This is a genomic window from Amycolatopsis coloradensis (assembly GCF_037997115.1).
Taxonomy (GTDB): domain Bacteria; phylum Actinomycetota; class Actinomycetes; order Mycobacteriales; family Pseudonocardiaceae; genus Amycolatopsis; species Amycolatopsis coloradensis_A.
Map to the genome: position 1 here is coordinate 1,785,437 of NZ_CP150484.1, position 55,665 is coordinate 1,841,101.

Below are 55,665 nucleotides of genomic sequence, written 5' to 3' on the forward strand. Positions count from 1 at the left end.
CGCTCTTCCGATCTCTTCCCTCGGCTCAGCCGAGGGAAGGGGGCCTTCACGCGCTTGGGGGTCAGGAGCGGCGAGGTGAGCGTCGGTCCAGATGGTCGTGAGGCCCGGCGCTGACGTGACGAAGGGGCCCTTCACCGCGTGAGATGCGGTGAAGGGCCCCTTGGCTCCAGAGCGAAGTGCCTACAGCTCGTCGGGTCCGTAGCCGGGCATCTTGCCGGTCACCACGAAGATCATCCGGCGCGCGACCGAGACGGCGTGGTCGGCGAAGCGCTCGTAGAAGCGGCCCAGCAGGGTGACGTCCACCGCCGCGGCGACGCCGTGGTCCCAGTTCCGGTCCATGATGACCGTGAACAGGTGCTTGTGGATCTCGTCGACCTCGTCGTCGTCCGACTCGATCGTGCGGGCGGCCTCGACGTCCTTGGACTTGATGACCTGCTCGACCTGGCGGGCCAGGTTCACCCCGACCTCGCCCATCTTGGCGAAGTCGGCCTTCACCTCGTCGGGCAGCACGGGATCCGGGTGACGGCGGCGCGCGGCCTTGGCCACGTGCAGGGCCAGATCGCCCATCCGCTCGAGGCTCTCCGCCGCGTGGATCGCGGCGAGGACGGTCCGCAGGTCGGTCGCGACGGGGGCCTGCAGGGCCAGCAGCGCGTACGCTTGCTCCTCGCATTCGGCGCGCGCGTCGTCGACCTTCGCGTCGTCGCTGATCACCTGCTCGGCGAGTCCGAGATCGACCTCGAGCAACGCCCGGGTCGCCCGCTCCATCGCGTCGGCGACCTGGAGCGACATGCTCGCTAGGTTCTCGGCGAGCTGTTCGAGTTCGACATGGTAAGCCTCACGCATGGCCCAACCCTACGCCGGAACAGGGGCCAAAGCCGCATCCCAGAGTGAACCCGACGTGAACCCGGACTAACGAATGATCCTCAGCCTGAGCTGCTGCTCTTCTTGGCGCCGCCGGACTTGGCGGAGCTGGTCGGAGTGGACGCCGTTTCGCCGGCGGGAGGCGCCGGCGCCTTCTCTTCCAGCGGGGTGTTGTTGATCAGCGCGTCGAAGACGGCCTTCGCCTTGCTCTGGACCAGCACCTCGTTGCCGCGTTTGTTCGCCTCTTCGGTGGTGGGCACGGTCAGGAACTTGACCTTGTCGGATCCCATCCCGCGCATCGACTTCGCCAACGTCATCATCTGCTTGATGCCGAGGTTCTCACCGAAGGTGGCCTTGGCGAACGCGTCGATGAACCCGCTGAGCTTGCCGGTGTCCAGGATGACTTCCTTCGACATCACGGTCTTCAGCAACGCGCCGAGGAAGGCCTGCTGCCGTTTGATCCGGCCGTAGTCCGACGTCGGGTCGCCCTTGACGTGCCGCGCCCGGACGTAGTTCAGCGCCTGGTCGCCGGATATCCGCACCTCGCCCGCCTGCGGGATGATCATGCCGAGCGTGGTGTCGTCGACCGGCTTCTCGTTGTACACGGTGACGCCCTGCACGGCGTCGACCATGGATTTGAAGCCGTTGAAGTCGATCCCGACGAAGTGGTTCATCTTCATGCCGGTGATCTGCTGGATGACCTTCGTGACGCACTGCGGGCCGCCGACCGCGTAGGCGGTGTTCAGCTTCGCGATCTTCTGCGCCGGCGCGGACTCTTCCGAGTACGACGACGTCGCCGGGTCCCAGCGCTTGCATTCGGGACGGCTGATCTCGAGGTCGCGCGGGAAGGACACCATGACGACGCGCTGCCGGTCGGCGGGGACGTGCGCGATCATGACCGTGTCCGAACGGGCACCCGGGGTGCCGTCGGCGTCGCCGACGCCGTCTTCGGCGGCCGCGCCGTCACGGGAGTCGGAGCCGACCATCAGGAAGTTCTCGTCGCCGGTCTGGCCCGCGGCGTCCTGGATGTCGGCCGAGTCTTCGTCGAGCGAAGCGACGGTGTTGAACTTCGCGTCGAACCAGGTCTGCGCGCCCCACGCGGAACCGATGGAGAGGAACACGAGCGCGGCGACCACGGCGGCGGCGATCCGGCCCGCCTTGGCCGTCTGCCTGGTCTTGCGTTCCTTCTTCTCCTGCAGACGGGTCTGCGGGGCCGGCTCTTCGGCGGCCTCCGCGGGTGCGGAATCGGTGGTCGTGACCACCCGCTGCAGCGCCGTGCGGGTCTGCTCCAGCAGCGCGGCGGGGCGGGCGGCGAACCGTTCGCGGCGCTCGCGTTTCTTGGCCTCTTCGGCCTCGAGTTCGTCGTGCGCGGCGGAGAACCGGGCCAGCGTGTGGTCGATCTTGCGCTTGGTGATCGTCGCGTCGTCGATCGCCTCGAGCTCGTCGGTCATCGTGAGCCGGTCCATCTCGGACCTCGGCGGGACCGGCACCTGCTGCACCGGCCGCTGCACCGGGCGGCGGGGACGACGCGGGGACGGCGGTGCCGCGGGCTGCTGCTGCGCGCCCGGGTTCACCAACGGCGGACGGCGCTGCGTCGGCGCTTCGGGGCTGGGCGCGGCCTGTGGAGTGCGGCGCGGCTGGCGCGCACGAGGCGGACGCTGGGACTCGGCCGGTTGCGGGTTCCGCGGTGGCATCTGTGCCCGCGGCGTGGCGGGTTTGGCCGCGCGAGGCGCGGGCGCCGGGCTCTCGACGGGCGCGGCCGGACGAGGACGACGAGGTGCGGGCGGCTCCGTCCGAGCGGCGCGCGCACCGGGTCTCGGAGGCTCGGGCGCCGGTTCGCTCTGCCGGAGGCGGCGCGGAGCGGGCGTCTCGGCGGTGGGATCGAAGACCGGGCGTTCACCGGTGTGACGTGCGACGACGTCGGAAACGCTGATCCCGCCGTGGGTGTCCATCGAGCGGCGTCGAGCCCTGCGGCCGCGCTCACCGGCGCTTCTGTCGGTGTGACTGTGGCGACCGGTCCCCGGGTTGTGGTGCTCGTCGGGCACTCGGTCTCCTTTCACGACTCGTCGAAGCTCTTTCGTTATCGTACGGACACCTCGGGTTCGTGACGACAACCATCCCGGAATTTTCTTCACTCAAGGTACCGAGAAGCGCCGAACGGTCCATGCGATCGGGTGAGCGGTCGTGGTTAAAGCTGCGTTAAAAGGTGCGAAACCGCTACGCAGAGTGCGACGCTTACTGTGTGAGTGGCGGCGAGTGGCTAGGCGCCGGCGGACTCGGCCGCGTTCAGCGGCTGCGGAATCGTCCGTGATGATTCTTCGTCCTGATAGGCCACTTTGTTTCGCCCGGCCCGTTTCGCCATATACAACAAAGCGTCGGCGCTGCGCAACTGCCGTTCCGGTTCCGCCGCGATATCCGGTTCCGCGCGGCTTTCGTGCGCGAGTCCCACGCTGATCGTCACGGCGAGGCCGGGACGGATCCGGCGCCACGGATGGCGGGCCACCCGGATACGGGCGGTGTCGGCGATGCGCACGGCGCGGGCGGCGTCGACGTCGGGGATGACGAGCGCGAACTCCTCGCCGCCGTAGCGGGCGCAGAACGCCTCCGGCGGGAGCCCCTGCTGCAGGAGATCGGCCACTTCGCGGAGCACGCGGTCGCCGACCAGATGCCCGAAAGTGTCGTTGACCTCCTTGAACAGGTCGAGGTCGACCAAGGCGATGGCGACGCCGGGCGGGCCGCGGTGGTCGACGGCCGGGCCGTGCAGCCACTGATCGAGGTAGCGGCGGTTGTAACTGGACGTCAGGGTGTCCCGCAGGCTGCCTGCCCTGGCGAGGTCCAAAGCGGATTTGAGGTGGTGGTACGCGCGGCGCCAATCACCCTGTGTAGCGAGGACTCGCGCGATCGACTCATGCAAAGTGAGCAGATCGGTGGTCGGCGCGCCCGATGGGAGCGCGGCCTCGTCGTCGGCTGCCACGCTCACCTCCGCCACGAATTGGTTTTCGTCGTATAGGAGGGATCTCTTGAGGTATGAGTACGGGCCAAAGCGAATATCGCTCAAGAGGACGACGGTTCGGCGTCATTGTCACGCACCGGAGTGCCGTTCTGTAAGGACGAAAACGGCTCCGCGTCTTTGAGCTGCGAAAACTGATCTTTCGCCCAGTAACTCACGTCAGTCACATCGTCATTCAGCAACAGTGCGTAATCATTCCAGGTCAGCCAGCGCCAGTCGCCGACCTCGTCCGGATGCGGTTCCGGATCTTCGTCGACCCAGGCGACGAAGACCGGGCAGAACTCGTTCTCGACCACGCCTTCGAACGGTGGCGTCGAGTAGCGATAGGACGGGAGGACACACCTGAGCCCGTTCAGCCGGGGCAAGCCGAGTTCGAAGGCGGCCCGGCGCCGGACGGCCTCCTCGATCGGTTCACCCGGTGCGGGATGCCCGCAGACACTGTTGGTCCACACCCTCGGCCACACCTTCTTGGTGGCGGCGCGGCTGGTGATCAGCAGGGCCTGGTCGCTGCTGCGCAACAGATAGCAGGAGAAGGCCAGATGCAGCCGGGTGTTCTCGTGGTGGGCGGCCAGTTTGGGCGCTGTTTCGCCGGTCGGCTCACCGTCCTCGGTGACGTAGACGATGCGTTCGGTGTCCACTTCGGTCATGTTGTTCACCGGCCCCACTGAACCACCAGGCTCGCTGTGACCGGTACCGCGACCAGAGTTACCCCTGTTAGTGGGACGAAAGGTGCTCCACGAGCAAAGAAGTGACGGCCTCGGGCGCCTCTTCCACCACCCAATGCGAGACGTCCTCGATCATCTCGAAGCGGTACGGGCCGGTGACCCGGTTCGCGGTGTCGAGCGCGGCCGTCGAGCCGAAGGCGGCGTCCTCGGTGCTCCAGATGTAGAGCGTCGGCACCTCGATCGGGCCGATCTTCCCGCCGGGGCGGCCGGCGCGGTACCAGTTGAGCGCGGCGGTCAGCGCGCCCGGTTCGGACAGACGCCGGACGTACTCGTCGACCTTGCTCGGCGACACCTTCCAGTCGAACATGCGGCGCAGCGCGTCGGCGTTGTTCTCGAGCATCCGCCGTTCGGTGACGCGGGTCTGCCGCCATTCGGTCATGTACGCCGATCGGAGATGCTGGTCCTCGTCGGTCTTCATGGCCTCCGCCAGCGCCGCCGGATGCGGCGTCGAAATCACGGCGAGACTCCGGAGCCTGCCCGGACGCGCGTCGGCCGTCCACCACGCGACAGCGCCGCCCCAGTCGTGTCCGACAAGATCGAATTCGTTCCACCCCAAGCGATCCGCGATCGCGATGACGTCGCCGACGAGGTCGTCGATCCCGTACTCGGACGCCTGTTCCGGCCGGACGTCCGGGGAGTAGCCGCGCTGATCCGGGGCCACCGCGCGATAGCCGAGCACGCCGAGCGTCGCGACCTGGTGCTCCCATTCCACCGCGGCCTCGGGAAAACCGTGCAGCAGCAGGACAGGGCGGCCGTCTTCGGGGCCCGCCGCGATGGCGTCGAAGGAACCGGCCGCGGTGGGGATGCTCAGCTGCTCGATCACGACGCCGACTTTACGGGCCTCCGGTTTCCGGCAGGCGGCAAGGGATTGACGAGGAGGGTTCCTTGATCGTCTAATAACGCGGCGGTCGATGCCCGGCCGCACTGGGGAAACTGGGGTAACACATGTCGAACAAGTGGAGGCGCCGGCTCGCCGTCGGCGCCGCTTCGGTCGCGCTCGCGGGCGGCATCGGTATCACCGCGGCGAATGTCGCGGTGGCCGAAGAGGCACCGGTCTCGGTCGCCGGGGTCTGTGACGGGAATCCTGGCTGTCAGCTCGGGCCGTATTCCAGCCTGAGCAGTTGCCAGATCGAGCAGAGCAACATGGCCCGGTACTACACGATCACCATGCGGTGTTTCGAGGTCGACACCGGCCAGTGGAAGTTCGCCTACAAGACCAGGGGAACCTGAGCCGTGAACGAAACGCTCCCGTCGCCCGGCGGGAGCGTTTTTCGTTTCAGCCCCCCGAGTGGATGTCCTCGGCTTCGGGCACGCAGTCGTCGTCCGGGTCGTCGAGCCAGCCGTGCGGCAGCGTGACCTTGCCCGGCGAACCTTGCCGCCCGCGCGGACCGGTGGCCGCGGTGGGGAACGGCGCGTCGTGGTCGAGCTTGGCGATCAGGTCGTCGAGCTGGTCCATGCTGGACAGCATCGCGAAGCCGCGTCGCAGCTCCGAACCGACCGGGAAACCCATGAAGTACCAGGCCATGTGCTTGCGGATGTCGCGCATGGCCTTGTCGTGGCCGTCGTGCTCGACGAGCAGTTCCGTGTGGCGGCGCAGCACCTTCGCGACCTCGCCCAGATTCGGCGGAGTGGGCTGCGGGCGACCGGCGAAGGCGGCTTCCAGTTCGCCGAACAGCCACGGCCTGCCCAGGCAACCGCGGCCGACCACGACACCATCGCAGCCGGTCTCGTCGACCATGCGCAGCGCGTCCTCGGCGGAGAAGATGTCGCCGTTGCCGAGCACAGGAATGCTGGTGACCGCTTCCTTGAGCGCCGCGATCTTCGTCCAGTCGGCCTGTCCGGAGTAGCGCTGCGCGGCGGTGCGCGCGTGCAGGCTGACCGCCGCCGCGCCCTCCGCCTCGGCGATCCGCCCGGCGTCGAGGTAGGTGAGGTGGTCGTCGTCGATGCCCACCCGGAACTTGACCGTGAACGGCACCCCCGCCTCGGCCGCGGCCTTCGCCGACTCACGCACGATGTCGGCGAACAGCTTGCGCTTGAACGGCAACGCCGCGCCGCCGCCCTTGCGCGTCACCTTCGCCACCGGGCAGCCGAAGTTGCTGTCGATGTGGTCGGCGAGCCCCTCGCCGGTGATGATGCGGACGGCCTCGGCCATGGTCTTGGGGTCGACCCCGTAAAGCTGCATGGACCTGGGCTTTTCGTTCTCGCCGAAGGTCATCATGTGCATCGTGCCGGGGTGGCGCTCGACCACCGCGCGGGCGGTGATCATCTCGCAGACGTAGATGCCGGCGCCGTACTCCTGGCACAGCTGCCGGAACGCGACGTTCGTGATGCCCGCCATGGGAGCGAGCACGACCGGCGGATCGACCTCGTAGGGGCCGATCTTCAGGCTGGGCTTGCGCAGGGTGGCTGTCACGTCCTCCATTGTCGCCTGTGGTGTCTGTCACTCGCAGGTGGGCTGGTCACCGTCGCCGATCGGAACGGCGAGAGGAGCGATCACAGAACCCGGATCGGAGGATCAACTGCGAGCGCCCGGCGCGCCGTATCGCCACAGCTGGAAGGTGCGGGACGTGCTGAGGAGCGTTCGCCGGGGTTCATCCGGGCAGCATGGAGAAATATGGATATCGGTTCGCCTTCGTCCGGTTCCGTCGGTGAGCCGTGCCGTGACTGTGTGGATTTTGGGACGTCAGATGTCCAAAAATCCACACGGTGGCCGAGCGTTCACACGATCCGTGCGGTCTTGCGGCGCAGTGAGCTGAACTGGCTGACTCGTTGGAACGACATGCCCAGTACTTCGCCCGCTTCGCGTTGTGAAACGCCGAGAGCGAGCAGTTCTTGAACTGCCGCACGGTGTTCCGCGGCCGCTTCGGCCTGCTTGCGTTGGGCCTCTTCCCGCAGGACTTCGGCGCGAGCTTGATGGTCTTTCACCGAACTCGGCAGGTGCACCTCAAGGTGCAAGTCGTACTCGTCGTTTCCGACGCCGTCCATGATTTCGATGAGCTCGTTGGCCATCGTCACGACGTCCTTGTAGCGGAGAGCCTGGGTCGAGCGGTCGATCTCGCGGACCCGGATCAGCCAGAACCTTCCATCGCGAGCGACTTCGGCGTGGTAGGTCTTCACTTCCTCCACCATCCTTTCCCGAGGACGCCCTCGCATTCCTTGAAGATGTCGACGGCGAAGACCTCGCCCAGTTCGGTATGGCGCGGGATGGGCACCACCACGCCGTTCAGGGTGTCGATGGTGTGGTTGGCGCCTTCCCGTTCCAGGATCCACGCCGCGCGTTGCCGCCTGGCGGCGACAGCGATCTTCTTATGACCTCTCGTCGTCTCACAGGGTGTGTCTAGGCAGGGCTAGACGCAACCGTCAAGGGCGGGCTAGACATCTACTGAGATGGGATGAAAAGGGTCGTCTCGTTGCGGCTGCGCAACGCGGCAGATCAGCGGCGGACGCGTCGGCAGGTCCACGGAGGCGGGCAAGTCCCCGGTAAGAATGCCGACTGCCTGCGGGCGCTCCGCGTCTGGGCCCGATCGCGATGATCTCGCAGGTCGCGACCACATCGTCATCACGATTGAGTAGTGCTACGGATCCCATGGGGGTCCTCAGGCCGCATGCTGATCGCCATGACCACCGATGGGGATGTGCTCCTCAGGCTCGCCGGGGAGATCGACGACCTTGGGGCCCGCCTCGCGCGGGTCGGCACGGAGCTGCGGACCGTCCGGTCCGCGGCGGAGCCGAAGCACGAAGAAGCGCCTGAGCAAGCGCCCCAAAAGCAGGCCGAAGAGGCGCAGGTGCCCCCGCAGGCGCAGCAGCCGCAAGCCGAGCAGCCCCAGGCCCAGCAGGCCCCGCAGCAGCCGTACCCCCACCCCCCGTACCAGCAGCACCCGCAGTACGCCCACTACCAGCAGCAATACCAGCAGGCCCAGTACGCGCAATGGCAGCAGCAGTACCGCCAGCAGTACCAGCAGCCCTACCGCCCCTACCAGCCTGCCCCGAAGGTGTCGCTCGCCGAGAAGCTGGGCAAGGAAGGCGCCGGCAGCAGACTGCTGGCCTGGATCGGCGGCGCGGTCACGTTGCTCGGCATCGTGCTGTTCCTCGTGCTCGCGATCCAGCGTGGCTGGTTCGGCCCGTTGCCGCGGGTGATCGGCGGTGCCGTGCTCGGCGCGGCGCTGGTCGGGATCGGGCTTCGCCTGCACCGCACGCCGGCGGGCCGCACGGGCGCGTTCGCGCTCGCCGCCACCGGCATCGGCGCGCTGTACCTCGACGCCATCGCCGCGACGACGATGTACGAGTACCTCCCGGCCTACGCCGGTCTCGCGATCGGGCTCCTGATCGCGGTCGGCGGGTTGCTGCTGGCCGTGCGGTGGAAGTCGTCGCTGCTCGCGACGGCCGTCGTACTCGGATGCGTGATCTGCGCGCCCATCATCACGCAGGGGTTCACCCCGCAGCTGGTCGCGTTCCTGCTCGTGGTCCAGGTCGCCTCGACGCCGGTGCAGCTGCGCCAGTCGTGGCCGTCGGTCGCGGTCGCTTCCGGGATCCCGCCGCTGGTCGCGTCGGTGTTCAGCACCGCGTTCACCGGCCCCGGCGGCAGCACGGCCAACACCGCCGCCGCGCTGGCCGTGAGCGGCGTCGGACTCTCGCTGGCCCTGATCGTCACCGCCAAGCGGAGCGGGGACGCCGCCGCGCTCACCCTGCTCGCCCTCGCGCCCGCGGCGTCGTTGCTCGCCGCGTTGCTCCTGCCGAAGACCCCGGCCGTGCTCGTCACGGCTTCGGTCGCGCTGGTGCTGCTCGCGGTGTGGGCGGCCGGACAGTGGCTCGACGGCTGGACGGGTGACCTCGCGGGCGCCGCCGGGCTGGTCGCGGCTCTCCAGACGACGATGACGTTGTTCGACGGCAGTGCCCGTTCGGCGGTCCTCATCGGCGAAGGGGTCTTGCTGGCACTGGTCGCGCTGTGGACGAAGAAGCACGTGGCGCTCTTCGGCGGGCTGGGTTTCACTGTCATCGGCGGCATGATCGCGCTGGTCTTCGACGTCCCGCCGACGCTCTTCTTCCTGATCCGGAACCGTCCGGACGCCGACCTCGCCGCCGCCTTCCTGGTGGCCCTCGCCATCCTGGCCGTCTCGATCACGCTTCCGTGGGTCGCGCACCGGCTCGGGCTGTTCAAGGCCGCGGCGGAGAACGTGGTGCCGTGGCTCTTCGCCGGGGTCTGCGGGCTCTACGGCGCGGGCGCGATGGTGCTGTGCGGCGCGATGCTGGCCGTTCCCGGCCGCTCGGGGTTCCTGGTCGGCCACGTGGTGATCACGGTGTCCTGGACGGTCGCCGCGCTCGTGCTGCTCGTCCGCGGAATCTCCGCGGTCAACCTGCGGGTGATCGGCTTCGTACTGGTCGGCGCGGCGGTGCTGAAGCTGGTGCTGTTCGACCTCGCCGCGCTGGACGGCCTGGCCAGGGTCGCCGCCTTCCTCATCGCCGGCCTGGTGCTGCTCGGCGCCGGGACTCGGTACGCGAAACTCGTTGCGTCCCGCTGAGCGGACGAGGAAGAAATGCCGCCGGGTCGTGGTTGGTCGGTTCATGAGCTACCGACCCGACCCACGGCTCGCCGAGCGGGCGAAGGAGAACGTCGCCTGGCTGACCACGATCAGCCCGAAGGGACGCCCTTCGCCCCGCCCGGTGTGGTTCGTGCTCGACGGTGACGACTTCATCGTCTTCAGCCAGCCGGATACGGCGAAGACCCGCCACATCGAAGGCAACCCCGAGGTCAGCCTCCACTTCAACAGCGATGAGCACGGGGGCTCGATCCTGGTGATCGGCGGCAAGGCCGAGATCCTGCCGGACGGTCTCGCGTCGGAGCAGCCGGGCTTCCTCGGAAAGTACGAGAAGCACTACCCGGCGATCGACTACGACGTCCCGAAATTCGACCGGGAGTACAACGTCCGGATCAGGATCCGCCCCGAACGGACCTGGGGGTTCTAGAAGCCGACGGTCACGCAGGCCAGCCGGGCCCCCGCGGTCCCGGCGTGGCCCGGGTCGGTGTGCGTATGCGTTTCGTGGATCACGATGGAGTTCGCGCGCCGGTCGGTGAACGTCCAGTCCACTTTGGACACGGCGGCGCCGCGGCCGGTGGCGTCGGTGGTGAGGTCGAGCCAGATCTCGTTGCGGGGGTTGGCGTAGGCCGGGTCCACCGACGGCTTCACCGGGTCTTCGACGTTCTGGTAATGCGGTCCGGCGAGGTCGCCGGTGGCGCCGCACGGCTTCGTGTGGGCGTGGGCGCCGTATTCGCGGTTCGGCAGCAGGCCGGTCACGAGGATCGCGGTCGAGGTGCCGAGATGCTTGGACGTCAACCCGAAGACGTGCGCGCGGGCGCCGGGCGGCACCAGTTCGGGTTTGTAGCTCGTGAGACCGCTCTTGGCGGTGATCACGTGGACGCGGGAGCCGGGGACGGCGGTGGCCGGTCCGGCGCCGGCGGTCAGGGCCAATGCGGCCGCGGACAGGACAAGCGAGAGTGCGGGGACGGGGCGCATACCCCTTGCCTAGTCCGCACGAATCGGACACGCCAGAGTGGTCACTCGGTCGGGCGATCATTCTCGAACTATGGGCAGGGTAAGTGAGTACAAATCCTCCGGATCGCACCTGGCTGGTCGCGGTCGCCGCCGCTCTTTGGGGTACCGACGGACTTTTGCGGCTCCCGCTCGCCGAGGCGCTTCCGGCGGCCACGGTCGTCTTCTGGGAGCACTTGCTGGTAGTGCTCGTGCTGAGCCCCTTCATTCCCGGCGCAGTCCGGGCGCTGCGCCGGACCGGCCCGCGGGAATGGCTGGCCGTGCTCGCCATCGGCGGCGGGTCTTCCGCGCTCGCGACGGCGATGTTCACCGCGGCCTTCAAACTGGGCGACCCCGTGACGCCGTTGGTGCTGCAGAAGCTCCAGCCGGTGTTCGCCGTGCTGGCGGCGTATTTCGTGCTCCGTGAGCGAGTCCGCCCGGGGTACGCCTTCTTCGCGATCCCGGCGCTGCTCGGTGCCTGGCTGCTGGCCTTCAAGGATCCGCTGAACATCCAGGTCGCCGCGGCGAAGGCGGCGCTGCTGGCGATCGGCGCGGCCGCGTTGTGGGCGGCGGGCACGGTGCTCGGACGGCTGCTCTCCACCGAACTGGCGCCGAAGGAGGTCACCACGCTGCGCTTCACGGTCGGGCTCCCGGTCGCGGCGGGCATCGTGGCGTACCAGGGTGGCCAGTTCGCCGTCGGCTGGGACAACGCGCTCGGGCTCGCTCTCCTCGCGCTGGTCCCCGGCCTGCTGGCGCTGAGCCTCTATTACGTGGGCCTGCGGTCGACGCCCGCGGCCAGGGCGACGCTGGCCGAGCTGGCGTTCCCCGTCACGGCCGCCATGATCGGCGTATTGTGCTTGAACGCCGATTTGTCGGGTACTCAGTGGCTGGGCCTAGCCGTTGTGGTCGTGTCAGTGACGTCGCTCGGCTGGCACGAAAAGGTCAGGCGTCAACCGATGGTCCTGGAGCCGCTGAATGGTCGAGCACACCGGCGAGACGAAGAACGAACGCCTGACCCGCAACGTCAGTGAGCTCCTGCAGGAGCTGCGGGTCGCGCAGGCCGGTGTCCAGATCCTCTTCGGTTTCCTGCTCACGGTGGTGTTCACCGACGAGTTCCACGGTGCGAGCGGATTCGAGAAATCCGTCCACCTGACGGCGGTCCTGCTCACGGTCTGTTCGACGGTGCTGCTGACGGCGCCCGCCGCGTGGCACCGGCTACTGTTCCGCACCGGGAACCGTGAGCGGATCCTCACCGTCGGCAACCGGTCCGTCCTGGTCGGGCTCGGCTGCCTCGCGGCCGCCATCACCACGACCGTCGCGCTCATCGCCAAGGTGGTCTTCGGCCCGATCGCGATGACGGTCTTCGGCGTGGTGTCGGCGGTGCTGTTCGTCGTCATGTGGTTCGTGGTGCCGAAGAGGATCGACCGCAACGGCGACTGATCACCGGCCCGTGCGCACCGGGGTGCTTTCGGGCAGGCCGAACGCGGCGGCGGACAAGGACTTCGGGTCGTCCGGGCTCGCGCCGCCGAGCACCCGGCGGGCGCCGACCCACGAGAACATCTCCTTGACCGAACGTGAGTAGCCGGCGCCGTCCTCCGCGAACTTCCGGTCGAGCACGCGGTACCCGCCGGGGGCCCGTTCCACGCGGTAGACCATCGGCTGCCGCCGGAATCCGCCGCGCGTGACGAGTCCGTCGCCCTCTTTCGCGACCTCGTCGCAGCTCGCGACCAGGCCGATCTTGACGAGGTCGCCGTCCGGCCGGGTCTCGATCACCTTCTGTGTGCACACCCACCGGACGCCCGGGTCGCCGGAGCCGGCGAGCGCGCGCAGATGCTCGTCGATTCCAGGCAGCGCCTCCCTCGCGACGGCGTCGTCCACCGACGGCATCTCGTCCACGATCCACCAGCCTGCCGCGGCCACCACCACACCGACCCCGGCGAGCACGGGCCAGCGTTTGACGTTCCCCATGGGACGAAGCTACCGAGCGGGGCAAGTGTTCATCCGCGGTTCGGGACGCGTTGCCTCCGCGACCGTAGGTTGCGGCCGTGAACGACTCCTCCAGACGGACCTTCCTGCGCGGCGCGGGCCTGCTCGGCGCCGGTGCGGCGGTCTCCGCGTTGCCCGCGCTAGGTGCTCCCGCGGCTTCGGCGACCTTCGGCCATCACGGCCCGGACTTCGAAGACGGCCGCTTCACCCTCGCGGTGCTGCCCGACACCCAGTACCTCTTCGACGCCGACCGCGGTGACCCCGCGCCGTTGGACGCCACCCTGCGGTACGTCACCGGCGGCGACGAGAACATCGTCTTCCTGGCGCATCTCGGCGACCTCACCGAGAACGGGCAGCCCGGCGAGTTCGAGCAGATCAGCCGCTCGTTCCAGCACCTGGACCGGCGCCGCTTCCCGTACAGCACGCTGGCGGGCAACCACGACATCAAGTCCTCCACCGACGACCAGCGCGGGCGCACGCCGTACCTGGACGCGTTCGGGCCGCACCGGCAGCGGGGTTCGCGGACCTTCCGCGGCGCGAGCCCGGACGGCTACAACAGCCACCACGTCTTCCGTGCGGGCGGACGCGAGTGGCTGCTGCTCGCGCTCGACTGGCGGCCGTCGGCGGGCGGGCTGGAATGGGCACGCTCGGTGCTCGCGCGGAATCCGCGGCTTCCGGCGATCCTGACCATCCATGAATTGGTATGGGCCGACGAGGCCGGACAGGCGCGGTTCTCGGAGTTCGGGCAGAAGGTCTGGGACGAGCTGATCGCCGGGAACGACCAGATCTTCCTGACGCTCAACGGGCACTTCTGGCCACCGGGACGCGCGGTGAAGCAGAACCACGCGGGCCACGACGTCCATCTGCACATCACGAACTACCAGGACCGCTACTACGGCGGCAGCGCGATGATCCGGCTCTACCGGTTCGACCTGGCGCGGAACGTGATCGACGTCCGCACCGTCTCGCCGTGGCTGGCGGACCAGGAGCCGCGGCTGAACGAGCTGCAACGGCGGGAGATCGAACGCACCGGTCCGGCGGACTACTTCAGCCTGGAGATCGACTTCGAGACGAGGTTCGCCGGGTTCGCGCCAGTCCCGGTGCCGCCCGCGCGGCCGGCCGAACGGCAACTGATCCGCGGGACCGTGGCCTATTGGCGGTTCGAAGGCCGGGACGGCGCGCCCGTTGACGGTATTCGTGACCTTTCGGGCCGGGGCAACGACCTGGTCCGGGTGACCTTGCCCGGCAGCGCGCCCGAGGCGTTGCGATTCTCCGGCGAGTTCTCCGGACGGCAGCCGTCGAGGTCGAGCCTGCGGTTCGAGGGCGGCAAGAAACCGGCTCGCGGCGGGTATCTGCGCACGGCGGACTCCGCGCCGATGAACGCGGAGACGTTCGCGCGCGGCTACACCGTCGAGGCGTTCGTCAAGCTGCCCGCGGATTTCAAGGACGGGAAGCACGCCTGGGCCGCGATCTTCGGCAGACAGGGCGCCGGCGGTAAGGCGGGCAAGACCGGCGACGATCCCGGCGAGCCTTCGGCCACACTGTCCCTTTCGGACGGTGCGGCGTTCCAGTGGGCGGTGTTCCCGGTGAACCAGAACGGGATCTCGACCTGCTGGGGGCACGAACTGACGCTGGAGGAGTGGATCCACGTCGCGGCGGTCAATGACGGCAGGCGGACGACGCTCTACGTCGACGGCTGCCCGGTGCTGCGGAACCCGAAGACGCCGGCCGCGGGGATCGCGAACCCCGGTGGCTCGTGGCTGATCGGCGCCTACGCCTACGACTCGATCGTCGAGCAGGCGTTCCACGGCTGGCTCGGCGACGTCCGGGTGGTCGGGCGGGCGCTGGACCCCCGCGAGTTCATGCTCGGCTGAGCGGATCGTGCGCGGTAATGGCGGATGTTCGTCCCCATTATCGCGCACGATCGTTTCCCGGGGGAATGCCGGGTCCCTCTTGACAAGCGGTGGACAATAAAAAATCGGCGCCCGAATCAGAATTACTGATCGACGCGCCGAATGTGTTGTCAGTCTAACCGCTGTGAGGGGAACTTGTCAAATCAGGGGTACGACGAGGAATTGCGATCCGAACGGCAGTACGTCGCGTCGCTCTACCGGCGGCTGGACGCCGAACGCGCGCGGGTGAAGGAGGCGTATGCCGGTGCGCTGCGGGGAGAAGGCTTCGCGCTTTCCGACCGTGAGGTCTCGGCCGGCACCAAGGCGCGCGAGATGGCCAGGCTGAAGATCGCCGACGAGGGTCTTTGTTTCGGCCGGTTGGACGCCCTTTCGGGAGAACGTTCGTACGTCGGCAGGATCGGTCTTTTCGACGAAGAGAACGACTACGAACCCTTGGTGCTCGATTGGCGGGCGCCGGCGTCCCGCGCGTTTTACTGCGCGACGGGGGCGTCCCCGGAAGGAATGGCTCGGCGCCGTCAATTCCGCACCCTCGGCCGTGACGTCCTCGACTTCACCGACGAGGTCTTCGGCCGTCCGGAATCGACGGGGGAACGCGGCGACGCCGCGCTGCTGGCCGCGGTCAACGCGCCGCGCGGCGAAGGGATGCGGGACATCGTCGCGACGATCCAGGCCGAGCAGGACGAGATCATCCGGCTGGAGCACGCGGGTGTCGTCGTCGTGGAAGGCGGTCCGGGCACGGGGAAGACGGCGGTGGCGCTGCATCGGGTGGCGTACCTGCTGTACACGAAACGGGAGCGCATGGAACGGCGCGGCGTGCTCGTGGTCGGGCCCAGCAGCGGTTTCCTCGACCACATCGGCCAGATCCTGCCGTCGCTCGGCGAGACCAGCGCCGTCTTCGCGACGCCCGGTGACCTCGTCGCCGGTCTGCGCACCGAACGCGAGGATCCGCCGCCGGTGCAGCGGCTCAAGGGCTCACTGGCGATCCTGGACGTGCTCGCGGCGGCGGTGGCGGACCGGCAGGAACTCCCCGTCGAGGCGGAGCCCATCGAACTCGACGACGTGACCGTGCCGCTGGACGCCGAGGTCGCGGCCGCCGCGCGCGAGGTCGCCAGGGAAAGCGGCCTGCTGCACAACGAGGCGAAGGCCGTCTTCGAACGGGCGGTGACCGCCGCGCTCGCCACGCGCGCGGTCGACCGGCTCGGCGCGGGCTGGTTGCCGTCCGACGACGAGCACACGCGTCCGGAGCTGCTGCGGAACGCCCGGCGCGACCTGGAAGCCAGCGAGGAGCTCCGCGCGGTGCTCGATCGTCTCTGGCCGTCGCTGACGCCGCAGCGGCTGCTCGCCGACCTCTACGCCTCACCGGAGCGGTTGCGGGCGGCCGGCGCCGACTTGGCGCTGTTCCGCGAGGACTCGGACGCGTGGACGGTGTCCGACGTGCCGTTGCTGGACGAAGCCGTCGAACTCCTCGGCGTCGACCGCACCGCCGAACGCAGGGCGGCGGAACGGCAGCGTCTGGAGCGGAAGGAATACGCCGAGCGGGTGCTGGAAATCGTCGAGGTGGAAGAGGACCACGACGACTACGAGTTCGCGCTCCGGCCGACGGACGTGCTGATGGCGGAGGAGCTGGCGGACCGGTTCGCCGAACGAGACGAGCGGGAGCTGGCCGAACGCGCCGCCGCCGACCGGGAATGGACCTACGGCCACGTCGTGGTCGACGAAGCACAGGAACTGTCCGAAATGGACTGGCGGGTGCTGATGCGGCGTTGTCCCAGCCGTTCGTTCACCGTCGTCGGTGATCTCGCGCAACGGCGGTCGCCGTCGGGCGCGCGGTCGTGGGACTCGATGCTCTCCCGGTACGTCGCCGATCGCTGGGTGTACCGGAAGCTGACCGTCAACTACCGGACGCCCTCGGAGATCATGGCGGTGGCGGCTTCACTGCTGGCGAGTTTCGCGCCGGACGCCGTTCCGCCGGATTCGGTGCGTTCGTGCGGGGTGCGTCCGTTGGCACGCCGAGTGTCCGAAGTGGACATCGAAGACGCCGTCGCCGAGTTCACCCGCGTGGAATCGGGTCGTGAGGGGACGTCGGTCGTCATCGGGCCGCCGGGAGTGCCCGGTGCGATCGCGCCCTCCGCGACCAAAGGGCTGGAGTACGACGCCGTCCTGGTGGTCGAGCCGGAGCGGATCCTCGCCGAAGGCCCGAGCGGTGAGGCGGAACTGTACGTCGCGCTGACGCGGGCGACGCAGCGGCTCGGGGTCCTGTACAGCGGGACGCTGCCGAAAGTCCTCCGCGGTCTTGATTCCAGGCGGCGGACTCCCGACGCGTTCCTGCACTGCGTCTAGCGGGTTTCGAAGTGTCGTGAGTGTTTTGGGGCGTTCCGGCGACCCAAAACACTCACGACCGGACAAGGTCTACCGCGTGAGGTTGCCCCAGGCGTAGGTCTGTTTCGCGAGTTTCAGGTAGACCAGTGTCTCCGTGCTGACGACACCCGGGATGGGCCGGATGTCGTCGTTAAGCACACTCAAGAGGTGTTCGTCGTCCCGGCAGGCGACCTCGGCGAGCAGGTCGTAACCTCCCGCGGTGAGGACGACGTAGTGGATGTCCGGCATTCCGGAGAGCTGGTCGGAGACCGCCCGCGGATCGCCTTGGACCTTGATCCCGACCATCGCCTGACGGCCGAGCCCGACGTTCGCCGGATCCGTGACCGCGACGATCTGCATCGTCTCGTCCCGCAGCAGCCGCTGTACCCGCTGCCGCACGGCGCCCTCCGACAGGCCGACGGCCTTGGCCAAGGCCGTGAACGAGGCCCGCCCGTCGACTTGCAGCAGTGCGATCAGAGTGCGATCGGTATTGTCCAGACCTCTTGGCGTGCGCTGCTCCATCTGCGCGCGTGGTTCGTCACCCATGCCGTCCCTCCCTTTGTTTCGGCATGCGATTCTTGTCGCGCAGCGTATCGATAAGTGTCCAGAATGCTACCGCCGTTAAGTTGTTTGTCGTGATTCTCTTTCACTGGCCCTTCGGGCAAAGGATTCTGTCGCGTGACAGGCCGGGCGGTGAGGATTTCGGACGGCACGTCAGCCGAGGTCGCGTTTGAGCAGGTCTTCCTCGGTTTCACGGCGGACGAGCAGCGTCGCCGTGCCGCGGGAGACCCCGACCACCGGCGGCCTGCCGACGAGGTTGTAATTCGACGCGAGCGAGTGGTGGTACGCCCCGGTGCACGGGACGGCGAGCAGATCGCCGGGGTGGACGTCGTCGGGGAGCGAGAGCCCGTCCGCGAGGACGTCACCCGATTCGCAGTGCCGTCCGACCACCGTCATGGGCCGCCTGGCCGCGCGGCTGCGCCTGCCGATCAGGCGAGCGGTGTAGGCCGCCCCGTAGAGCGCGGGCCGCGCGTTGTCGCTCATCCCGCCGTCGACGGCGACGAAAGTGCGCGAGCCGCGTTTCACCGCGCAGACCCGGTACACCGTGATGCCCGCCGGTCCGACGATGGCGCGACCGGGTTCGATCGTCAGTTTCGGCAGGGGGAAGCCGTGCGACGCGCATTCGTAGGCGAGCGCGACACGCAGACGGCGCACATAGCCGTCGATGTCGAAACCCATGTCCCCGGGCAGATAACGCACGGCGTGCCCGCCGCCGAGATCCAGTTCGCGCAGGGTGACACCGTGCGTCTCGCGGAGCGCGACGAGCACCCCGATCATCTTGCGGGCGGCCAGTTCGTAGAAGTCCACCCGCGACACCTGCGAGCCGATGTGGCAGTGCAGCCCGGCCAGGCGCAGCCCGGGTTGCGCGAGCACCGCGGAGACGGCCCGGCCGAGGTTGTCGCGGACGCCCTCACGCAACGAGAAGCCGAACTTCTGTCCCTCGGTGCCGGTGGTGATCGCCGCGTGCGTGCCCGCCGCGACGTCGGGTGTCACGCGGATCAGCACCTGCTGCGCGCCGGTGGCCAGCGCGCCGAGCTGCTCGATCTCGTCGAGCGAATCCACCACGATCCGGCGGACGCCGTAGGACAGCGCCGCCTTGAGGTCTTCGGGGGTTTTCGCGTTGCCGTGCAGCAGGATCCGCTCGGCGGGGAAGCCGACCGACCGGGCCACCGCGATCTCGCCCGCCGAGCAGGTGTCGAGGGAAAGCCCTTCTTCGGCGACCCAGCGCAGGACCGCGCGGGTGCACAGCGCCTTGCTCGCGTACGCCACCTCTGCGTCCGGCAGCGCCTTCCGGTACGCGCGGGCGTTCTGGCGGACTTCGTCCTCGTCGAGCAGGTACGCCGGTGTCCCGAACCTCGCGGCGAGGTGGGACACCGGCGCGCCGGCGAACAGCAGTTCGCCGCCGGGGCCGAGCCGGGTGCTCCGCGGCCAGACCCCGGGTTCGAGGTGGTCGGCGGCCTCGCAACCGAGGCTGGGCAGGAGCTCGCTGAGCGTCACGGTTACCTCCGCGTCGATCGGTCAGTGCCTTGTCAGCACAACTCCGATCGACCCGGCCCGGCCGTTCCGGCAACGTCTCCCTGACGCTTCGCGAGACCTCGCTGACGCCTTGTTAACGCGCGAGTAACCCCGGTCACGCCGCCTGGCCGGTGTCCGCCTAGCGGACGGGCTCCGGGACGGTGTCGAGTGCCCGCACCATGTGCACGGCCAGCGCGAACGCCGCCTCGTTGTCGAGGCCGGTGTGCTCGGTGACGATCTTCTTCACGGTGTCGACCCGGATTTCGTACCGGGAGACGGGGACGGTGTCGGCGTTCATGGTGATCCTCTATTCGGTTGTTTCGGGTTTCGTGGCGCAGGTGCAGCCGCGGCTGAAGCCGCCGGCCGCGGTCGCGGTGCAGAACCGGCGGGCGATCACGTCGTGCGCGGAGAGCGGATGCGGGCAGCTCGGGCACCGGTCGCCGTCGGCGGGCTCGGCGACGTCGCCGAGGGAGCGCGCGGAGGTCATCGCGCACCCGCCGGTTGAGCACGCAGTGGCGCCCCGACTTCGTGCAGATGCCGGAGCACGTGGCCGTAGGACGCCGCCCAGCCGCACTGCGCGTAGTCGATGCCGTGCTTCGCGCAGAATTCCCGCACGATCACCTGGGCGTGCTTCAGGTTCGGCCGCGCCATGCTCGGGAAGAGGTGGTGCTCGATCTGGTAGTTGAGGCCGCCGAGCGCGAAGTCCACGACCCGCCCGCCGCGCACGTTGCGCGAGGTGAGCACCTGCTTGCGCAGGAAGTCGAGCTTGTGCCCGGCCGACAGCGTCGGCATGCCCTTGTGGTTCGGAGCGAACGAGCAGCCCATGTACACACCCCAGAGGCACTGGTGCACGGCGATGAAGACGAAGCCGACACCAGGCGAGAGGACCACGAACACGGCGGTCAGGTACGCGGCGATATGGGCCAGCATCAGCGCCGATTCGAGCTTCCGCCGCTTGAAGCCGCGCTGGAAGATCGCCGTCACGCTCGAAACGTGCAGGTTCAGGCCTTCCAGTAACAGCAGCGGGAAGAACAGGAACGCCTGGTATTTCGCCATCCAGCGCAGGAAACCGCGCCGTTCGGTGCCTTGTGCCTTGGTGAAGATGAGCGCGGCGAGGTTGACGTCCGGGTCCTCGTCCTCGTGGTTGGGGTTGGCGTGGTGGCGGGTGTGCGTGCCGATCCACCAGCCGTAGCTCAGCCCGGTCAGTCCACCGTGGACGAAACCGGTGACGTCGTTCGCCTTGCGGCCGCGGAAGATCTGTTTGTGCCCCGCGTCGTGGCCGATGAAGGACAGCTGCGTGAACATCATCGCGAAGAACGCGGCGAGGAACAGCTGCCACCAGGAGTCCCCGAGGTGCGCGAAGGCGACCCAACCGCCCGCGAAAGCGAGCAGATTCAAGGAGATCTTCACCGCGTAGTATTTTCGCCGCCGGCCGAGGAGGCCGGCGTCTTTGACCAATTTGGACAGTTCGGCGAAGTCGCTGCCCTGCCTCGTCTGCGTGGACGTCATGGTGGATCACACCGTTCCGGGTTCGTGAAAGTGGGCAATCCAGCAACGGGGTTCACAACACCGAAGGGGCTGGTGCGGCCGAGAAGGGCACTGGTACCACAACACACGCCACGGACGCTCCGTGGTCTTCGTCCAGCGTCCCACGACGGCGGAGCGGAAGCAATTCACCAAAGCAGCACGATCTGGCGTACAGTCGAAGACATCGAGGGAAATTTCCCCCGGTTCCGTCCGGTCGCGAGAATCGATCGGAGACAGGAGCACCGGCCAGACATCGTTCTTCGCGCTCATGGTCCCACCGGCCTCGCCGGTGAGCAGCCGCCCGCCGCGCTACAGCGCGCCCCGAGGCGCCCATCAGGGCCACGCCGCGATCGTCGATGGCCACGACCTCTGACCTGTCACCGTGTCCGCGCAAAGGGTTTCGCGGATCGCTTCGCCGACTTNCGAAAGAATCCATCCGGGTCAACGCTGTCGCACCGGGCATGATCCACACGGGACTGCACGCCGCGGCGGGAATGCCCGATCGCATGGAGCGGATCGCGCCGACCATTCCGATGGGACGGGCGGGCGAGCCCGGCGAAGTCGCGGAAGCCGTGCTGTGGCTGCTTTCCCCGGCCGCGTCGTACACCACCGGGACGGTGCTGACCGTCGGCGGAGGACGTTGACACCCAGGGCCACGGCGCGGTCACGGGGCGATATCGGCTCCGCGTGCGGTTCAGCCACTTTTTAACACTGTTTCCCGGCGGATATCACGATTCATGTGGGAAGTCGGCGGATCACCTCGTGGCCCGAGGCGCCTGTGTCACCCTGGTGGCGCCCCCAAGCTCTTGATCAGGACGGTCATCCCCGATGTCCAAGCTCATGTCTGTGCACCACCTGGCACTCACCGTGACCGATGTGGACCGGAGCGTGCCCTGGTACGCCCGAGTGCTCGAACTCGAAGAGTTCACGCGTCGTGAGGACCCCGAAACGGGTCTGCGGAAGGTCGTGCTCAGGTCGCCCAGCGAGGGTTTCGCGGTGGTACTCGTCGAACACCAGGACACCGAGCGGCCGCGATTCGACGAACGGCGCACAGGTCTGGACCACGTGGCGTTCAAGGTGTCTTCGCGCTCGGAGCTGGCCGAATGGGAAGCGCGGCTTTCGGAATACGGCGTCGTCTACTCGCCGTCGAAGGGGTCGCGGACGTTGGAAGGCTCGTCGGTCATCGTGTTCCGTGACCCCGACGGCATCCAGCTGGAGATCTGGGCCGACCCCGAGGTTTAGGCATGGGAGCGCAGCTCCTCCGTTGAGGGTGGCGGCGGGGCCAGGATGGATCAGGCGGTGCTCTCTTCGGTCTCTTCGGCTGGACGCCGCATCTCCTGGCGGTAGCGGATCACGCCGTAGGCCGTGCCCACCACGAAGAACGCGACGCTCACCCAGAGCGCGACCGTCTTCACCCACGGAAGCTGGTCCAGCAGGCCGGCGCCGTAGTAGCCGAGCAGCACCAGCGTCGGCACCCAGAGCAGCCCGCCGAGCGCGGTCGCGAGCGCGAACCGGCGCGGATCCATCCGCGCGGTTCCCGCGATCAGCGGCGCCAGCGTGCGGATCCACGGGATCCAGCGCGCGGCGACGATGGCGAAGAAACCCTTGCGATCCAGGAAGGCCCTGGCGCGGTCCAGGTTGTGCCGGTTCAGTACCTTGCCGCCGCGGCGCGCGATCAGTTTCGTGCCCGTCGACCGCCCGATGTAATACCCCACCTGGTTGCCGAGGATCGCGACCAGCAGCGCGGCGGCCGACAGCAGCCACGCGTTCAGGTCGGAGCCGTGCTGCGCGAGGACGACCCCGGCCGCGAACAGCAGGGAGTCGCCGGGCAGGAAAAGTCCGATGATCAGCGCGCACTCCACGAAGATGAAGCTGAGCACGATCACCCAGACGAGCACCGGCCCGGCGGTGTCGAGCCAGCTCACGCCGATGCCCGCGGCCTCGGTGTACACCTCACTCACGACGCGAGCCTACGTGTACTTCGCGAACCGCATGCGGCCGAACCGTGGAATCGGGGTGTCCGAAAGGTCCGGTCATGCGCCCCACCCGTGCAATGAAGGGGCCTTTCATCGCGAAATCTGCGATGNACGAGCGGGTGAATCGGCCGCGCTCGGGCTCACCTTCGACGAGCAGGACAAGGCGAAGAAGCATCTGGAGTTCGCCGCGAACCGCGTCGGCGAGCTCGACGAACTGACGCGGCAGGGCGCGCCCACCGACGCCTACTTCACCGCGTCGCATGCGGTGAAGGGCCCCTTCAGCCCGTCCTAGGCGACCGAGATCGCCAGCTGGTGTACACCGGGTCCCTGCGCGGTGACGGAGGCCTCGCCGTTGCCGGAGCGGTGCAGCGCGCGCACCGTCCAGTCACCGGGGGCCGCGTAGAAGCGGAAATCGCCGTCGGCCGACGAGACCACCTCGCCGGTGAAGTCGCCGCCGCCGTCCAGCAACCGCACGAAGGCGCCGCCGACGGGGCCCTCCGAACCGGTCACCTTGCCGGCCAGCACGACCTGGCCGCGGGTGTCGTAATCGGCGGGCGTGGCCTCCTGGGCCGGTGCGCCGCAGCTGTCGTCAGCCATCACTTAGCTCCCAACTCGACCGGCACGCCGACGAGCGAGCCGTATTCCGTCCACGAACCGTCGTAGTTCTTCACCTGGTCGTAGCCGAGGAGCTCGTGCAGCGCGAACCACGCGATGGACGAGCGCTCACCGATCCGGCAGTACGCGATCGTGGCCTTCGACTCGTCGAGGCCCTCGTCGGAGTACAGCTCCTTGATCTCTTCCTCGGTCTTGAAGGTGCCGTCCTCGTTGGCGACCTTCGCCCACGGGACGTTCAGCGCGCCCGGGATGTGGCCCGGGACCTGCGACTGCTCCTGCGGCAGGTGCGCCGGGGCGAGCAGCTTGCCGGAGAACTCGTCGGGCGAGCGCACGTCGACGTAGTTGCTCTTGCCGATCTCCGCGACGACCTCGTCGCGGAACGCGCGGATCGAGAGGTCCTGCTCCTTGGCCTTGTACTCGGTCGGCTCGCGCTTGACCTCGTCCGAGTTCAGCTCGCGGCCGTCGAGCTCCCACTTCTTGCGGCCGCCGTCGAGCAGCTGCACCTTGTCGTGGCCGTAGAGCTTGAAGTACCAGTACGCGTACGCGGCGAACCAGTTGTTGTTGCCGCCGTAGAGGATCACGCGGTCGTCGTTCGAGATGCCCTTCTCGGACAGGAGCTTCTCGAAGCCCTCCTTGTTGACGAAGTCGCGGCGGACCCCGTCCTGCAGGTCCTTGCGCCAGTCGAACTTCACCGCCCCGCGGATGTGTCCGTTGTCGTACGCGGTCGTGTCCTCGTCGACCTCGATGAACACGACACCCGGGGTGTCCAGGTTCTCCTCGGCCCACTGGGTGGTGACCAGGACGTCTTCACGGCTCATGGAGCTGACTCTCTTTCTGGGTTAGGACGCGCGAGGGCTGGGGCTGAAACGCTTGATTAGCAGGTACATCTCGCAACCGAGACAGAAGTTGAACGCCGCGTTGAGGAAGGCCGCGAGCAGCGCGAACGCCGTCGCGACGAAGCCGAGCGCGGTCAGGCCGGTGGCGAAACCGACGGTGCCGACGACGGCGAACACGAACCCGACGGCCTGCGCGAACCGCAGCGGGGCGGCGTCCTCGCGTTCGGTCGCCGGGCCGAGCCGCGGCGCGACGAGGTAGCGATAGATCAAGGAGTACGGCGCCGGCTTCAGTCCGATGAAGGCGCCGATCGCGAACACCACCGCCTGCGCCGCGAGCAGAGGCCACCACTGGGTGATGAGCACGACCGCGAGCACGATCGTCGTCAGGATGGCGGCGAAACGCGGACCACGGGGGTCGACGGCCGGTCCTGCGGACATGGTTCCTCCTGCGAACGAGAGGGAAAGGTGCGTACCCGAAGTGGTACGCGCGGCGGCTTCGAAAGCGCGATCAGCGAGCCGGACACAGGCTGCTGCGAACGCGGCACAGGTCCACTGCGCGGCGCTGGGTCAGCAAAGTTCGGGGCAGCCGGTTCACGGGCACGAGGGTACGCAGAGCTCCCTCAGATTGGGAACCGTGTTCACACCTTGGGACGCTTCCCGGAATCCGGGATCAGATGGGGCTCCAGGGCTTCGAGAAGGTCCTGACCTCGGGGAACGCCGCCGACGCGGAAGACCTCGCGGCCGTCCGTGGTCAAGGCCAGGGTCGTCGGGGTTCGCAGCACCGACAGCGCCTGGGCGACTTCGGGGGTTTCGGTGACGTCCAGATCGACGTGGGTCAGGCCGTCGGTCTTCTCCGCGAGCGCGGACAGGATCGCGCGGGTGTGGCGGCACGGCGCGCAGAACGTCGTGGAGATCTGGACCAGGGTGACACCTTCGGGCGCGAGGGCGTCCGAGACGCGACCGGGCAGTGTGGGCGCGCTGGACTTCGCCGCGCGGATGCGGCCGTTGCGCGCTTGCAACAGCGCGCCAGCGACCCCGCCGAGCACGAGGACGCCCAGCAGCACCCACACTCCGGTCATTCGCAGATCACCCCTGGGGCTTCGCTCCGCTGAAGGCGACGTTCTTGCCTTCACCCTTGATGGTCACCGAGCCGCTGTTCACGCGCACCGACGTCGGGGTCACCGAGAACGGCATCGCGCCGGTGTCGATGGTTGCGTTGAAGTTCGGCAGCAGCGCGTCCTGTACTGCCTGGGGAACGACGGTGGTCTCCTTGTCATTCCCGAACTGGAGCCGCTTCGGTTCGAGACGGATCTTCTGCCCGTCCAGTTCGATCATCGCGAAGCAGAAGATCTCCACCTTCTGCCCGGCGATCTGGACGTTGCCCGAAACCCGGATCCCGGTGCTGGCGGTGTCGACCGGCTCGCCGTTCTCGTTCGTCGCGGTCGGCTTCGTCTCGCCCTGCCCGCTGTCGCCGTTGCGGACATAGTCCTCGGTGACGGGCTCGATCTTCAGGTTCTCGATCTTGTCCAGCGGTGCCTGCCGCGCGATGTCCGCGGCCTTGATCGTCACCTCGCCCTTGAGCGTGCCGATGACGATCGACTTCGTGTTGCCGGACGTCAGATCCGACAGCGGGGCCGTGACGTCGCTCATGTCGGCGTTGAAGTCCACGTCCCGCAGCCTCGGCGGAACGGCGACGCCCTGGGCGTTGATCGTGATGTGACTGTAGTCACCGGAAAGGGCCTGGGTCAGGAACGGGAAACCGTGCACCGTGACCGCCGGATCGTTNTCCGATCTCGCCCCAGCGGGCGCGGACACGGTCAGAAAAGGCCCCAGCCCGCCAGCGTCGCGGAGACCAGCTCCCGTTCCGCGCCGGTCAGCGCTCGGCTCGGCGGGCGGACGTCGGGGCGGCACAAACCCAGCTGTGCCAAAGCTTCCTTCACCACGCTCACGTTGTTGGCGTTACCGTCCGCGGCCCGTGACTCCTCGAACGGACGGACGCGTTCCCAGCGAACCATCGCGCCGCGGAAGTCCCCGTCGCGCAGCGCGCGGAACATCTCCAGCGAGAGCGACGGCGCGACGTTCACCAAGCCCGACGTGAACCCGGTCGCGCCGACGGCGAAGTAGCCCGGCGCCGACAGCTCCGCCAGCCCGGCGATCCACGTGAAGCGATCGATTCCCGCGTCCCGTGCCACCGCGGCGAACCGCGCCGGATCCGGCACCGCGTACTTCACCCCGATGACGTTTTCCGCGGCGTCGGCGAGCTTGGCCAGCCGCTCGCCTTCGATCCGCGGGTCACGCACGTACGGCACGACACCCAGCTCCGGAACCGCCGCCGCGATGGCGCGGTGGTACTCGACCCAGCCCTCCGCGGAGACGTACGGATGCACCGGCTGATGGATCATGATCAGATCCGCGCCCGCTTCCCCGGCGTGCCGCGCCGCGCCGATCGCCGTCCGGACGTCGTGCCCGACCCCGGCGACCACGCTCGCCCGGCCCGCCGCGGCCTTGACCGTCAGTTCGAGACAGTGCCGGGTCTCGGCCTCGTCCAGCGCGTAGAACTCGCCGGTGTTCCCGTTCGGTGTCACGACGCCGACCCCGCCGTCGATCACCCGGTCCACCAGTTTCGCGTAGGCGTCCGGATCCACGGCGCCGTCGGCGTCGAACGGGGTCACCGGGATGGCCACGACCCCGGACAGCCGCCGTTTTCGCTCGTCGAAGCGAGTAGAGGAGGTCACTGGCATGCCCTATCTGATATATGATGTGACGCCTCACGGTAGCACGACGAAGTCGACGGGCCAGGTGTCCTGAAGCTTGGGACGAGTGGTCGGAGGGTGCGCTCAGGACCGCGTGGCGAGGAAGAGTTCCAGCTGCTCGACGACGAACGCGTGATCTTCGGCCTGCGGCAATCCCGAGACGCCGACGGTGCCGACCGGGCCCACGCCCTCGACGATCACCGGGAACACGCCGCCGTGCGCGGCGTAGAGATCCGGGTCGAGCCGGGAATCGGCTTCGAACGTCGTGTCCTTCGCGCGGAACTGCTCACCGACGAGGAACGAACTGTGCCCGTAACGGTCGACGACGCGGCTCTTGCGGTCGATCCACGCGTCGTTGTCGGCCGAGGTGCCCGGCAACGCCGCGTGGAACAGCCGCTGCCCGCCGCGGCGCACGGAGACCGTCACCGGGAGTGCGCGGTCCCGTGCCGCCGCGAGCAGGTGAGCGCCCAGCTCCAGCGCGGTCTCGTTGTCGAACCGGCGGAAGACCAGGCGCTCCTCCTGCGCGGTCAGGACGGCCAGGGTGTCATCGCTCATGGCACCCATTAAATCAACGCTACGGCTATGTCACCTACACCGTCGAGAGGGCTCATTTCGGCGCTCCGGGTGTTCGTGAGGGGCGAGGCGAAAACGACACACCGCCGGTGTACGGGCTCCGTCCTCCCCCGACGGGTCCCGTGCACCGGCGGTGCGCCCCCCAGTTCCCCCTGCTCGCCCTCCCCGGCGAGCGTCAGAAGGTCGTGTGCCGATCGGCCATGTCGGCTTCGCGCAGTATGGCGTCGAGCCGCGCTCCGCCGAAATGGGCCACCTGCCGCCCGCCGCGTTTCCGGTCGCGCAGATCGACGGCGAGTGCGATGGTCAGCAGCAGAACCAGTGCCGTACCGACGATGAGCCAGTTCATCGGACACCTCCTCCGGCGACGCGAGCCGAGGATTTGTGTCCTCGCTCACGTCGCCAAAGGTAGCTCCGGGAATGCCGGGGCGTACCCGGACTTGAGGTTCATTTAAGGCAGCGGAACACCAATGGGCTATTTGCGCGGGACTCCCGCGACATAAATGTCACCGTCGGCCACGGAGACGTCACGGGCACTGGACGCGCCGGTCGCCAGAATGCGGGCCGGGTCCCGGAAACCGGTGATCACTTCGACGCGCTGGACCGGTTTCGGTGTGGTGATCACCGTTTCCGGTCGCCAGACGCGTCCGTTCTCGAGCAGGAACGTTTCAATGCCCGGTTTTCCGTCGCGGGTTCCGTAAACGCGCCAAGTGCCGCCATTGAGCTGTTCGATCTCCCGCAATCGGAGCCCGTTCGCGACCTCTCGCACCTCCCAGTTCCGGCCGTTCCACGCGGCCGCGAAATCGCGCGGCGAGCCCGCGGCGTCGAACTGGAACCACGTGACGAACGGTTTGCCGTCGCGCTGGGTGCCGACCTGCAGGATGTAGTCCGGCGACTTGAGCCCGCCGGGGAGTTCGAGTGGCGTTTCGGCGACCTTGAGATACCGCTCCTGTTCGGCGTCGTCGACCTGCGTGCCGAGGTCGTGGCCCGCGGCGGAGAAGAAGCGCAGGGTGCGGACGTCGAACGACAGGTGGTAGACGTTCCGGTGGTAGGCGTCGTGCTTGTGCTGCGACGGCCCGCCGCCCGCGAGCGTGTAGACGAACTGGATCCGCCCGCTCGACGGCAGGTACCGCAGCTGCCCGACATAGATCTCGTCCATGTGGTCGGCCCGGCCCCGCGAGCCGAACGCCCACCGCTTCCCGGTCAACCGCACGGAGTTCTTCCACGTCTTCCCGTGGTCGCGGGAAACGAGGTACTTCATCGGGCGGAAGTCGGAGTCCGCCGTCGGATCCAGTTCCTTCGTGGTCTCGCGGTAGAACAGGAACAGCGTGCCGTCGACGGTCTTCACCGGCATCGGATAGCTCGCCGCGTCCCCCTCCGGGACCTCGACGTCGGTCCAGGTGCCGTCGAGAGAATGGGCGAGCGGTGCGCGGCTGATCACGGTCCGCGTGTTGTGCATGCCGCGGAAGATCAGCAGATGCCCGTCGCCGGCCAGCAGCATCGTGGGGTAGTTGTGCGGATCGGACTCGCCGTCGGCGATCTTCTTCGGCGCCGTCCAGACGCCGGTCCGGTGGTCGTAGGCCTGGACGTAGGTGTCCGCGGCCTTGCCGGACCACGAGATGAAGGTCTTGCGCGCGACCGGGTCGAAGATCCCGCCCGCGTTCGGCCGCCGGTCGGTGCGCGACGCGACCGTGCTCGCCGGGGTCATCACCTCGAACGCGGCCTTCTCCGGTGGTTCGGCGGCCGCCAGGGGAACCGGGATCACGAGACCGGCCGCGATGAGCGCGCAAAGCAGTCTGCGCATGAAGACGCCTCCTGGTGTGCAACAGGCGGCGGAGCTTGATCTTCGCACGCGGGGACTCGGCGCGACCAGGGGCCGAACGGGCTAGCGGTGACGAATCGTTGTCTTGTCGTCTTCCTCATTTCACTTGTTCGGGGGAGTATGCCTCGACCGATCTTGTGAAAAGGGGACTCAGCGTGACCACATCCCGACGTGCCGCCCGGAGACGGGCCCTGACCGCGGCCGTCGCCTCCGGCCTGGTCGTGAGCGGCGTCTCCGCTCCGGCCGCGCTCGCCGCGCCCAGCGCCGACGCCGTGATCGCCGAGGTCTACGGCGGTGGCGGCAATTCGGGCGCCACGCTGACCAACGATTTCGTCGAACTCGCCAACCGCGGCACGGCCGCCGTGAGCCTCGACGGCTTCAGCGTCCAGTACGCGCCCGCGTCGGGGAACAGCTGGCAGGTAACGCCGCTGGCCGGCAGTGTCGCGCCGGGTGCGCGGTACCTCATCGCGCAGGCGAAGGGCTCGGGCGGCACGGTCGCGTTGCCGTCACCGGACGCCACCGGTTCGCTCGCCCTGTCCGCGACCGCGGGCACCATCGCGCTCGTCCAGGGCACCACGGCGCTGACCTGCAAGACGGCCGCCGACTGCGCGGCCGACACCCGGATCAAGGATCTGGTCGGCTTCGGCGCCGCCGCCGTCATCCGCGAGGGTTCCGCGGCGCCGGCGCCGTCCAACACCGCCTCCGTCGCCAGGGGCACGACGCTCGCGGACACCGACGACAACGCCGCGGACTTCACCTCAGGCGCGCCCACCCCGACCAACGGCAAGGGTGAGACGCCGGGCGAGACCGGTCCGCCGCCGGTCGACGCCAAGATCCACGACATCCAGGGCATCACCCGGATCTCGCCGTTCAAGGACCGGAAGGTCGCCGGGGTCACCGGCGTCGTCACCGCGATCCGGAGTTTTGGTTCGGCGCGCGGGTTCTGGATCACCGACACCGCGCCCGACGCCGACCCGCGCACCAGCGAGGGCCTGTTCGTCTTCACCGGCTCGACCACGCCCGCCGTGGCCGTCGGCGACGCGGTGACCGCCGCGGGCACCGTCCGCGAGTTCTACCCGGACGCTCCCGCGACCTCGCCGTACCAGTCGCTCACCGAGCTGACCAGTGCACAATGGACGGTCCAGTCGAGCGGGAACGCCCTGCCCGCCCCGACCGTCGTCTCGCCCGACACGGTCCCGGACACCGTCGCCCCCGCTCCAGGCGGCAGCATCGAGCCGTTGCCGCTGGAGCCCGCGAAGTACTCGCTGGACTTCTGGGAGACGCACGAGAGCGAGATCGTCAGCGTCTCCGACGCGCGCGTCGTCGGCCCGACGTCGTCGTACAACGAGCTTTACGTGACCACCAAGCCGAAGCAGAACCCCAGCGTCCGCGGCGGCGCGGTGTACCTGGACTACGACCGGCTCAACACCGGCGTGCTCAAGGTCGCGTCGCTGATCCCGTTCGCCCAGCAGCCGTTCCCGAAGGTCAACACCGGCGACGTGCTCACCGGCGAGACCTCCGGCCCGGTCGAGTACAGCAACTTCGGCGGCTACACGCTGTTCGCGACGAAGCTGGGCGCCGCCAAGGACAACGGGTTGCAGCGCGAGAGCACCCGTGCGCAGCGCAGTGGTGAGCTTTCCGTGGCGACCTACAACGTCGAGAATCTGTCCGCTATGGACAGTGCGGAGAAGTTCGGCGAGCTGGCCAAGGCCATCGCCGGCAACCTGGCGAAGCCGGACATCCTGAACCTGGAGGAGATCCAGGACAACAACGGGCCGGCGAACGACGGCACCGTCGCCGCGGACCGGACGTTGCAGAAGTTCGTCGACGTGATCGTCGCCGCCGGCGGCCCGCGTTACGAGTGGCGTCAGATCGACCCGGAGAACGGCAAGGACGGCGGCCAGCCGGGCGGCAACATCCGCGTCGGCTTCCTGTTCAACCCGGCGCGGGTGTCCTTTGTGGACCGCAAGGGCGGCGACGCGACCACTCCGGTCGGCGTGGTCAAGGAGCGCGGCAAGACCCACCTCACCGTCTCGCCCGGCCGCGTCGAGCCCGGGAACGAGGCGTGGGAATCCAGCCGCAAGCCGCTGGTCGGCGAGTTCGTCTTCAAGGGCCGCACCGTGTTCGTCATCGCGAACCACTTCAACTCCAAGGGTGGCGACCAGCCGGCCCACGGCCGCAACCAGCCGCCGGTCCGGAGTTCCGAGGTGCAGCGGGCCAAGCAGGCGACCGTGCTCCGCGGCTTCGTCGACAAGCTGCTCACGTCGGACAAGAACGCGAACATCGTGGTCGCCGGTGACATCAACGACTACCCGTTCTCGCCCGCCGTGCAGACGCTGACCGCCGGTGGCGCGCTGAAGGACCTCATCGCGTCGCTGCCCGAGAACGAGCGGTACAGCTACGTTTTCGAGGGGCAGTCGCAGGTGCTGGACCACATCCTGGCGTCGAAGGCGCCGCGCGGGCTCGACTACGACGTCGTCCACCTGAACGCGGAGTTCGCGAAGCAGGCTAGCGACCACGACCCGCAGGTGCTGCGGTTCCGGCCGAGTGCCGGCAACCCGGTCCAGGACGCGTTTTACGACTTGGCGGACTACCTGGAGAAGGTGCTCGGCAAGCTGTAGTGATCCGGCGGTGAGCATACGTGCCGGGGCGCGTAGCCCGCGAAAGTACCTGAAGGCCCCTTCCTTGCGCCTAAGTACAGGAAGGGGCCTTCATGTACCTAGGACCGCGACCGTCGCGGGCAGGGGACGGTCGCGGTGTCAGGAGTCCGTGAAGGCCTCCTTGCCTACCCTGACGGTAGTGAAGGAGGCCTTCACTACGCGGCGGTGGCTCGTGCCCGCCTGGTGGTCGTGTGTGGCGACACCGCCGCCGTGCTCGGGCGTTACTCGCGTGATCAGGAGCGCTTCGCGCGCCAGCCCAGGGAAAGTACCGCCTGCACGAGTTCCTGGTAGCTCGGCTTGACCTCTTCCAGGTACTTCTCCAGGTACCCGGGCCGCGCGGTCGGCACCGGTTTCGGGTCCTCGTCTTCGGGCAGCCACGAGAGCCCTTCGACGTTGTGCTGCGCCATTTTCCACCAGCGCGTGCACCGGTCGACGGCGCGTTGCTCGCGTTCGGCGGCGTCCGCGACGGCCTGGTGCGCCTCGGCGAGCCGGGCCTCCAGTTCGTCCGCGCGGCCGATCTCCCAGTTGCGGAGGTTCTCCGCCGAAGCGCGCGCCAGGCCGACGATCTCCTTGTACCGCATGGCCGCGGTGATGCCGTCATCCATCGAGAAGCCCTTCCGGACGCTGGAACGGGATGATCACCTCGGGGGCGCCGTGGGTGGTGCGGTCGAAGAACAGCGCCCGGCCCGGTCGCGGTGACCAGTGCACGACCTGGCCGGCGGCGAACGGCGACAGTTCGTTGCCCTGGACGTCCAACGCCGCCCAGGTCCCGATGTCGTCCGTGCCCGCGAAACCGAGAGTGTCCTTCAGCCGGGCGATGCTGCGCCACCAGCCGATGGTGTGAACGCCGTGTGTCGGGCCCTGCTTCAGCAGCACCCGCAGCTGATCCAGACCGCTCTTGAGCTGTCCGGGTGCCTTCGCCTCCAGCGCGGGGATCGACGCGTCGACGCCGTACAGCAGCAGAACCTGAGCTTTGTCCAAAGAGGACAGATTTTCCGCGATATCGATTACCCGGGCGGGTAAATCGTCGACAAGGGTGGCCTGGTGTCCCTCCGCGCGCAGCCGCTCGGCGAGTTCGGCCACCGCGGGGACGGACGCTTCGATGGGGCACGAGAGCACGAACTCCACCGACCCGCAGTGATACTGGCGAGCCAGCGATCGAGCGGCGGAGTCCATGATGGACAGTGCTTCCGCGGTGGCCGCGCCGAGGACGGCGACGTTGCGTCCCGGTGCCTTCGGCAGCTCGACCCCGCAGGCGGCCTCGTCGACGTCGATGGACTGGCCGAGCAGCGCCCGCGGCCGATCCGTCGGCTTCAGGTCGGCGAACGCCGGGAACTGTTCCAGCACAGGGGAATGCGCCCCGTCGAACAGCCGGGGCCGCTTGAACGACTCCGCGTACTGCTCCCAGAGCCGGTGCTGCAGTTTGTTGAAGACGTCCTTGGTGCTCGCGTCCGGTACGTGGGCGAGCTGGTTCCCGTGCGCCACCCCGGAATCGTGGTTGATCACCGCGTGCCACTTCGGCGCGGAGACGGCCGCGTTGTTGGTCTCGGCCAGCACGCGCCGCGCCTTCGGCATCGCGATCCGCAGCGTGCACTGCTCGAACACCGCCGGTTTGCCCCAGAAGGCCTCGATCCCGGCGACGTCCTGGCTCGCCAGCACCAGGTGGATGCCCTGAGACCGGCCTCGCCGCGCGATGTCCTCCAGCAGCTGGGTCGCGGTCGCCGTCACGCCGTCGCGGCCGGCGAACAGGTACTGGAATTCGTCGATCACCGCGACGATCCGCGGCCAGTGCCCGCCGGGGTCCTGTTCGCGCAGGTCCGCGAGGTTGGTGACCTCGTGCAGTTTCGCCGCGGCGGACCGGCGGCGCAGCTCGTCGGCGAGGAACCGCAGCAGCGCCAGGCCGAACTCGCGGTCGGTGTTGACGTTGACCCCGATGAGCTTGGCGTGCGGCAGCCAGCTGGCGTCCCGCCGCCCCGGCGCGAGTCCGGCGAACGACACGCCCTCCTTGAAGTCCAGCAGGTACAGCGCGAGCTCGTCCGGCGAGTACCTGGCCGCGAGGCTGCCGAGCAGCGAGTACAGGAAGTTCGTCTTACCCGAACCGCTCGGACCGCCGATGAGCACGTGCGGGCTGGCGTCACCGATGACGACCTCCACCGGCTCGCCCTCGAAGAACCCGACCGGTGCCCGCAGCTCGCGCGCCGAGCTCTCCTTGCCCAGCTCGGTCGGCAGGAGGTCGGTGAACGCGCGGGGCCCGCCCTGTTTGGCGATCAGCGCCTCGGCGATCCGCCCGGCGGCGCGGATGACCTGCCCGGACGGCATCGGCGGGTCGAGGTCGACGACCAGGTCGGGGCCGGTCATGCTGCTCTTCGCGCGCCGCTCGTCGTGCAGGCTCAGCGATTCGACCGACGTCGACAGCATGGTCGGCACGTCGATCAGGATCAGGCAGATCCCGGCCGCGAGCGCCCCGGTGGCGACTCGTTTCAGTTCGCGGGCGCGCTCCGGTTCGAGGGTCTCGCCGTTGCCGTACAGCACCGCGACGCGGAACGGTTCGACGCGCTGGCCGCTCGCCCGCCGGATCTCCCTCAGCGACGTGTGCCCCGCCTGCATCCCGGTCGCGTGGATGCGGCGGATGTGGCCCGCCAGCTCGTCGAGGAGGTCTTCGAGCCGTCCCGGGTCGTACAGCGTGAGCGCGCTCGTGCGGCTCAGCGGGTACAGGTCGGGAAGGATCGCGGTCAGCTGCCCGACATCCCACAGGTGGACGCGCACCGCGCCGGGTTCGAACGTGCTCAGGATCCGCATCAGCAGGTTCTGCACGATGCCGTCCACCGCGGCCCTGGTCTTGGGCGCCGACGTGATGGACAGGTGCGACTCGTCGAGCAGGGGAACCGCGACGTCGAACGTGCGCGGGACGTCCTTGCCCGAAACGGTCGCCGAGCCGACGCGCCACAGTCCCGGCGCGGTGATGCCGGGGTTCCCGCCGACGCGGCCGAGCCAGTTGCCCGGCGGCTGGCTCGCGGGCCCCGGCGCGTTGTGCGCGACGAGTTCGCGCAGGGCGTTCGGGCCCGCTTCCCAGTCCGCGTAGAACTGGCCGCGCACGCTGCCGAGCAGGCCGAACACCTCGTTCGCGGCGGGATGCCGGGACCATTCGGCGTGCTGCTCCGAGGTGGAGTTGTTCATCCCCACCCGGACTATGTGCTGTTCCAGTTCCAGTTTGGCCAGCTCCGCCTCGGCGGCCTGGCGGGCACCGGCGGCGGCGCCGAGGACGAGGCCGATCTGGTGCCGGACCCGCTCCAGCGCCGTAACGACGCGGTTGCGCTGTTCACTCGCTTTGCTGCCCATACCGGCTCGCCGATCTCAGAGGCGGGATTGGTAACCGCTGACCAGGTCGTCAGCGGCGGAAAGGCGCGTCAGGAGGTTTTCCATTCCCTCGTCGGCCTGCGCCAGCTGCGGCGGCACCCAGGGCACGGCTTGGGCCTGGGGTTCCACTATGGCGCGCCGGGACTCTTCGAGCAGGCTTCTGGCCCGCTCGGCGTGGGCGCGTCCGTCGGCGAGGCCGGTTTGGACCGCCGTCAGCAGCTGGTGCAGCTCCTCGAGGTACATGTCAGAGACGGGTCGAGTACGACTCGGCCGACGAGATGCCCGCCTGGATGGTGCTCTGCATGCCGGTGATGCCCTGCAGGGCCTCGGCGAGGAGCCCGTGTGCCTGGCTCACCTCGTGCTGGGTGCTGCCCTGGGTGGCCTGGGAAAGCGAAAGCTGGGCTTCTTCGAGAGACTGCGCTGCCTGCTGAAGTGCGGCGATGCTCGCGGATGCCTTCTCGTTCGCGAGCGCGATACCAGCGCGGATCTCTTCGACTCCGGCCATTTTGGCGGACTCCCTTGGAACGTCGGGGGGCTGGAACGACCACTATTAAACTTAGCGTGATCAACTGACTCTGTTAAGTGAAGGTCCTGCTAAGTAATCAACAAGGCCCCGGACGTCGGAACGTCCGGGGCCTTGCTGACGGCGGAGGATACAGGATTCGAACCTGCGAGGGCGTGAACCCAACACGCTTTCCAAGCGTGCGCCTTAGGCCGCTCGGCCAATCCTCCGTGGAGAACTTTACCGGATGCCCTTTCGCCCCCGCGAAGGCGGGTCTGACCTGCGTTTGCGGCTCAAGTGGGCGCGGGGACGGTGGTGTCGACAACGTCGGCCACGACGCAGGTGATGTTGTCCGGTCCGCCGCCTTCGTTGGCCAGGTCGATCAGCCTCGGGACGGTCTCGGCGGGATCTTGGAAGGCCCCCAGGACGTCCTTGATAACGGTTTCGACAACCGTTGCCGTTAACCCGTCCGAGCACAGCAGGAGACGGTCTCCGGGCGCGGCGTCGAAGGTCCAGATGTCCGCTTCGCCGCTGCCGGTGCTCAAGAGCGCCTTCATCAACAGCGAGCCGCGAGGGTGTCCCTCGACCTCCGACGGGTCGATGCGCCCGTCGTCCGCGAGGGCCTGCGCGAGCGTGTGATCGCGGGTGAAGCGCTGAAGCGTGCCGCCGCGGAGGAGGTAGCCCTTCGAGTCGCCGATGTGGGCGGCGGTGAAGTGAGAGCCGTCGAACAGCACTGTCGTCAGGGTGGTGCCCATGCCCCGCGTCTCGGGCTCCTGCTCTGCCGTCGCGGCGAGCCGGTCGTCGATGGCTCGAAGGCCGCCGGAGAGTACCTCGACCAGGTCGACGTCCGCGAGGTCGAAGCCGCGGAGGTCCTTGTCGAGCCGGGACAGGACACCCACCGCCTCGGCGCTGGCCACCTCGCCGTGCGGCTGGCCGCCGATGCCGTCGGCGACGGCCAGCATCCTGGTGCTGGCGTAGACCGAGTCCTGGTTGACCTGGCGCCGCCGTCCGACGTCCGAGCCGGCGGCGTACCGAAGGGTGTACCTCATGGATCCCAGTAAAGCAGCTGTGTACTGAGTTCACAAACAAAGGGTTGGAATAGTCGGCTGTCGGTTACGATGCGGCGATGGAGGAGCAAGCCACCGTCACCGCGGCGGACATCGCGCGGATCGCCGGCGTCGGCCGCGCCGCCGTCAGCAACTGGCGCCGACGTTACGGCGATTTTCCGCCGCCTGTCGGCGGGACGGCGTCGAGCCCCTTCTTTTCCCTGGTCGCCGTCGAAAAGTGGCTGCGTGAGCGGGGGAAGCCGGTCGAGATCTCGCTCGGGGACCGGATCTGGCAGCGGCTACGGAACCTCGGCGACGACCTGGCGCTCGGCGACCGGGTCGGCAGGGTGGGGTCGTACCTTTCGCGGCGGCATGCGTGGACCTTTTCGCCGCGTTACGACGACGCCGAGCTGCTCGAACTGCTGGACCGGTTCGCCGCCGAGCGAGGCGCGCGCGAGGCCTACGAGTTCCTGTGCGAACGCTACGTCGAGGCGCACTCCCGGCAGCTGTCCGTCACCGCGGGACCGGTGGCCGCGTTGATGTCCCGGCTCATCGGTCCCGCACCCGGCGTGGTGCTCGACCCCGCGTGCGGACTCGGGACGCTGCTGCTCGCCTCCGGCGGGACCCGGCTGCTCGGCCAGGTCGACGATCCGGCGACCTCGTGCATCGCGGCGCACCGGCTGCTGCTCGCGGGCGCGGACATGGAGATGTACGGGGCGGACGCCCTGTCGATGGACTCCTACGAGGGGGTTCTCGCGGACACCGTCGTCTGCGATCCGCCGTTCAACGAACGGGAATGGGGCTACGACGAACTCGTCGGCGACCCACGCTGGGTGTACGGCCAGCCGCCGCGCGGCGAGCCGGAACTGGCCTGGGTGCAGCACTGTCTCGCGCATGTGAAACCCGGCGGGCTGGTCGCGATCCGCATGCCGCCCGCCGCCGCCGGACGCCGCACCGGACGGCGGATCCGCGGGAATTTGCTGCGGGCCGGGGCTTTGCGTGCCGTGGTCACGGTCGGCGGGGCGGATCTCTGGCTGCTGCGGCGGCCGGAGCCCGGGGAGCGGCCGCCGTCCAGGGTGCTCCTGCTGGCCGATCCGTCCACTGTGGAGGAACAGTGGCGGGAGCACCTGCGCGGCGCCGAGGTGCCGGGCGCGGTGCGGATCATCGATCTGCTCGACGAGGAGATCGACCTTTCCCCCGCGCGGTACCAGGATCGGGACGAACACGCGGGCGAGGCCTTCCTCGAAGTCCGAAGGTGTTTCGAGGCGATCCGGCCGGAACTGCCGTCGCTGGCGGTCTCCGACGAGAAGCCCTCGTTCGTCACGATCGGCGAGCTGCTGAAGTCCGGCGTGCTCACCGTGCCGGAATCGGTGGAAGAAGGCGACGTCGTCGCGTCGCCCTCCGTGCCCGCTCATGTCCACAGTGGAGAGACGGTCGCGGCCGAGCCGACGATGTCGAGGTACCGCACCGATCCCGAACGGCTGGACGCCGCGTTCCTCGCCGGATGCCTGCGCGCGGCGGGGCAGATCGCCCCGACCTCCTCGACCAGGATCGACCTCAAGCGCACCCGGATCCCGCGCCTGCCGATCGAAGCGCAGCGCGCCCACGGGGAGGCGTTCACCCGGCTCGCCGCCTTCGAGGCCGCCTTGCGCGAGGCGGCGGAATCGGGCCTGGAACTGGTGAGGCTAGGCTTGACGGGACTGACTGAGGGCCAGCTCAAGCCGGAGAACTAGGTGCTGATCGCGGACCGTTACGAACTCGACGAGCTGCCGCTCGGCAGGGGTGGGATGGGCGCGGTCTACGCCGGCCACGACCGGCATCTCGGCCGCCGCGTGGCGGTGAAGTTCCTCGGGCTTCCCGGCGGTCCCGACGCCGAACTCGAACAGCGGTTCATCCGCGAGGCGCGGATCCTCGCGACCCTGGAACACGCGGGCGCGCCGACGCTGTACGACTTCGGCACCTACGACGAGCGGTTGTACCAGGTCATGCAGTTCATCGAAGGCGTGACCGTCGCCGATCTCGCCGCCGAACACGGCCCGCTGCCGGTGCCGTGGGCGGCCGCGATCGCCGCGCAGGCCTGCGCCGTGCTGTCCGCCGCGCACGCGTTGTCCATCTGCCACCGCGATCTCAAACCCACCAACCTGATGCTGTGCCCCGACGGCAGCGTGAAGGTGCTCGACTTCGGCCTCGCGATGCTGCGCGAGACCGACGTCGCCCAGTTCACCCGCGCCGGGCAGATCCTGGGCACCCCCGCGTACATGGCGCCCGAGCAGATCCAGCGGGGAATCGCCGGACCGCGCAGCGACCTGTACGCGCTGGGCTGCGTACTGCACGAAATGCTGACCGGCAGGCAGCTGTTCACCGGGCCCACGGCGTACGCGGTGTTCGAGAAACAGGTCAAGGAGAGCCCGGCCGAAGTGGACGGTGCCCCGCGTGGACTGAACGACCTGCTCGCGGACCTCCTGGAGAAGAACCCGGAACGGCGTCCCGTGGACGCGAACGAACTGTTCGGCAGGCTGGCCGGGTTCGCGCGGGAGCTGCCGCCGCTGCCCGGATATCTGGACGAAGGCGCCAATCCGGGCCGGATGTACGCGCGGGTCGTCGGCCGCGTGCCCTGAGACGTGATCGTGACCTTCCGATCAACAACCCCGGACGGGTGAGCTCCGTCTTTACCCATGTCGGACGGACTACGGGCAAACGGGGGTACGGGTCGTGAAGAAGTTCCTGGTTGGGGTGACCGCACTGGCCACCGCGCTGGTGTTGACCGCGTGTTCCGGCGACGCGGGCGGCGGCGCGCCCGGCGGCGGGGCCGTCGCTCAGGGCGACCCGGCGGGCGGGACCACGACCACGTCCGCGCCTGCCACGTCTTCGCCGACGCCGACGCCGACGCCGAGCAGCTCCAGTTCCACGCCGAAGCCGACGACTTCGAAGCCCAAGCCGACGCCGAAACCCACGCCGAAGCCGGCGCCCAAGCCCGCCGCGAACGCCGCCGACGTTCCCTGCAAGGCCGCGCTGGCCTCGCCGGGCGTGAGCGCCTGCGTGGACCTTTCCGCGCTGAAGACGTGGCTGCTGCAGGACGGCAAGGTCGTCTACGGCCCCGTCAAGCAGCTGCCCGGCAAGAAGGGGTACGCCACGCCGACGGGCGTCTTCCACGTTTCGGCCAAGGTCAAGAACTACCACTCGAAGCAGTTCGACGCGCCGATGCCGAACTCCGTGTTCTTCCTGCCGGGTATCGCTTTCCACACGGGCAGCCTCTCGGTGTACTCGCACGGCTGCATCCACCTGTCGGCGGCGGCTTCGCAGAAGTACTTCACGATGCTGCAGAAGGGTGGCGTCGTACAGGTCGTGGCCTGACCGCTCCACCGCGTGACGATCATTTCGGTTCGATTGCTTTGACATAAACGAAAGCCCCTGAGGGCAATGACTTCCCCGCCTCCGGCGACGTGTCATGACACGCCGGAAATGGGGAAGCGCCGATGAAGCCGAGCAGGGCACTCACTCGCATACTTGTCGCACTGTCGGTTTCAATCCTTCTTCTCCCGGGCTGGGTGGGCGCACCGGAAGCGACCGCGGCGCCCACCCTGCCCTCCGGTTTCGTCCTGCGTGACCAGCCGAGCGGTCAAGCCGCGTTCGACCTGACCGATTTCGCTTATCTGCCGGACGGTTCGGTGCTCAGCACCGGCAAGAGCGGCAAGCTCGCCTGGGTGCCCGCCGTCGGTCCGGCGCGGACGATCGCGAACCTTCCCGTCCACGATGACGGGGACCTCGGTCTCGTCGGGCTGGCCGTCGCGCCGGATTTCGCCACCTCGCGCCAGATCTACCTCACGTGGTCGTTCGACACGGGCGGCGGCGCGTTCACCATGCGGGTGGCGCGCTGGACGGTGACCGGCACGGACGTCCCCACGGGTCTCGCGAACGAACGAGTGCTCGTCGACCTTCCCGGGTTCCACGACGTCCACGGCATCAGCGGGCTCGTCGCGGCACCCGACGGGACCTTGTGGATCTCCATCGGCGACGCCGCCGACTTCACCAGGATGGACCCCGGCGCGCTGCGCTCGCTCGACCTCGATCAGCTCTACGGCAAGATCCTGCACGTCACCCCGGACGGCGCCGGCGTCCCCGGCAATCCGTACTACTCCGCCGCCGCGCCGAACGCCAATCGGTCCAAGGTCTTCTCCAGCGGTTACCGCAGCCCGTTCCGGTTTTCCCTGGACCCGCGGCTCGGCCTTCCTGTCGTCGGGGACGTCGGCTGGAACACCTGGGAAGAGGTGGACGTCGTGCGACCGGGGGCGAACCACGCCTGGCCCTGCTGGGAAGGAAACGCCCCCACGCCGGGGTATTCCGGCCTCGCGGGTTGCGCGGGAGTGGTCAACACGCCGCCGGTCACCGCGTACCACCACGGTTCCGGTGCCGACGAAGGGAACAGCGTCACCGCGGGGATCGTCTACAGTGGATCGTCCTATCCGGACGAATACCGGGGCGCGTTCTTCTTCGGGGACTACGTCACGCAGAAGATCTGGACGATGACGTACGACAGCCAGGGCAGGCTCGTCCGCGCGCCCGAGCGGCCGCCGAAGTTCACCGGCGTCGGCGGGCCGGTCAAGTTCGCGGCCGCGGCCAACGGCGACATCGTCTTCGCCGACATCCACACCGGGAACCTGCGTCGGCTCAGCTATCCGGGGACGAACGCGGAGCCGGTCGCGGTGGCGGCGTCGAACACCGAGCCGTCGACGAGGACGGTGACCTTCGACGGCGCCGGCTCCTACGATTTCGACGGCGATCCGCTGACGTACCACTGGGATTTCGGCGACGGCACGAGCCAGACCGGTGTCCGCGTGACCCATTCCTACGGCGCCGAGGTCGAGCGGGCGACAGCGCGCCTCACCGTCACCGATCGGCTCGGCGCGTCCGCGAGCGCCGACGTCGTCGTGGTGCCGGGCAACCATTCGCCGGAACTCGCGATGACGGATCCCGGTTCGCGGACGTTCGCCGTCGGGGAACCGGTCGGCGCCGAGGTGACGGCCACCGACGCCGAGGACGGTGCGCTGCCGGTCGCGTGGACGACGCTGATCCGCCATTGCCCGGAGGAGGCGACCTGCCACGCGCATCCCGGTTCGCCGGGCGGCGGGCCGGTTTTCACCGTGCCCTTCACCGATCACCAGGACTCCCGCGTCGAGATCACCGCGACGGTGACCGACAGCGCCGGGGTGACGGCGAGCAGGACCTACGTCGCGATGCCACGTGAGCACCGGTTGACCCTGACCTCCACCGTCCCCGCGGCGCTGAGCATCCCGGCGGAGGGCGGGGTCAACACCGCGATGGTGACCGAGGGCGCGACGTTCGAGGTCGTGGCGGAGGAGGTCGCCGCGGACGGCGTTTCGACGTTCGCGAACTGGTCCGACGGGCGGACCACACGCACGGTGACCGTCACCGCCCCAGCGGGCGACCTGACCCTGACCGCGAACTACCTCACCCCGATCGACCGGCGCTACCAGGCGGAACCCGCGCTGCGGCAACGGCTCGGCGTGCCCGTCGGGCCGGAGGTCACCGACGGGCCCGTGCGCTACCGGCCGTACACGAACGGCAGGCTCTACTGGAGCGCCGAGACCGGTGTGAAGCAGATGGAGGGCCAGATCCTGGCGAGGTACCTCGCGCTGGGCGGGCACCGGATGTTCGGGCCGCCCGCGACCGACGAGACCGCCACGCCGGACGGCGTCGGCCGGTACAACCACTTCCCGCACCGGCCTGGTCCGATGCAGTCGTCGATCTACTGGACCCCGTCGACCGGCGCGCACGCGGTGTACGGGCGGATCCGGGTCAAGTGGGCGGCGCTCGGCTGGGAGCGCGGGCCGCTGGGTTACCCGGCCACCGACGAGACGGGCACACCGGACGGCGTCGGCCGCTACAACCACTTCAGCAAGAAGGCGTCGATCTACTACACCCCGCAGACGGACGCGCGCGCGATCTGGGGCCGCATCCGCGTCCGGTGGGAGGCGCTGGACTGGGAGCGCGGACCGATGGGATACCCGGCCACCGACGAGACGAGCACCCCCGACGGCGTCGGCCGGTACAACCACTTCACGAAGGCCGGCTCGATCTACTGGACGATGGCCACCGACTCGCACGCCGTCTACGGGGCGATCCGGCAGCGCTGGGCCGCGCTCGGCTGGGAGCGGTCGTACCTGCGTTACCCGACGACGGACGAGTTCGGCATCCCCATCGGACGGCAGAACAGCTTCCAGGGCGGCTACGTCACCTGGAACCGGACCACGGGCCAGGTGATCGACCGACGGTGGTGATCACAGTTCGGTCAAGCCACTCGAAAGTGTGAAATGTCCGCGTGAGCCCCGTCGATGAGACGTTCGACTGGGGAAAGGGGCCCTTGCATGCCTTCGAGATTCCGTGCGCTCTGTCACGCCGTCGTGACGGTGCTACTGGCGACCTTGCTGGTGCCGTTGACGTCCACTTCGGCGTCCGCGGCGGCCACGTTGCCGCCCGGCTTCGTCCTGCGTGACCAGCAGAGCGGGCAGGCTCCGTACGACCTGACCGACTTCGCCTACCTGCCCGACGGCTCGATCCTGACCACGGGGAAGGCGGGCAAGATCGCCTGGATCTCCACCACCGGGCAGATCCGGGAGATCGCGAACCTGACCGACGTCCGGACCTCCGGCGACCTGGGCCTGACCGGTATCGCGATCGCGCCCGACTTCGCGACTTCGCGCAAGATCTACACCGCCCGCGCGGTGAGCCAGGCCAGTGGCGGCTTCCTGCTGAGGGCGTCGAGCTGGACGGTGTCCGGCACCACGGAGCCGACCGGTTTGACCGGGGAGAAGATCCTCATCGAAAGCCCCGGCAACACCGACGTCCACGGCATCACCGGTGTCGTGGCCGCCCCCGACGGCACGGTGTGGGTCTCGACCGGCGACAGCGCCCGCTTCCAGGGTGCGGCGGACCCGTTCGCGCTCAACGTGTACGACCTCGACAAGATCTTCGGCAAGATCTTCCACATCACCACCGACGGCGCCGGTGTGCCGGACAACCCGTACTACACCGCCGCAAGCCCGACCTCGATGCGCTCCAAGGTGTTCGCCAGCGGTTTCCGCAGCCCGTTCCGGTTCAGCATCGACGCCAGCACCGGTCTGCCGGTGGTCGGCGACGTCGGCTGGGGCACCTGGGAAGAGGTCAACTTCGTCCAGAAGGGCGCGAACCACGGTTGGCCGTGCTTCGAGGCCAACCGGCCGTCCGACGGTTTCTCCGCGATGCCGCAGTGCGCTTCGGTCGTGAACACCCCGCCGATGCTGGCGATACTGCACGGCCAGGGCCCCGACAACGGCAACAGCGTCACCGGCGGCATTGTCTACAATGGAGAGTCGTACCCGGAGGAATACCGGGGTGCGTACTTCTTCGGCGACTACGCCACGCAGAAGCTGTGGACGGCCAAGTACGACACACAGGGCCGGGTCGTCCGCCCGCAGGAGACGCCGCCGAAGTTCACCGGTATCGGCGGTCCGGTCAAATTCGCCGCCGCGGCCAACGGCGACATCGTCTACGCGGACATCTACACCGGCCTGTTGCGGCGGCTCAGCTACACCACCGGGAACAAGGCACCGGTCGCGGTCGCCACTTCCGAGACGAACCCCGAAACCCGCACGGTCTCCTTCGACGGCAGCGGTTCGTACGACTTCGACGGTGACCAGCTGACCTACGCGTGGGACTTCGGCGACGGCACCACCGGCACCGGGGCGAAGGTCAGCCACACCTACGCGGCCGGGACCGAGAAGTTCACCGCCAAACTGACGGTGAGGGACGGCCTGCAGGCGTCCGGGAGCACGGATATCGCCGTGGCACCCGGGAACCACTCGCCGAAGCTGACCATGACCGACCCGGGCGGCAGCCTGTTCGCGGTCGGCGAGGAGGTCAAGGTCGGTGCGACCGTGACCGACACCGAGGACGGCGCACTCCCGGTCACCTGGACCACCCTGGTCCGGCATTGCCCGGAGAACGCGGTCTGCCACGCGCATCCGGCCGAAAGCGGCACCGGCCCCGAGTTCGCCATGCCGTTCACCGACCACACGGACTCCAACCTGGAGTTCACCGCGTCGGCGACCGACAGCGCCGGGGTCACGGTCTCGAAGACCTATGTCGCGAAGCCTCGCGAACACCGCCTGACCCTGACCGGCAACGTCGCCGCGGCGCTCGGCATCACGCCGGAAGGCGGGGCCGCTTCGGCGATGGTGGTCGAAGGCGCGACCGTGGAGATCCAGGCGGCCGAGATCGCCGCGGACGGCGCGTCGACCTTCACCGGCTGGTCCACCGGGGCCACCGAGCGGTTGACCAGCATCACCATGGGCGCCGCCGACCAGACGATCACGGCGAACTACATCACCCCGATCGACAAGCGCTACCGCGACGAACCCGCGCTGGCGCAACGACTCGGCGCGCCGACCGCGCCCGAGGCCGTCGACGGCACGGTCCGCTTCCGCACCTACGAGCGCGGACGGCTGTACTGGTCGAAGGACACGGGCGTGAAGCAGATCGAGGGCGAGATCCTCAAGAAGTACCTCGCCGCCGGCGGGCACGTGAAGTTCGGTCCGCCCGCGACCGACGAACAGTCCACTCCGGACGGTGTCGGCCGGTACAACCACTTCCCGCCGTGGCCCGGCGTCCTGCAGGCGTCGATCTACTACACCGGCGAAACCGGGGCGCACACGATCTACGGCAGGATCCGGCAGAAGTGGGCCGCGCTCGACTGGGAGAAGGGGCCCCTCGGGTACCCGTCGACCGACGAGACCGCGACCCCGGACGGCACGGGCTGGTACAACCACTTCAGCAAGAAGGCGTCGATCTATTGGACGCCACAGACCGACGCCAAGGCGATCTGGGGACGTAACCGCGTGAAGTGGGAGGAACTCGACTGGGAGAAGGGACCCCTCGGGTACCCGTCGACCGACGAGACCGCGACCCCCGACGGCGTCGGCCGCTACAACCACTTCACCAAGGGCGCCTCGGTCTACTGGACGGCGCAGACCGACTCGCACGCGATCTACGGCGCGATCCGGTTGCGCTGGGAAGCCCTCGGGTGGGAGAAGTCCTACCTGAGGTACCCGACGACGGACGAGTTCTCCGTCTCCGGTGGACGGCAGAACAACTTCCAGGGCGGGTATGTGTTCTGGAACGGCACCACCGGCGCGGTGACCGACCGCCGCTGGTGATCTCGCGTGAAGGCCCCCTTCCCTCGGCTCAGCCGAGGGAAGAGATCGNCGCGGCGACGTCGCTCGGCGTCAAACGCGGGGCGATCGTGTTGCGGCATATGCTGCCCAACTCGCTCGGCCCGGTCATCGTGCAGGCCACGCTGACCCTGGCGACCGCGATCCTCGAGGCGGCGGCGCTGTCGTTCCTCGGTCTCGGCGATCCGGACCCGAACCGGGCGGAATGGGGCATCATGCTGAGCCGCAGCGCTCGGCAGTTCCTCGACATCCGCCCCGAGCTGGCGTACTACCCGGCGATCGCGATCATCATCGTCGCGCTCGGGTTCACGCTGCTCGGCGAGTCCCTGCGGGAAGCCCTCGATCCGAAGAACAGGCGGTGATTTCTGATGGCACTCCTCGAAGTACGCGACCTCAAGGTCGTTTTCCAGCGACGCGGCGAGAAGCCGTTCACCGCGGTGGACGAGGTCAGTTTCGACGTCGAACCCGGCCAGACGGTCGGTCTCGTCGGTGAGTCCGGTTGCGGCAAGTCCGTGACCTCGCTGGCGATCATGCGGCTGCTCGCGAAACGCGGCAACCAGGTCAGCGGTTCGGTGTCGTTCGAAGGCACGGATCTGCTTCGCCTGTCGGACAAGGAAATGCGGGACCGCCGCGGCCGTGACCTCGGCATGGTGTTCCAGGATCCGCTGTCCTCGCTGAACCCGGTCATCCCGATCGGCCTGCAGATCACCGAGGTGCTGGAGCGGCACCGCGGGATGGCGCGCAAGGCGGCGTCGGTGGAGGCGGCGGAGCTGCTGGACAAGGTCGGCATCCCCGACCCGACGCGGCGGCTTTCCGAGTACCCGCACCAGCTGTCCGGCGGGATGCGGCAGCGTGCGCTGATCGCGATCGCGCTGGCGTGCCGTCCGCGGCTGCTCATCGCCGACGAGCCGACCACCGCGCTCGACGTGACGATCCAGGCGCAGATCCTCGCGCTGCTGCGGGAACTGGTGCAGGACACCGGGACCGCGCTGATCATGATCACGCACGACCTCGGTGTCGTCGCCGGTCTCTGCGACGAGGTCAACGTGCTCTACGGCGGCAAGATCGTCGAGCGGGCGGAGCGGCACTCGCTGTTCGCCGAGCCTCGGCACCCGTACACGCACGGCCTGCTCGCCTCGATCCCGCGGCTCGACGCGGGCCGCGGCGAGAAACTGATCCCCATCAAGGGATCCGTCGCCGACAACATCCCGTGGGACGGCGGCTGCGCCTTCGCGCCCCGCTGCCCGAACGCTCTCGGCGTGTGCCGGGAGGTTTCACCGCAGCTGACCCCCGATCGCGGTGGACTGCTGCGCTGCCACAACCCGGTGATCCCGGCCGTGGCCGCACGAGGAGGGGTCCGATGACGCACGCGGTACCGGAGCAGGAAGTACTGCTCGAGGTCAACGACCTCAAGGTGCACTTCCCGATCAAACGCGGCATCGTGATCGACCGGACGGTCGGGTACGTGTACGCCGTGGACGGCGTCGATCTGGCCATCCGCAGGGGTGAGACCTACGGTCTGGTCGGGGAATCCGGCTGCGGAAAGTCCACTTTGGGCAGGGCGATCCTCCGGCTGACCGAACTGACGAACGGCAACGTCGTCTTCGACGGCACCGACGTCGCGGGCCTCAATGGCGAGGACCTGCGCAAGGCCCGCCGCCGGATGCAGATGGTCTTCCAGGACCCGATGTCCTCTTTGGACCCTCGGCAGTCGGTGGAATCCATTCTGACCGAAGGAATGAAGGCGCACGGCCTCGCCAAGGACAAGGATGCGACGGCCAAGCGGCTGCGCGAACTCCTCGCCGCCGTCGGTCTTCCGGAGTCCTCGCTGCGGAAGTACCCGCACGAGTTCTCGGGCGGCCAGCGTCAGCGCATCGGGATCGCGCGGGCGCTCGCGGTCGAGCCGGACCTGATCGTCGCCGACGAGCCGGTGTCCGCGCTGGACGTCTCGGTGCAGGCGCAGGTGGTCAACCTCCTGGAGGACCTGCAGGAGAAGCTCGGGCTCACGTACCTGGTGATCGCGCACGACCTCGCGGTGGTGCGGCATATCTCCGACCGGATCGGCGTGATGTACCTCGGCTCGCTGGTCGAAGAGGCCGACGCCGACACGCTGTACGAGAACCCGCTGCACCCGTACACGCGGGCGCTGCTTTCGGCGATCCCCGTGCCGGACCCGACGGTGGAGGACAGCCGCGAGCAGATCCTGCTCGCCGGTGACCTGCCCTCGCCGGCGCGGCCGCCGTCCGGCTGCCGGTTCCACACGCGGTGCCCGTGGAGGCAGCAGAGCCTGTGCGACACCGACCGCCCGCAGTTGCGGGAGATCGGCGCCGGGCACCGGGTCGCCTGCCACTACGCGGAGGACATCCGCGACGGGCGGATCAAACCGCACGAGGTCAAGGCGGAACTCGTCGGAGCCGGGGAGCTGAACCCCGACGTCGGCGGGCTGCCGGACGTCGGCTCGGCGGCCGAGATCCTCTAGCCCGAACGCGCGTGAAGGCCCCTTTCCCTCGGCTCAGCCGAGGGAAAGGAACGCGTGGTGCAAAAGGCCGTCTTCGAGTCCGATGAAGGGGCCTTTCATAGCAAAATTTGCTATGAAAGGCCCCTTCATTGCACGCGGGGACAGGGCCGGTCAGGAGCGAAGGCCCGCCCAGAAGCCGCACCGGTGATCGACGTCGTGAGAGACAGGGCGGATCGCGTCCGGCGCGAGCGAAAGCACGACATCGGATTTCCACCGTGGCGACTCGTGCCCGTTCGGATCACCCGTGCGCATGAACGTGGTCCAGTACGCGATCATCTGCTCCGAAAGACGTTTCTGCGCCTCATCGAGCGAGTCTTCGACCCCGCTGAGCTCGAACAGATAGACCAGATCGAGGGCGTGCGCCGCGCCGTGGGGGAGGCCGGGCGCCTCGATCCGGTTCACGTTGGGGGCGTTCTTGTCGTCGAACTCGTAGGCGTGCACCGGAGTTCGCCGTGAAAGCAGCCTGTTCCCCTCGGCCGTCGGGCAGGCCCACGAACGGTCGGTGGTGACCGTCGCCCACGCCATGGCGGGCGAAAGATAGTCCCGCGACGGATACTTCGCCGGCACCTCGTCCGCGTGTTCGCCGAAAGCGTTGCGCAGAAACTCCTGATAGCGCTCCTCGGTGATCGGTTCGTGCAGGGCGGCGCCCGCGATGAACGACCTCATCTCGTCGTGCGTGCCGCCCGAGAGCACCGGCACACGGTGAAAAGCGCCTTGTCGCACGGCTTTCGCGGGATCGGACGGCAGCAGCGGCGTGTGAGAGGTCAGGTGATTGGCGAAGGACTGGTGATCCTTCAGCAAATCCGCGGCCGGGAGACGACGCAGGCAGCCGAGCGCGAGCAGCGCGCCGACGCCGAAGCCGCGAAGCACGTAGTACCCGGCGACGGGCACGACGACTTCGAGCAGCACCACACCCCACTGGCGGATCACGGGATCACTGCCTCCGGGTCGCGAGATCGAAGAGGGTCACCAGTTCGGCCGCGTAGGTGGTGAGGTCCGGTTCCGGCGCTCCGGCGAGCAGGAACACCGGGCCCTCCACCGAACGCCGGATCGTCGTCGCCATCACGTGGACGTCGAACTCGCGGAACTCTCCCGACTCCTGGCCCCAGCGCNGCCGAGAGCGAACAGGTTCCCGGTCTCGCGCAGCATGCCGATCCCGGGGATCTTCGCCGATGAAGCGGAAGAGCTCACGCGCCACCTGACCCCGGATCTTGTGGCCGCAAGCGGTGGTTGCCGGCTCTCCCTTCCCTCGGCTCAGCCGAGGGAAGGGGGCCTTCACGCGCGAACGAGGTCAGGCAGGCGGCTTCAGGGTGACGACGGTGGCACTGGTCTCGCCACGCGGCGTCCGGTACGTGATCTCGTCGCCCTCCTTGGCGCCGACGAGCGCCAGGCCGAGCGGGCTGTCCGACGTGACCGTGGAGGCGTCGGCGTCCTCGCCCGGGATCGTGACGATGTGGAGCTCGTCTTCGTCGCCGTCGGCGAACCTGAGGGTGACGGTGGTGCCGTCGGGCAGCAGACCCTTGCTGTTCCGGCCGCCGTGCTCCAGTTTCGCCGCGACGTCGGCGATGCGCCGGTCGAGGTAGGCGGCGGCCTCCGCGCGGTCCAGCACCTCCGCCTGATCGGCGGCGTCGCCGGTTCGTTCCTGCTCGCCGACGAGCGGCGCCATCGCGTCGCGCTGCGCACGCAGATCGGCGAGTTCCTTCTCCAGCTGCCGTCGCGCGGCCGGGCTGAACCCGTTGTCCCCTGAGGTCACCATGTCGCGCATTGTCCGCTACGGATCGACGGCTAGCCACCTAGATTTTTCACCCGCTGTGATCGGCCAGGACGGTTGCCCTAAGCTTCAGGGCTAGTGTCCTGACTACTTGGTGTAAGGAACTTCGTGACCGCCGTTCCCGGCCGCAGCGCGCGGCTCTCCCCCAATCAGCTGCAGAAACAGGAACAGATCGTCGAAGCGGCGCGTGTCGTGCTCGCCAGGGACGGGCTCGCGGGCTGCACCGTGCGGGCGATCGCGGACGCCGGGCCGCTCACGAAGAGTGCGATTCATTACTACTTCGCGGATATCGACGTCCTGATCGACCGCGCGATGGCGGCGCACATCACAACGTTCATCGCCGATTTGCGCAAAATTTCGGCGCAACACGATCACCCGGATGAGCGGCTCTTCGCCGCGCTGGAGGCCTTCCTCGCCGAGTTCTCCGGCCGTCCGAACGCGGCCTTCCTCTGGTTCGAATACTGGATCGCCGCGGGCCGGGCGCAGCATCCTCAGGCCATCGACGTGATGCTGACGTCGATCACCGAACTGCTCGCGGAACTGCTCACCCCGCTCGACGTCGAAGACCCCAGGGCGCGAGCGCGAGCCCTCCTGTCCTATCTGCTCGGCGCGATCGTCCAGCAGCGCGTCCGGCGGCGGCCGTTCGCCGCCTTGCGCGGAGACATCGAAGCTCTCTGTTTCGCGAACTACGGGTAGAAATACGCATTAGATCCGTACCGTTACGGATTGTTCTCCTCTTCCGGCTCCGGCCATGGTGAGGTTCCCCCTCCCTTCCCTTGCCTGAGAGCTAGGAGACGACGATGCGCATAAGACGGTGCATGGCCGTGGCGATCGCGGCCGTCGCGGCGTTCACCATCCCGGTCGCCGCGAGTCCGGCGACCGCGGACCAGCAGGCCGAGGACGCGCAGGTGCAGATCTACGAGGTCTTCGGCACCGGGACTTCGCAGCAGCGCACCCAGATCTCCCGGCTCGGTGTCGACGTCCTCGGTTCCGCGGGTGGCACGACCACGTTCATCGGCGAGGCACGCGACGCGGCGAAGATCCGTTCGCTCGGCTATCGCGTCGAGCAGCGTGGCGTCGTCGACAGGTCGGAGAAGGTGGGCACCAACGCGATCAACGACTTCCCGCCGTCGGACTCCGGCTACCACAACTACGCCGAGGTCACGACCGAACTGCGCAACGCCCAGTCGAACTTCGGCTCGATCGCGCGGCTGAGCAGCGTCGGCAACTCGTACCAGGGCCGCGCGCTGAACATGCTCAAGATCAGTGACAACGTCGCCACGGACGAGAACGAGCCCGAAGTCCTCTTCACCTGCAACCAGCACGCCCGCGAGCACCTCACCACCGAGATGTGCCTGCGGATCGTGAACCGGTTCACCCAGGGCTACGCCTCCGACCCGGCGATCAAGCGGTTCGTCGACAGCGTCGAGATCTACGTGATCCCGAACGTCAACCCGGACGGCTCGGAGTACGACATCTCCGGATGCGGTCGCGCATCCAGAGGACGAAACGCGGGTTGTACGAATCTTGTACGGGAGGGCTCGAAGCTGGTGGGCATGCGCATCAAGACGCTCGGTCTGCTGGCCGCCTCGTTGCTGGCCCTCGTCGCCGCGCCGGCCCAGGCCGCCGACGGCAACCCCCTCGAGAAGACCAACGGCTTCTACGTCGACCCGAACTCCAACCCCGCGGTCTGGGTGCGGGACCACCCGGGCGGCACCGCCGACAAGATCAAGGCCGCCATCTCCACCAAGGCGGGCGCGCGCTGGTTCGGCAACTGGAGCGGGAACGTCAAGACCGCCGTCGACGGTTACACCTACGCCGCCGACGTCGCGGACAAGCTGCCGATCCTGGTCGCGTACAACATCCCCGGCCGCGACTGCGGTGGTCACTCCGGTGGCGGCGCGGGCAGCCCGGAGGCGTACCGGACCTGGATTTCGAACTTCGCCGACGGTATCGGCGGCAAGCCCGCGGTCGTCGTCATCGAGCCGGACGCGCTCGCGCAGGTCGACTGCCTGCCCGCCGGTGAACGTCAGACCCGCCTCGACCTGCTCAAGTACGCCGCGGAGCAGTTCGCCGCCAAGGCCCCGAACACCTGGGCGTACATGGACGGCGGCAACTCGACCTGGATCCCGGCCGCGACCATGGCCGACCGGCTCAACGCCGTCGGAGTGAAGTCGATCCGCGGTCTCGCGATCAACGTGTCGAACTACAAGACCACCACCGACTCGGCGAACTACGGCAAGGCCGTCAGCGCCGCGCTGTCGAGCAAGTACGGCTACACCAAGCCGTTCGTGATCGACACGAGCCGCAACGGCAACGGCCCGCTGGGCTCCGAATGGTGCAACCCGGCCGGGCGCAAGCTCGGGGTGACCTCGCAGACCGGCGGCGGCGCCGAGATGCTGCTCTGGGTCAAGGTACCCGGTGACTCCGACGGCAAGTGCGGGATCGCACCGAACGTCGAAGCCGGTCAGTTCAGCCCCGATCTGGCGCTGCGCCTGATCAGCGGGACCTGACCGCCCCCGATACCCGTCGCGCCGGCTGTTCGTCTGTGACCCTCGTTCTCCCGAGAAGGCGAGGGCCACGACCCCTTGGACAGCAGCCGGCGCGACGCCTCCATTTCCACGCTTTCCGGTAGTACGGTGACCTGAGTCACAGTGTCGACCGGGAGGATGGCGTCGTGGAGTTCCAGCTGGGGATCGGTACCAGGAAGGGCTTGTTCCTCGCCCGCAGCGAGGACCGCGAGAACTGGGAAATCTCCGAACCGAAGTTCCCCATGGAGGCTGTCCGGGCGGTCGCGCTGGCCCCCTCCAAGGTCTACGCGGCCGCGGTCAACGAACACTTCGGCCCGACCATCGCGACCTCGGAGGACTTCGGCGAGACCTGGTCCGAACCCGATCACGCGCCGGTCGCCTTCCCCGCCGGCACGGAGACCGCGCTCGAAGGCATCTGGCAGATCGTGCTCGCCGGTGACGTCATCTATGCCGGTGCCGAGCCGTCGGCGCTGTTCCGGTCCGAGGACGGCGGCGAGACCTTCGAGCTGGTGCGCGGGCTTTGGGATCACGAGCACCGTCCACACTGGACTCCCGGTGGCGGCGGCCAGATGATCCACACGATCCTGCCGCATCCCACGGATCGAGGGCGGATCACCGTCGCCATGTCGACGGGTGGGGTCTACCGCACCGAGGACGGCGGCAAGAGCTGGACGGCGTCCAACCGCGGGATCAGCGCCGGTTTCCTGCCCGGCGAGGAGCCCGAATTCGGGCAGTGCGTGCACAAGGTCGCGATGCATCCGTCGCGCCCCGAGCGGTTCTTCCTGCAGAACCACGGCGGTGTTTACCGCAGCGACGACGACGCGAAGACGTGGCAGTCGATCGCCGGCGGCCTGCCGAACGACTTCGGCTTCGCCATGGTCGTCCATCCGTCCAAACCGGACACCGTCTACACCTTCCCTTTGGTGGCCGACGTTCTCCGCTTCCCGCCGGAGGGCCGATGCCGGGTCTACCGCAGCGAGGACGCGGGCGAGACCTGGACCGGGCTCGGAAGCGGTTTGCCGGACAAGGGTTTCTACGCGGGAGTGCTGCGGGACGGGATGTGCGTCGATTCGCGGGACGGCGTCTACTTCGGCACGCGATCCGGCGAAGTGTGGGCGAGCCCCGACGAAGGCGACACGTGGCATCAGGTGGCCGCGCATCTGCCGGACGTGCTGTGCGTGCGGGCCCAGGTGGTCTAGGTGGTCCGGGTCCTGCTGCCCGCGATGTTGCGGCCGCTCGCGGACGGCCGCGGCGCGCTCGAAGTCGAGGCTTCGACGCTCGACGGCGTCCTGGACTCGCTCGGCGCCGGGTTCCCCGCGCTGGAACGCCGTCTGCGCGACGAAACCGGCGCGCTGCGGCGCTACGTGAACTTCTATGTGGACGGTGAGGAGTGCCGCCGTCTCGACGGTGCCAAGACCGCCCTCGACGGGGTGAAGGAAGTCCAGATCATCCCGTCGGTCGCCGGCGGCTGACGGGGGCGCGGAGGTCGTGAAGGCCTCCTGCCCTACCTTGAAGGTCAATGCCGGCTGCTTGTGGCGTGATGGACTTGGCGGCAGGGGTAGACTCGTCAAGGGTCAGGCGCGCTCTGACGGTCCACAAAGGACAGGCGTTGAGATGCGAGTGCTCGGTTTGAACATGGACATGAATCGGGCACCTTGGCGCGATAAAGTGTCCCTTGTGGACAATCGGGCCCAGTTGGCTCCTCGTCCGCCAGCCGAGGCCGCATCGGTCGCCGGCCCCCGAACGTCAGGAAAGGGTCGTTCAGGACGAAAAACGTCCTCGTGAGTGGCGTTTCGGGTTCTGATCCGAAACGTCACTCACGACCCCATCCGGGCCTCAACCAGACATTGAGTCAGCGAAAAGTGTCCTTCGTGGACACTCAGCGGTGCGGTCGGCTCCTGTCGGCCAGGGCAACCGGGCGCATGACCTGCGGCAATCCTCACCGCTTACGATCAAGACCCCACCCAAGATCAACTTAAGCTACGTGGCATTGGGTGCTGACCGCATTCCTCACTCACGACCACCCGCCAGGTGCGCTTCGGCGCTCGCCCCATCGGCCCCGCGAACCGGCAACCTGACGCCGGGCCGAAGCCTTCAGAGCTCCGCGATGTCCACTTCCACCTGGCTTCGCATCTCCTCGGCCAGGTGGTCTTCCACCCCGTCGTCGACGATCAGCACGTCGAAGTCGCTCAACGGCGCCAGCCGGTGCAGCGCCGCGCGTTCGGTCTTGCTGTGGTCCATCAGCAGCACCTTCGTCCGGGCGCTGGCCAGCATCGCGCGTTTCAGCATCACGATCTCCGGCTCCTGGTGGAACGTCATCCGCGTGTTCATCGCCGAGGTCGAAACGAAGGTCGCGTCGACGTTGATCCGCTCGATCGCCTCGAGGCTCTGCATGCCGAGGAACGAGTCGTGGGTCGCCGAGTAGTCGCCGCCGATGCAGATGAGTCGCAGGTCGGGGACGCCTTTGAGCAGTTCGATGGCGCCGAGGTAGTTCGTCG

Annotated in this window: 53 protein-coding genes, 1 tRNA gene and 3 pseudogenes (1 of these 57 running past the window's edge); 23 read left to right on the top strand and 34 right to left on the bottom strand. The window is 68.5% G+C overall.

Annotation, left to right across the window (positions count from 1 at the left end; translation table 11 throughout):
• Nucleotides 1-180: 180 nt before the first annotated feature.
• The 5 genes from phoU to LCL61_RS08265 all read right to left on the bottom strand — a co-directional run bounded on the left by phoU (nt 181) and on the right by LCL61_RS08265 (nt 5,419).
• Nucleotides 181-843: a phosphate signaling complex protein PhoU gene (phoU, locus tag LCL61_RS08245; RefSeq protein WP_034312635.1), complete on the bottom strand. Its 663-nt coding sequence runs from the start codon at nt 841-843 to the stop codon at nt 181-183.
• Between the two features lie 80 nt (nt 844-923).
• Nucleotides 924-2,327, bottom strand: a complete 1,404-nt coding sequence (locus LCL61_RS08250; RefSeq protein WP_340688528.1) for an LCP family protein — start codon at nt 2,325-2,327, stop codon at nt 924-926.
• A 794-nt stretch (nt 2,328-3,121) separates the two neighbouring features.
• The gene (locus LCL61_RS08255) at nt 3,122-3,850 is read right to left on the bottom strand and encodes a GGDEF domain-containing protein (protein ID WP_340686287.1); all 729 of its coding nucleotides are present in this window, start codon (nt 3,848-3,850) and stop codon (nt 3,122-3,124) included.
• A gap of 65 nt (nt 3,851-3,915) precedes the next feature.
• Nucleotides 3,916-4,518 carry an isopentenyl-diphosphate Delta-isomerase gene (gene idi / locus LCL61_RS08260; RefSeq protein ID WP_425341988.1) on the bottom strand — a complete coding sequence of 201 codons (603 nt, stop codon included), beginning with the start codon at nt 4,516-4,518 and terminating at the stop codon, nt 3,916-3,918.
• 67 nt (nt 4,519-4,585) lie between these two features.
• Nucleotides 4,586-5,419 carry an alpha/beta hydrolase gene (locus tag LCL61_RS08265; RefSeq protein WP_340686289.1) on the bottom strand — a complete coding sequence of 278 codons (834 nt, stop codon included), beginning with the start codon at nt 5,417-5,419 and terminating at the stop codon, nt 4,586-4,588.
• A 122-nt stretch (nt 5,420-5,541) separates the two neighbouring features.
• Between LCL61_RS08265 and LCL61_RS08270 the strand changes: the two genes are divergently transcribed.
• Nucleotides 5,542-5,826 carry a hypothetical protein gene (locus LCL61_RS08270; protein ID WP_340686290.1) on the top strand — a complete coding sequence of 95 codons (285 nt, stop codon included), beginning with the start codon at nt 5,542-5,544 and terminating at the stop codon, nt 5,824-5,826.
• Between the two features lie 46 nt (nt 5,827-5,872).
• Here the strand turns inward: LCL61_RS08270 and dusB are convergent, their stop codons facing one another.
• Nucleotides 5,873-7,018, bottom strand: coding sequence for a tRNA dihydrouridine synthase DusB (gene dusB / locus LCL61_RS08275; protein WP_340686291.1), 1,146 nt, complete (start codon nt 7,016-7,018; stop codon nt 5,873-5,875).
• A 296-nt stretch (nt 7,019-7,314) separates the two neighbouring features.
• Entirely contained in the window at nt 7,315-7,713 is a 399-nt protein-coding gene (locus LCL61_RS08280) for a hypothetical protein (RefSeq protein ID WP_340686292.1), read from the bottom strand.
• 488 nt (nt 7,714-8,201) lie between these two features.
• Here LCL61_RS08280 and LCL61_RS08285 point away from each other — a divergent pair, with 488 nt between their 5' ends.
• Nucleotides 8,202-10,115 (top strand): DUF2339 domain-containing protein, encoded by a 1,914-nt coding sequence (locus LCL61_RS08285; RefSeq protein ID WP_425341989.1) that lies wholly within the window; start codon nt 8,202-8,204, stop codon nt 10,113-10,115.
• 43 nt (nt 10,116-10,158) lie between these two features.
• Nucleotides 10,159-10,560: a TIGR03667 family PPOX class F420-dependent oxidoreductase gene (locus tag LCL61_RS08290; RefSeq protein ID WP_340686294.1), complete on the top strand. Its 402-nt coding sequence runs from the start codon at nt 10,159-10,161 to the stop codon at nt 10,558-10,560.
• On the opposite strand, the gene LCL61_RS08295 is transcribed toward LCL61_RS08290, so the two are convergent.
• A complete protein-coding gene (locus tag LCL61_RS08295; RefSeq protein ID WP_340686295.1) occupies nt 10,557-11,108 on the bottom strand; it encodes a superoxide dismutase in 552 nt (183 codons plus the stop codon). The two genes, LCL61_RS08290 and LCL61_RS08295, sit on opposite strands and share 4 nt — an antisense overlap.
• An 83-nt stretch (nt 11,109-11,191) precedes the next feature.
• Here LCL61_RS08295 and LCL61_RS08300 point away from each other — a divergent pair, with 83 nt between their 5' ends.
• Both LCL61_RS08300 and LCL61_RS08305 read left to right on the top strand, forming a co-directional pair.
• Nucleotides 11,192-12,154, top strand: a complete 963-nt coding sequence (locus tag LCL61_RS08300) for a DMT family transporter (RefSeq protein ID WP_340686296.1) — start codon at nt 11,192-11,194, stop codon at nt 12,152-12,154.
• Nucleotides 12,099-12,563 (top strand): DUF6328 family protein, encoded by a 465-nt coding sequence (locus tag LCL61_RS08305; RefSeq protein WP_340686297.1) that lies wholly within the window; start codon nt 12,099-12,101, stop codon nt 12,561-12,563. The genes LCL61_RS08300 and LCL61_RS08305 overlap by 56 nt, the downstream gene beginning before the upstream one ends.
• Here LCL61_RS08305 and LCL61_RS08310 read toward each other — a convergent pair whose 3' ends face one another.
• Nucleotides 12,564-13,091, bottom strand: coding sequence for a hypothetical protein (locus tag LCL61_RS08310; RefSeq protein ID WP_340686298.1), 528 nt, complete (start codon nt 13,089-13,091; stop codon nt 12,564-12,566).
• A 77-nt stretch (nt 13,092-13,168) separates the two neighbouring features.
• Between LCL61_RS08310 and LCL61_RS08315 the strand changes: the two genes are divergently transcribed.
• Together LCL61_RS08315 and helR are read left to right on the top strand one after the other, a co-directional pair.
• Complete coding sequence (locus tag LCL61_RS08315) at nt 13,169-14,983, top strand: LamG-like jellyroll fold domain-containing protein (protein WP_340686299.1); 1,815 nt, start codon at nt 13,169-13,171, stop codon at nt 14,981-14,983.
• 174 nt (nt 14,984-15,157) lie between these two features.
• A complete protein-coding gene (gene helR / locus LCL61_RS08320; RefSeq protein WP_340686300.1) occupies nt 15,158-17,362 on the top strand; it encodes an RNA polymerase recycling motor ATPase HelR in 2,205 nt (734 codons plus the stop codon).
• A 69-nt stretch (nt 17,363-17,431) separates the two neighbouring features.
• Here the strand turns inward: helR and LCL61_RS08325 are convergent, their stop codons facing one another.
• The 5 genes from LCL61_RS08325 to LCL61_RS08345 all read right to left on the bottom strand — a co-directional run bounded on the left by LCL61_RS08325 (nt 17,432) and on the right by LCL61_RS08345 (nt 20,965).
• A complete protein-coding gene (locus LCL61_RS08325; protein ID WP_016337981.1) occupies nt 17,432-17,926 on the bottom strand; it encodes an Lrp/AsnC family transcriptional regulator in 495 nt (164 codons plus the stop codon).
• Nucleotides 17,927-18,094: 168 nt separating this feature from the next.
• On the bottom strand, nt 18,095-19,438 hold the full coding sequence (gene lysA / locus LCL61_RS08330; protein WP_340686301.1) for a diaminopimelate decarboxylase: 1,344 nt from the start codon (nt 19,436-19,438) through the stop codon (nt 18,095-18,097).
• Between the two features lie 157 nt (nt 19,439-19,595).
• On the bottom strand, nt 19,596-19,754 hold the full coding sequence (locus LCL61_RS08335) for a DUF6307 family protein (protein ID WP_340686302.1): 159 nt from the start codon (nt 19,752-19,754) through the stop codon (nt 19,596-19,598).
• A 9-nt stretch (nt 19,755-19,763) separates the two neighbouring features.
• Nucleotides 19,764-19,943, bottom strand: coding sequence for an RGCVC family protein (locus tag LCL61_RS08340; RefSeq protein ID WP_340686303.1), 180 nt, complete (start codon nt 19,941-19,943; stop codon nt 19,764-19,766).
• Complete coding sequence (locus LCL61_RS08345) at nt 19,940-20,965, bottom strand: acyl-CoA desaturase (RefSeq protein WP_340686304.1); 1,026 nt, start codon at nt 20,963-20,965, stop codon at nt 19,940-19,942. Before LCL61_RS08345 ends, LCL61_RS08340 begins: the two co-directional genes overlap by 4 nt.
• A 446-nt stretch (nt 20,966-21,411) precedes the next feature.
• On the opposite strand from LCL61_RS08345, the pseudogene LCL61_RS08350 reads away from it, so the two are divergent.
• Together LCL61_RS08350 and LCL61_RS08355 are read left to right on the top strand one after the other, a co-directional pair.
• A pseudogene (locus LCL61_RS08350) lies at nt 21,412-21,627 on the top strand (SDR family oxidoreductase); the annotation flags it as partial.
• A 184-nt stretch (nt 21,628-21,811) separates the two neighbouring features.
• On the top strand, nt 21,812-22,225 hold the full coding sequence (locus LCL61_RS08355; protein ID WP_005160702.1) for a VOC family protein: 414 nt from the start codon (nt 21,812-21,814) through the stop codon (nt 22,223-22,225).
• A 50-nt stretch (nt 22,226-22,275) separates the two neighbouring features.
• On the opposite strand, the gene LCL61_RS08360 is transcribed toward LCL61_RS08355, so the two are convergent.
• A complete protein-coding gene (locus LCL61_RS08360) occupies nt 22,276-22,944 on the bottom strand; it encodes a DedA family protein (protein WP_125679558.1) in 669 nt (222 codons plus the stop codon).
• 127 nt (nt 22,945-23,071) lie between these two features.
• Here LCL61_RS08360 and LCL61_RS08365 point away from each other — a divergent pair.
• Nucleotides 23,072-23,212: pseudogene (locus tag LCL61_RS08365) on the top strand (DUF5667 domain-containing protein); the annotation flags it as partial.
• A 35-nt stretch (nt 23,213-23,247) separates the two neighbouring features.
• On the opposite strand, the gene LCL61_RS08370 reads toward LCL61_RS08365, so the two are convergent.
• The 9 genes from LCL61_RS08370 to LCL61_RS08410 all read right to left on the bottom strand — a co-directional run bounded on the left by LCL61_RS08370 (nt 23,248) and on the right by LCL61_RS08410 (nt 29,537).
• On the bottom strand, nt 23,248-23,556 hold the full coding sequence (locus tag LCL61_RS08370; RefSeq protein WP_034312617.1) for a DUF1416 domain-containing protein: 309 nt from the start codon (nt 23,554-23,556) through the stop codon (nt 23,248-23,250).
• Nucleotides 23,556-24,392, bottom strand: coding sequence for a sulfurtransferase (locus tag LCL61_RS08375; RefSeq protein ID WP_034312619.1), 837 nt, complete (start codon nt 24,390-24,392; stop codon nt 23,556-23,558). The genes LCL61_RS08370 and LCL61_RS08375 overlap by 1 nt, the downstream gene beginning before the upstream one ends.
• A 21-nt stretch (nt 24,393-24,413) precedes the next feature.
• Nucleotides 24,414-24,848, bottom strand: coding sequence for a DUF4395 domain-containing protein (locus LCL61_RS08380; RefSeq protein ID WP_340686305.1), 435 nt, complete (start codon nt 24,846-24,848; stop codon nt 24,414-24,416).
• A gap of 200 nt (nt 24,849-25,048) precedes the next feature.
• Entirely contained in the window at nt 25,049-25,489 is a 441-nt protein-coding gene (locus LCL61_RS08385) for a thioredoxin family protein (RefSeq protein ID WP_340686306.1), read from the bottom strand.
• Between the two features lie 7 nt (nt 25,490-25,496).
• A complete protein-coding gene (locus LCL61_RS08390) occupies nt 25,497-26,321 on the bottom strand; it encodes a DUF2993 domain-containing protein (protein ID WP_425341990.1) in 825 nt (274 codons plus the stop codon).
• Entirely contained in the window at nt 26,228-27,151 is a 924-nt protein-coding gene (locus LCL61_RS08395) for a dihydrodipicolinate synthase family protein (protein WP_340686308.1), read from the bottom strand. Before LCL61_RS08395 ends, LCL61_RS08390 begins: the two co-directional genes overlap by 94 nt.
• Before the next feature lie 96 nt (nt 27,152-27,247).
• Nucleotides 27,248-27,718: a heme-degrading domain-containing protein gene (locus tag LCL61_RS08400; protein WP_340686309.1), complete on the bottom strand. Its 471-nt coding sequence runs from the start codon at nt 27,716-27,718 to the stop codon at nt 27,248-27,250.
• Between the two features lie 193 nt (nt 27,719-27,911).
• The gene (locus LCL61_RS08405; RefSeq protein WP_340686310.1) at nt 27,912-28,082 is read right to left on the bottom strand and encodes a hypothetical protein; all 171 of its coding nucleotides are present in this window, start codon (nt 28,080-28,082) and stop codon (nt 27,912-27,914) included.
• Nucleotides 28,083-28,208: 126 nt separating this feature from the next.
• Nucleotides 28,209-29,537: a BNR-4 repeat-containing protein gene (locus LCL61_RS08410; protein ID WP_340686311.1), complete on the bottom strand. Its 1,329-nt coding sequence runs from the start codon at nt 29,535-29,537 to the stop codon at nt 28,209-28,211.
• A gap of 173 nt (nt 29,538-29,710) precedes the next feature.
• Here LCL61_RS08410 and LCL61_RS08415 point away from each other — a divergent pair, with 173 nt between their 5' ends.
• Nucleotides 29,711-32,176 (top strand): endonuclease/exonuclease/phosphatase family protein, encoded by a 2,466-nt coding sequence (locus LCL61_RS08415; protein ID WP_340686312.1) that lies wholly within the window; start codon nt 29,711-29,713, stop codon nt 32,174-32,176.
• Between the two features lie 272 nt (nt 32,177-32,448).
• On the opposite strand, the gene LCL61_RS08420 is transcribed toward LCL61_RS08415, so the two are convergent.
• The 6 genes from LCL61_RS08420 to LCL61_RS08445 form a co-directional block, all read right to left on the bottom strand.
• Complete coding sequence (locus LCL61_RS08420; RefSeq protein WP_340686313.1) at nt 32,449-32,820, bottom strand: hypothetical protein; 372 nt, start codon at nt 32,818-32,820, stop codon at nt 32,449-32,451.
• On the bottom strand, nt 32,813-35,554 hold the full coding sequence (locus tag LCL61_RS08425) for an FtsK/SpoIIIE domain-containing protein (RefSeq protein WP_340686314.1): 2,742 nt from the start codon (nt 35,552-35,554) through the stop codon (nt 32,813-32,815). Before LCL61_RS08425 ends, LCL61_RS08420 begins: the two co-directional genes overlap by 8 nt.
• A 15-nt stretch (nt 35,555-35,569) precedes the next feature.
• Nucleotides 35,570-35,815, bottom strand: a complete 246-nt coding sequence (locus LCL61_RS08430; RefSeq protein WP_016337967.1) for a hypothetical protein — start codon at nt 35,813-35,815, stop codon at nt 35,570-35,572.
• A gap of 1 nt (nt 35,816) precedes the next feature.
• Nucleotides 35,817-36,077, bottom strand: a complete 261-nt coding sequence (locus tag LCL61_RS08435) for a hypothetical protein (RefSeq protein ID WP_005167132.1) — start codon at nt 36,075-36,077, stop codon at nt 35,817-35,819.
• 142 nt (nt 36,078-36,219) lie between these two features.
• Nucleotides 36,220-36,304, bottom strand: a tRNA-Ser gene (locus tag LCL61_RS08440).
• 63 nt (nt 36,305-36,367) lie between these two features.
• Nucleotides 36,368-37,123, bottom strand: coding sequence for a PP2C family protein-serine/threonine phosphatase (locus LCL61_RS08445; RefSeq protein WP_340686315.1), 756 nt, complete (start codon nt 37,121-37,123; stop codon nt 36,368-36,370).
• Nucleotides 37,124-37,200: 77 nt separating this feature from the next.
• Between LCL61_RS08445 and LCL61_RS08450 the strand changes: the two genes are divergently transcribed.
• The 8 genes and pseudogenes from LCL61_RS08450 to LCL61_RS08485 all read left to right on the top strand — a co-directional run bounded on the left by LCL61_RS08450 (nt 37,201) and on the right by LCL61_RS08485 (nt 48,826).
• The gene (locus LCL61_RS08450) at nt 37,201-38,853 is read left to right on the top strand and encodes an N-6 DNA methylase (protein ID WP_340686316.1); all 1,653 of its coding nucleotides are present in this window, start codon (nt 37,201-37,203) and stop codon (nt 38,851-38,853) included.
• Complete coding sequence (locus LCL61_RS08455) at nt 38,854-39,738, top strand: serine/threonine-protein kinase (protein ID WP_340686317.1); 885 nt, start codon at nt 38,854-38,856, stop codon at nt 39,736-39,738. It abuts the gene before it with no gap.
• 94 nt (nt 39,739-39,832) lie between these two features.
• Nucleotides 39,833-40,474: a L,D-transpeptidase gene (locus tag LCL61_RS08460; RefSeq protein ID WP_340686318.1), complete on the top strand. Its 642-nt coding sequence runs from the start codon at nt 39,833-39,835 to the stop codon at nt 40,472-40,474.
• A 122-nt stretch (nt 40,475-40,596) separates the two neighbouring features.
• Complete coding sequence (locus LCL61_RS08465) at nt 40,597-43,419, top strand: PQQ-dependent sugar dehydrogenase (protein WP_340686319.1); 2,823 nt, start codon at nt 40,597-40,599, stop codon at nt 43,417-43,419.
• An 87-nt stretch (nt 43,420-43,506) separates the two neighbouring features.
• Nucleotides 43,507-46,332 carry a PQQ-dependent sugar dehydrogenase gene (locus LCL61_RS08470; RefSeq protein WP_340686320.1) on the top strand — a complete coding sequence of 942 codons (2,826 nt, stop codon included), beginning with the start codon at nt 43,507-43,509 and terminating at the stop codon, nt 46,330-46,332.
• A 47-nt stretch (nt 46,333-46,379) separates the two neighbouring features.
• Nucleotides 46,380-46,709: pseudogene (locus LCL61_RS08475) on the top strand (ABC transporter permease); the annotation flags it as partial.
• 6 nt (nt 46,710-46,715) lie between these two features.
• The gene (locus LCL61_RS08480; RefSeq protein ID WP_340686321.1) at nt 46,716-47,711 is read left to right on the top strand and encodes an ABC transporter ATP-binding protein; all 996 of its coding nucleotides are present in this window, start codon (nt 46,716-46,718) and stop codon (nt 47,709-47,711) included.
• The gene (locus tag LCL61_RS08485) at nt 47,708-48,826 is read left to right on the top strand and encodes an oligopeptide/dipeptide ABC transporter ATP-binding protein (protein WP_340686322.1); all 1,119 of its coding nucleotides are present in this window, start codon (nt 47,708-47,710) and stop codon (nt 48,824-48,826) included. The genes LCL61_RS08480 and LCL61_RS08485 overlap by 4 nt, the downstream gene beginning before the upstream one ends.
• 150 nt (nt 48,827-48,976) lie before the next feature.
• Here LCL61_RS08485 and LCL61_RS08490 read toward each other — a convergent pair whose 3' ends face one another.
• The 3 genes from LCL61_RS08490 to LCL61_RS08500 all read right to left on the bottom strand — a co-directional run bounded on the left by LCL61_RS08490 (nt 48,977) and on the right by LCL61_RS08500 (nt 50,621).
• Nucleotides 48,977-49,795, bottom strand: coding sequence for a carboxylesterase family protein (locus LCL61_RS08490; protein WP_340686323.1), 819 nt, complete (start codon nt 49,793-49,795; stop codon nt 48,977-48,979).
• 4 nt (nt 49,796-49,799) lie between these two features.
• Nucleotides 49,800-49,928 carry a hypothetical protein gene (locus LCL61_RS08495; RefSeq protein WP_340686324.1) on the bottom strand — a complete coding sequence of 43 codons (129 nt, stop codon included), beginning with the start codon at nt 49,926-49,928 and terminating at the stop codon, nt 49,800-49,802.
• Nucleotides 49,929-50,156: 228 nt separating this feature from the next.
• The gene (locus LCL61_RS08500) at nt 50,157-50,621 is read right to left on the bottom strand and encodes a GreA/GreB family elongation factor (protein WP_034310019.1); all 465 of its coding nucleotides are present in this window, start codon (nt 50,619-50,621) and stop codon (nt 50,157-50,159) included.
• 123 nt (nt 50,622-50,744) lie between these two features.
• On the opposite strand from LCL61_RS08500, the gene LCL61_RS08505 reads away from it, so the two are divergent.
• The 4 genes from LCL61_RS08505 to LCL61_RS08525 all read left to right on the top strand — a co-directional run bounded on the left by LCL61_RS08505 (nt 50,745) and on the right by LCL61_RS08525 (nt 54,639).
• Nucleotides 50,745-51,332: a TetR/AcrR family transcriptional regulator gene (locus tag LCL61_RS08505; protein WP_340686325.1), complete on the top strand. Its 588-nt coding sequence runs from the start codon at nt 50,745-50,747 to the stop codon at nt 51,330-51,332.
• A 104-nt stretch (nt 51,333-51,436) separates the two neighbouring features.
• A complete protein-coding gene (locus LCL61_RS42560) occupies nt 51,437-53,149 on the top strand; it encodes a glycoside hydrolase family 6 protein (protein ID WP_425341991.1) in 1,713 nt (570 codons plus the stop codon).
• A gap of 164 nt (nt 53,150-53,313) precedes the next feature.
• On the top strand, nt 53,314-54,366 hold the full coding sequence (locus tag LCL61_RS08520) for an exo-alpha-sialidase (protein WP_340686326.1): 1,053 nt from the start codon (nt 53,314-53,316) through the stop codon (nt 54,364-54,366).
• On the top strand, nt 54,367-54,639 hold the full coding sequence (locus LCL61_RS08525) for a MoaD/ThiS family protein (protein WP_340686327.1): 273 nt from the start codon (nt 54,367-54,369) through the stop codon (nt 54,637-54,639). It begins immediately after the preceding gene.
• A gap of 622 nt (nt 54,640-55,261) precedes the next feature.
• Here the strand turns inward: LCL61_RS08525 and LCL61_RS08530 are convergent.
• A protein-coding gene (locus tag LCL61_RS08530; RefSeq protein WP_340686328.1) for a DeoR/GlpR family DNA-binding transcription regulator crosses the window boundary here: on the bottom strand, nt 55,262-55,665 show its 3' portion. The gene runs 391 nt beyond the window's last position; 404 of the gene's 795 nt are visible here — the last part of the coding sequence; the start codon falls outside the window, past its right edge; it ends in the stop codon at nt 55,262-55,264.

Excerpts from the sequence above, each read along its gene's own strand:
- phoU (WP_034312635.1), bottom strand. The coding sequence starts at position 843 with ATGCGTGAGGCTTACCATGTCGAACTCGAACAGCTCGCCGAGAACCTA.
- LCL61_RS08395 (WP_340686308.1), bottom strand. The coding sequence starts at position 27,151 with ATGCCAGTGACCTCCTCTACTCGCTTCGACGAGCGAAAACGGCGGCTG.
- LCL61_RS08380 (WP_340686305.1), bottom strand. The coding sequence starts at position 24,848 with ATGTCCGCAGGACCGGCCGTCGACCCCCGTGGTCCGCGTTTCGCCGCC.
- LCL61_RS08485 (WP_340686322.1), top strand. The coding sequence starts at position 47,708 with ATGACGCACGCGGTACCGGAGCAGGAAGTACTGCTCGAGGTCAACGAC.
- LCL61_RS08310 (WP_340686298.1), bottom strand. The coding sequence starts at position 13,091 with ATGGGGAACGTCAAACGCTGGCCCGTGCTCGCCGGGGTCGGTGTGGTG.
- LCL61_RS08410 (WP_340686311.1), bottom strand. The coding sequence starts at position 29,537 with ATGCGCAGACTGCTTTGCGCGCTCATCGCGGCCGGTCTCGTGATCCCG.
- LCL61_RS08340 (WP_340686303.1), bottom strand. The coding sequence starts at position 19,943 with ATGACCTCCGCGCGCTCCCTCGGCGACGTCGCCGAGCCCGCCGACGGC.
- LCL61_RS08295 (WP_340686295.1), bottom strand. The coding sequence starts at position 11,108 with ATGCGCCCCGTCCCCGCACTCTCGCTTGTCCTGTCCGCGGCCGCATTG.
- LCL61_RS42560 (WP_425341991.1), top strand. The coding sequence starts at position 51,437 with ATGCGCATAAGACGGTGCATGGCCGTGGCGATCGCGGCCGTCGCGGCG.
- idi (WP_425341988.1), bottom strand. The coding sequence starts at position 4,518 with ATGACCGAAGTGGACACCGAACGCATCGTCTACGTCACCGAGGACGGT.
- LCL61_RS08355 (WP_005160702.1), top strand. The coding sequence starts at position 21,812 with ATGTCCAAGCTCATGTCTGTGCACCACCTGGCACTCACCGTGACCGAT.
- LCL61_RS08420 (WP_340686313.1), bottom strand. The coding sequence starts at position 32,820 with ATGGATGACGGCATCACCGCGGCCATGCGGTACAAGGAGATCGTCGGC.
- LCL61_RS08400 (WP_340686309.1), bottom strand. The coding sequence starts at position 27,718 with ATGAGCGATGACACCCTGGCCGTCCTGACCGCGCAGGAGGAGCGCCTG.
- LCL61_RS08465 (WP_340686319.1), top strand. The coding sequence starts at position 40,597 with ATGAAGCCGAGCAGGGCACTCACTCGCATACTTGTCGCACTGTCGGTT.
- LCL61_RS08325 (WP_016337981.1), bottom strand. The coding sequence starts at position 17,926 with ATGGGTGACGAACCACGCGCGCAGATGGAGCAGCGCACGCCAAGAGGT.
- dusB (WP_340686291.1), bottom strand. The coding sequence starts at position 7,018 with ATGGAGGACGTGACAGCCACCCTGCGCAAGCCCAGCCTGAAGATCGGC.
- LCL61_RS08495 (WP_340686324.1), bottom strand. The coding sequence starts at position 49,928 with ATGGCGACGACGATCCGGCGTTCGGTGGAGGGCCCGGTGTTCCTGCTC.
- LCL61_RS08430 (WP_016337967.1), bottom strand. The coding sequence starts at position 35,815 with ATGTACCTCGAGGAGCTGCACCAGCTGCTGACGGCGGTCCAAACCGGC.
- LCL61_RS08450 (WP_340686316.1), top strand. The coding sequence starts at position 37,201 with ATGGAGGAGCAAGCCACCGTCACCGCGGCGGACATCGCGCGGATCGCC.
- LCL61_RS08500 (WP_034310019.1), bottom strand. The coding sequence starts at position 50,621 with ATGGTGACCTCAGGGGACAACGGGTTCAGCCCGGCCGCGCGACGGCAG.
- LCL61_RS08335 (WP_340686302.1), bottom strand. The coding sequence starts at position 19,754 with ATGAACGCCGACACCGTCCCCGTCTCCCGGTACGAAATCCGGGTCGAC.
- LCL61_RS08445 (WP_340686315.1), bottom strand. The coding sequence starts at position 37,123 with ATGAGGTACACCCTTCGGTACGCCGCCGGCTCGGACGTCGGACGGCGG.
- LCL61_RS08375 (WP_034312619.1), bottom strand. The coding sequence starts at position 24,392 with ATGAGCCGTGAAGACGTCCTGGTCACCACCCAGTGGGCCGAGGAGAAC.
- LCL61_RS08290 (WP_340686294.1), top strand. The coding sequence starts at position 10,159 with ATGAGCTACCGACCCGACCCACGGCTCGCCGAGCGGGCGAAGGAGAAC.
- LCL61_RS08385 (WP_340686306.1), bottom strand. The coding sequence starts at position 25,489 with ATGACCGGAGTGTGGGTGCTGCTGGGCGTCCTCGTGCTCGGCGGGGTC.
- LCL61_RS08305 (WP_340686297.1), top strand. The coding sequence starts at position 12,099 with ATGGTCGAGCACACCGGCGAGACGAAGAACGAACGCCTGACCCGCAAC.
- LCL61_RS08250 (WP_340688528.1), bottom strand. The coding sequence starts at position 2,327 with ATGGACCGGCTCACGATGACCGACGAGCTCGAGGCGATCGACGACGCG.
- LCL61_RS08480 (WP_340686321.1), top strand. The coding sequence starts at position 46,716 with ATGGCACTCCTCGAAGTACGCGACCTCAAGGTCGTTTTCCAGCGACGC.
- LCL61_RS08425 (WP_340686314.1), bottom strand. The coding sequence starts at position 35,554 with ATGGGCAGCAAAGCGAGTGAACAGCGCAACCGCGTCGTTACGGCGCTG.
- LCL61_RS08405 (WP_340686310.1), bottom strand. The coding sequence starts at position 28,082 with ATGAACTGGCTCATCGTCGGTACGGCACTGGTTCTGCTGCTGACCATC.
- LCL61_RS08285 (WP_425341989.1), top strand. The coding sequence starts at position 8,202 with ATGCTGATCGCCATGACCACCGATGGGGATGTGCTCCTCAGGCTCGCC.
- LCL61_RS08270 (WP_340686290.1), top strand. The coding sequence starts at position 5,542 with ATGTCGAACAAGTGGAGGCGCCGGCTCGCCGTCGGCGCCGCTTCGGTC.
- LCL61_RS08470 (WP_340686320.1), top strand. The coding sequence starts at position 43,507 with ATGCCTTCGAGATTCCGTGCGCTCTGTCACGCCGTCGTGACGGTGCTA.
- LCL61_RS08370 (WP_034312617.1), bottom strand. The coding sequence starts at position 23,556 with ATGGCTGACGACAGCTGCGGCGCACCGGCCCAGGAGGCCACGCCCGCC.
- LCL61_RS08345 (WP_340686304.1), bottom strand. The coding sequence starts at position 20,965 with ATGACGTCCACGCAGACGAGGCAGGGCAGCGACTTCGCCGAACTGTCC.
- LCL61_RS08435 (WP_005167132.1), bottom strand. The coding sequence starts at position 36,077 with ATGGCCGGAGTCGAAGAGATCCGCGCTGGTATCGCGCTCGCGAACGAG.